The following is a 57,671-nucleotide window of genomic DNA, read 5'->3' as shown; positions in this document are numbered from 1 at the left end:
TTGTAGAACAAAAAGAAGTCTGGCTCGATCAAATTGAATTTTTAGTCATTGATGAAGCTGACCGTTTATTAGACATGGGCTTTATTCCTTCGGTAAAACGTATTGTTCGTTATTCACCACGCAAGGAACAACGTCAGACACTCATGTTCTCAGCGACGTTTAGTTATGACGTTTTGAATTTGGCAAGACAATGGTTGTTTGAACCTGTAACTGTTGAAATTGAGCCTGAACAAAAGACCAATAACGATGTAGAACAACGTGTTTATGTTGTAGCTAAACAAGACAAATATCGTTTACTACAAGATATCTTGCGTGAAGAACCAATCGATAAGGTCATGATTTTTGCTAATCGACGTGACCAGGTCCGCCGTCTTTATGATCATTTAAAGAAAGATGGATATAGAGTTGGTATGCTTTCTGGTGAGATTGCTCAAGATAAACGTTTAAAAATGTTAGAGCAATTTAAGCAAGGTAAACATAATATTATGATTGCGACAGATGTTGCTGGTCGTGGTATTCATGTGGATGGCGTGTCGCATGTCATCAACTTTACATTGCCTGAACAATCTGATGATTATGTACACCGTATTGGTCGTACAGGTCGTGCTGGCTCACAAGGGGTAAGTATTAGTTTCTTATCTGAAGATGATGCCTTTTATTTACCCGAAATTGAAAAAGCAATTGGTAAAAAATTACCACTGACCAGATTAGATGGTTATTGCTAATAAAAAAATCCCAATCATTTGATTGGGATTTTTTTTGATTAATTAATTTTACAATAGAAAGTAAGCGTTGTTTGGTAGTCATCATCTTTTGCTAAAGATGCATTTTTACCAGTTAATGTACCAATAACCCCTGCTGCTGCTTCAACCATTTGACCGGTTTTTTCACTTACAACATCTTTTAATACACCGTTATATGTTGTTTTTTCATCTACAACGACTGGTGTAGTGTTTTTTGAGCAAGTTTTTTGAGCTGCAGTAATTGCATTATTTTTCGCAATTAAATTGGTTTTGCCAATACCTGTAACTTCAAACTGATTATTTTCTTTTTGAACTGCTAAAGTATTTTTAGGAGTAGTTGCGCAAGCACCAAGTAATAAAACAACACCGCTCATTGCGCTTGTTAAAATTATTTTTTTCATAATGCACCTAAAGTTAATCGCTAAAAGACATAGCTATTTGAACATAAGTTTTCTAGTTGATTTTGAAGACGTTGTATGAGTTTTGATGTTTTGTATTAAAAAATGTCAAAGTGAGAGTTCGCTAATTTTATAAGCTAGATTCAATGGTGGATTAACGGTAGATTATGCTAATCTATTTTGAATTTTTGAGTTAGATCAATATTAATGACGGAATCAGCAATACAAATAATTCACCAAAATATTCATCAGCGTCAGTCTATTGGCCAATTAGTTGAGCCAGCTCCAAGTACGGAGCAATTAGAGTTAGCTTTCCAAGCAGCTTTGACTGCTCCAGATCATCATAGACTTAAGCCAACGCGTTTTGTGGTTGTTTCAGGCGAACAACGTGGTGCTTTTGGTGAAGTTTTAGCAAAGGCTCTAGCAGATTTAGGTGAAACTGATCCCGCTCAACTCGAACGTGTTAAACAACATCCTTTTCGCGCACCATTACTCATTTTGGCGCTTACACAACTACAAGATCATCCGAAAGTACCGCATTTCGAACAAATCTTAAGTACGGGTGCCGCAGTACAAAATCTTTTATTATCTCTACAAGCTCAAGGTTTTTCGACCATGTGGCGTAGTGGTGCAGTTGTCGAATCAAATTGGTTAAAACAGCATTTAGGTCTGCAACCTCGTGATTTAATTTCAGGTATTATTTACGTTGGCACAGCAGCTAAAGTAATTGCACCGCGTGCAGATATTGAAAGTAAAGAATTCGTAAAAGTTTGGCAGGCTTAAACGTCTGTAGAAGTAAGAAATAGGATAATAAAAGATGGCTGAATTTAAGTTTACAGATTTGGTGGAACCTGTTGCGGTTGATAAAAAAACTGCTTTACGTATTACCGTTCTAGGGGGAGGAAGCTTTGGAACGGCTATGGCAAATTTAGCTGCACGTAATGGTTGCGATACCATGATCTGGATTCGTGACGCCGAAACAGCTGAGGAAATTAATAAAACCCACATTAATAAACGTTATTTGCCAGATTTTATTTTAGAGTCATCATTACGTGCTGTGTCTGATCTTGAGCAAGCTGTATGTGACCGAGATATTATTTTAGTCGCAATTCCAAGTCATTCATTCCGTGATGTTTTAAAACAAATCGCTCCTTATATTACTGCACAAGCGGTTGTGTCTTTAACCAAAGGTGTTGAAGCTAAAACTTTCAGCTTCATGAGCGATATCATTCGTGAAGAATTACCTGAAGTTCCTTATGGTGTGCTATCAGGTCCAAACCTTGCAAAAGAAATTATGGCGGGTATGCCGTCCGGCACCGTTATTGCCAGTGACTCCGAATTAGTTCGTTATGCTGTGCAACATGCCTTACATAGTGCTTTATTCCGTGTTTTTGGTAGCGATGATGTGCACGGTGTAGAGTTAGGTGGTGCGCTTAAAAATATTTATGCGGTTGCAATGGGAATTGGTGCTGCTTACAAAATTGGTGAAAATACCAAGAGTATGATTTTAACGCGTGCTTTGGCCGAGATGAGCCGTTTTGCAGTAAAACAAGGTGCAAATCCGCTTACATTCTTGGGGTTGTCAGGTGTTGGTGATTTATTCGCGACTTGTAATAGCCCTTTAAGCCGTAATTATCAGATTGGTTATGCTTTAGGTTCGGGTAAAACGCTGGATCAGGCAAGTAAAGAGTTGGGGCAGACAGCAGAAGGCATTAATACAATTGTTCAGGTGCGTGGTAAAGCAGAAGAACTAGATGTTTATATGCCTATCACTAACGCTTTATATGAAGTTATTTTCGAAGGGGCGCCTCCTTTAAATATTGCATTATCTCTTATGAAAAACGGACACCGTAGTGATGTTGAATTTGTTTTACCTCATCACGAAGTCTGAAGAAGAAATGTCATAAATTGTGGTTATAATGCAGGAATTATTAACAAGGAAAATTTATGCAACTGACATTGGTTCGCCATGGGGAAGCCGCTCCACCTGTAAATGGTAACGACAATAAACGCCCTCTTACTGCTCGTGGACATGCTCAAGCAGAACAGACAGCAACATTTTTAAAAGATATTGTTAAGCCTGATATTTTTGTAGTTAGTCCTTTGTTACGTGCCCAAGAGACATTGGCACATATTCAAGCGTACTTTAAAGATGTGCCTGTGTTGTTATGCGATAAAATTAAACCGGATGATAACGCCAAAGAGGCAGTCGAGTGGTTGTCTCAGATTCCTTATGAGTCAATTGTGGTCGTGTGTCATATGAATGTAGTAGGGCATATTGCTGAACTGCTGACCCATGAAAACTTTAATCCATTTGCACTGGCTGAAGCTCGAATTTATGATCAGGCTGTGATTGCAACTGGTTTATCAACACAAAAAAGTAGTTTTATACCCACAATATAAATAAAAAGGTTATTTAGCCCATTATGCTGTATTTATGGATGCCTGAAACCAATGGAATATGGCATTGGTCTAACGGAGAAAACTGGTTGCAGGCTGAAAGCCTCGATCAATTAATACAAGACCTACAATTGCACCAAGGAAAAGAGGCTGTTGTCTTTTTTCCTAGTCGTCATGCTCAGGTATTCCAGCAACAAATAGCAAAGTCTCATTACAAGCAACTCGGAGCAGATGGTGTTAAATATTTGCTTGAAGAGTTTGTAACTTTGCCTATTGATCACATGAAAGTGGTTCATCATTTTCATGCTGATCAATTAACAATATTGGGTGTTGCAAAAACTACTGTGGAAACATGGCAACATGCGATGAATTTGTTGCCAATCAAGCTGGTTGCTTTGTTGCCAGACTTTTTGATTTTGCCGGAACCACAAGAACACCAAGTTATCCTTTGTAATATTGACCAAAAATTACTGGCGCGTGAAAGTAAATGGGTCGGTAATTCACTAGATGATTTGGGATTGTTTTTGGAATTCCAGCCAGTTGAAACAAACTATCAATATAGTGGATTAACGACAGAACAATTAGAAAGCTTAGAAGCAGCTTCTAGTGTTGAGCAACGTTCAGAATTTTTTTATCAGTTTCAGGGCTTAGATAAACCTAAACAGCATCCTTTTAATGTTTTACCAAAAGCCAAAGGTCAAGAGCAAACGGTTTCTGGGTACTGGAAAGCATGTGCGGTTATTGTTTTAGCAATTATTGTGGTTCAGTTCAGCTATGATTTGTTGCGTTGGGTGAAATTAAGAAATGTAGCAAATCAAACAGCTGAGCAGACAATTGAGCAATATAAATATTGGTTTGGTCCTTCTAGTCGCGTAAATGAACAAAATATAAAAAGCCAATTTGAAAGTCATTTAAGAATGAGTAAACAAGGCGATACACAAGCACTTTCTTTATTGAGTCGTGTTGGGCCTATTCTGATGCAAAGACAAATTTTAGCTCAGCAATTAAATTATGATGCTTCTACACTAACCATGGCCTTGAAAGCAAAATCGGCAGATGATTTGCAAGCTTTAACACAGCAGCTTAATCAGCAAGGATTTAAGGCGGAGTTAGGTAATGTTCAAGCCGATGGTGGTGGGGCAATTGGGGTGGTGAAAATACAATAATGAAAATGTTAGCTCAATTGCAAAACCGCTTTGATCAGTGGATCGAACAAGTTAATCAATATTTAGACCGTTTGACTGTCCGTGAACGTATCATGGTGGTCTTTACTACAATTTTTGTTGTAGTGGCTATTATTGGGGCTTCACTTTGGAAAATGCATTCCTTAGCAGAACAGCAGCAACAGCGCTTAAATGATTTAAAAGATTTGATGGTGTGGATGCAAAGTAATGCGGTCACTATGAAACCTGCGAGTGAGCTTGAGCTGGGGCAGGCAGAAAAAATACAACGTGTAGCTCAACAGCAAGGTTTAACGGTTACTTCTCAGCAAAATGGCGAGCAGTTACAAATTATTGTTACTCATCAGAATTACGCAATTTTAGCTAACTTTTTAACCCAACTGGCACAAATGGGCTTAAGTATTGAAAAAATGGAAATGGTTTCAAGTGAAGGTCAGATTAAATTAACAGCGACGGTTCAATAACATATTAAAATATGCTGGTCTTAAGCATGGTGTTTTGTGCTGCCTGTGCCTATAATATGCCTACCTAAAATCAGTAGATTGTGATTGGTATGTTATATTCACTTGCTCGCCCGATGTTGTTTAGTTTAGCACCAGAGCGTGCCCATGAATTAACATTATCTATGCTTGATAAAGCACATAAGTTCGGCCTACTTCGTCAGAGTGTAGAGGCGAAACCGACGACTTGTATGGGAATTGAATTTCCAAATCCAGTAGGTTTGGCAGCCGGTCTTGATAAAAATGGTGCACACATTGATGCTTTAGCTGGGTTAGGGTTCGGTTTTATTGAAATTGGAACCATTACACCTCGTCCTCAATTGGGTAATCCGCAGCCGCGCTTATTCCGTATTCCAGAAGCTCAAGCCATTATTAACCGTATGGGGTTTAATAATGATGGTGTTGATAAGCTGATTGAAAATGTCAAAGCTTCAAAGTTTAAAGGAATTTTAGGCATTAATATTGGTAAGAATGCTGATACTCCTGTAGAAAAAGCTGTTGATGACTACCTGATTTGCCTTGAGAAAGTGTATAACTACGCTTCTTATATTACCGTTAATATTTCATCTCCAAATACTAAGAACTTAAGAAGTTTACAAAGTGGCGATGCATTAACTGAACTATTGCAAACCTTAAAAGAAAGACAACTTGAGCTAGCTGAACAAAATAATCACTATGTTCCTTTGGTTCTGAAAGTTGCACCTGATTTAACAGCGGAAGATGTTGAATTTATTGCAGCGCAGTTAGTGCAGTTTAAAATTGATGGCTTGATCGTTACTAATACGACCTTATCAAGAGAAGGTGTAGAAAATCTTCCTTATGGTAATGAGTCGGGCGGTTTATCAGGCGCACCTGTTTTTGAAAAAAGTACCGAATGCTTACGTTTGTTTGCCCAAACATTAAAAGGACAAATCCCGTTAATTGGCGTGGGTGGAATTTTGTCGGGTGAACAAGCAGCAGTCAAACAGCAAGCTGGAGCAACATTAGTACAGATCTATAGTGGGCTAATTTATACAGGTCCTATTTTAGTGAAACAATGTGTTGCAGCTATGTCTTAAGTGAATATGAACACAATTGATATCATTATTCTGATACTTTTGCTCATTGGGGGGCTAAACGGTTTGCGACAAGGATTTATTAAAGCCTTTGCGAACTTGGTAGGATGGGTCATTGCATTAATTATGGGTGCAAAATATGCTGTCCTTCTTGCTCCGTCTATGTCGGGTTTAAGTCATGATCCAGTTGTTCAAAAAATTGCAGCTTTTGCATTTATAGCGCTTTTGATCATTGTTTTAACATGGATCGTCTCTGCATTTTTAAATGGCCTCTTGAAAAGTCTGAAATTGGGGCCATTAAATCGTTTAGCAGGTGGTGCTTTTGGTTCTTTAAAGGGCTTGTTGGTTGTACTAATTACAATGCAGGGTGTAGGACCTTGGGTTGAAAGTTCACCGCACTGGAAACAGTCCAAATTTATACAGTTTTTATTGCCTTATGCGCCTTTAGCTACCGAGTTGTCTAAAGATGCTGCAAGTGAGGCATTTCATCAAATAACATCTGGAGGTAGTGCATCAGGCACTCCTTCAAAACCAATGGACGAATCGGAAGATTTAGAAAACCGATCCGACCATTCGACAAAGAATCCTTTTTATTAATTCCTAGCTTGTCTGCGAGGTTGCTATGTGTGGAGTTGTTGGTATAGCCGGTAAATCGCCAGTGAACCAAATGTTGTTTGATGCTTTAACGATGTTGCAACATCGTGGGCAAGATGCAGCTGGAATAGTAACCTGCCATGAAGGCCGTCTTTTCCTTCGTAAGGATAACGGTATGGTGCGTGATGTCTTTCATACTCGTCATATGAGAGCATTACTTGGTAATTATGGTATTGGCCATGTACGTTACCCAACTGCTGGTTCTGCGAGCAGTGCTGAAGCACAACCATTTTATGTAAACTCACCTTACGGTATTACGCTTGCACATAATGGTAACTTGACCAATGCAGAAGAAATTCATGATGACCTGTTTAAAACAGATTTACGTCATATGAATACAGATTCTGACTCAGAAGTTCTTTTAAATGTATTCGCGCATGAATTACAGAAAAAAGGCACTTTAAATCCTACTCCTGACGATATTTTTCACACGGTTTCTCGTGTGCATGAGCGTTGCCAAGGTGCGTATGGGGTAGTAGCAATGATTACTGGTCATGGTTTGGTGGGCTTCCGTGATCCGAATGGTATTCGCCCACTTATTTACGGTTCGCGTGTAACTGAACAAGGTGAGATGGAATACATCATTGCTTCTGAATCGGTTGCTATTACTGCTCTTGGTTTCAAAATTGAGCGTGATATTGAACCGGGTGAAGCAATTTTCATCAATGCAAATGGCGAGTTGTTCTCTAAGCAATGTGCTGCTAATCCGAAATACCGCCCATGTATTTTTGAGTACGTTTATTTTGCTCGTCCTGATGCGATTATTGATGGAATCTCAGTTTATAAAGCACGTTTAAAAATGGGTGAAAAGCTTGCTCATAAAATTTTACGTGACTGGGGCGAAGACCATGATATTGATGTGGTGATTCCAATTCCAGATACGAGCCGTACTTCAGCTTTAGAACTTGCAAATATTCTAGGTGTGAAGTTCCGTGAAGGTTTTATGAAAAACCGTTATATCGGCCGTACCTTTATTATGCCGGGTCAACAGCAACGTAAAAAATCTGTACGTCAGAAATTAAACCCTGTTGAGTTAGAATTCAAAGGTAAGAACGTTCTGTTGGTGGATGACTCTATTGTACGTGGTACAACGTGTAATGAGATTATTCAGATGGCACGTGATTCTGGTGCAAAAAAAGTATACTTTGCGTCAGCAGCACCGAAAGTAATGTATCCAAACGTTTACGGTATTGATATGCCTGCTAAAGCTGAGCTTATTGCTTCAGAACGCAGCGTGGAAGAGATCCAAGAAATTATTGGTGCTGATCGTTTGATTTTCCAAGAATTGGAAGACTTGAAAAATGCTGTACGTACCAGCAAAGTGCCTGACTTAACTGAGTTTGATTGCTCAGTATTTGATGGAATCTACGTAACAGGTGATATTGATGGTAACTATCTAAATAATTTGGAGCAGAAGCGTAATGACTCTGCTAAGAAGAAAAAAGATGGTTATATTGATGTTAATGTCGATGCTGCTTCTGTAGATTTAACAGGTATCAAAGAAGAATAGAAATAGCCGAAAAAAGCGGGTGTTTCCCGCTTTTTTCTTTTATGATGAAACCTAACAATGTAATTGGGAATATTTACATTGAAAGAAGTAAGCCACTATCTAATCGAAAATAAAAATATGGCATGGTCCATCACTATGTGTTTGGTTGCTGTGCTGCTTACTATTTTTATCTTAAATTTAATTTTAGGTTTACTCGTTCATTTTTTTGATTATAGCCAGCCAATTTGGTGGCATACCTTAAGTCCTTACTTTGTTGCACTATTACTTTTTATTATGGTTTGGTCGGTAGTTACCGAACTTTATATCCTGCGTAAAGGTGGGCACTCTTTAGCAAAACAACTTAAAGCACGTCGTTTGGTGAAAGAGGAGAGTACTCCCGAAGAACTCGCAGCATTAAAAATTACAGAACACTTAGCTCAAAATTTTTCACTAAAAGTTCCAACCGTATATGTACTACCTGATGAAGTTGGTGTAAATGCACTTACGGCAGGTTTTCATCCCAAAGATATTGTAATTATTCTGACATGGGGTGCTTTACAGAATCTGGATAAGCTTGAGTTATATGGTTTATTGGGCCATGAGTTTAATCAGATTTTATCGGGTGAGGCTGTTGAGAATACAAAATTAAAGATTTTATATAGCGGTTTAACAACTTTTAGTCAGTGGGGCAGTAAATTAGCCAAGCAGGGTTTTAAGCGCTATAGCCCCGGCTATAAACATAAATTTGAAACAGTTTTTGTTGCAGTGGGTGGAGTCATTTGGTTGGCTGGAAGCCTCGGTGTACTGATTACTCGTTTTATTAAATATTTGACTTTGAGTGGGCGTACCTTTCGTAATGACCAAAAAACAGTACGACTATTAAAAAATAATGCAAATACCCAAACCTTGTTGCGTATTTATGTTCACCATTCTGGTTCGCAAATTCATAGTGCTTATTCTGAATCAATCGCACATATGTGTTTTGCTAACTCCCTTAGCCCACAAAGCTGGATGAATATTCACCCGAGTATTCGTGAACGTATTTATGAGTTAAACCCCACTTTGCTACAAGATTTACAATTAGAAAATTTAAAGAAACTTCGCAACCGCCCGTTGTTTAGCTTATTTCATTTTTTAGAAGAATCTGAGAAAGAAATTTATGTTCCGTGGTCATCTCCACAGCCTCTACCTTTATTAAGGTTATCACCAATTAGTTTTGCATTAAATGATGCTATTAAGCCCCTAAGTAGTGATGTACGTCGAAATAAAAAGCGTCCTGAATTAATTCAACGAGCACTACAAACTGCGACTGGTTCACGTGAAGTGATGGTTGCTATTTTGATGATTCGCCAATATCGGGAATTCATTCCAAAAGATGCACCTGTGAGTCATGCCATTATCGATGCATTATTGAATTTGGATGGGCGTATCCATATTCAAATATTTCATGATGCTTGTAAAAATATTGGGCATATACCCGCAAGTATTGCTCGGCAATTTCTTACTAAGCTAGCGCTTATTATCCAAGAAGATGGTGAAATTGGGTTGTTAGATGCACTACTATTGGAGCGAGTTAAACATGAATTGAATTTGATGCCATTACATTTGCCAACTGCATTTGAAGAAGTGAAACCTCAAATTGTTCGTTTGATTGATGCTTTGCTTCATGTTCAGCAAATTAATAGCCCAAATCAATTAGAAGTACGTGAGCGTATTTTACGTTCGCTGCTCAATCCCGATGAAATGTATATCTATGATGAAATTTCAGATGAGCCATTAGATCTGGCTGAAATTTTAAATGATATTGCTGGTTTATTATTACGTGACCGTCTAAGTATTCTAGCTATTGCAGAAATGTGTTTGTGGAGCGACCGTATTATCACGCAAGATGAACTGGATGTGCTTGAATTGCTTTATTGGCGTTTTGGCTTTGAGACAGAAGAAATTGTGGATCAAATGCAAAAGAGAAATAGTGTGATGATTATTTAAAAGACATCTACGATTATAAAAACATCTGAATGAAATAAAACACTGAAAAAAAAACTCAAGCCCGTTAGAATGTAGATAGAGTAGAGGTATTGATTTACAGATGATTGGGCAGCAAAGAAATATATTGGCAACTTTGGGGATTGATGTATGGATTCCTAAGACACAGGTGTGCCAAAAAAATAATGCTCAAAGTCTCTGGCGAGATCAAGCTGCACCAGAAGGTGAACCAATTATATTGCCTTCTAAGAACAATCCAGTTGTTGAGCAACCGACAAAACCACAAGTCAACGAAGTTCCAAAAGTTGAACCTGAAATTGCGGTACCACTTCCAGTAGAAGTTCCGCCTGTTGTAGTACCTCGTAATGAAGTACAAGCTCCAGTGGTTACGATTGCTTCATTTGATTTGCAAGCTTTTGCGCTTGAAAAATGCGTTATTTTTTTAGATGTTACTAATTTAAGTGAAGAAGAAAAGCAGCTTTGGAATAACATCCAAAAAGCAAAAATAGGGCAATATGCTGAACTAAAATGGCCGTTTCCTTTAGCTAACTATCAAGATCAACGTGGTGCAGGTTCATATATTAAAGGATTTTTAGATGCTGTCGCAGCAGACAAGAAGATCTTGTGCCTTGGTGAATGTTCTTATATTCAGCATGCCAATATTATTCATTTGGCGAGTTTAAAAGAGATGTTGGAGAAACCACTCCTTAAAAAAAGGTTATGGCAATTAATGCAAGATAACAATGAGTAGTAGGGATTTACATGAAAAAAGTTGTAGTTTTTAGCCAAATTGATGAAGAAATTTTGTCTCGATTACAACAGGATTATCATGTTGTGGTTCTTAATCCAAAACTGGGTGATATTAATGAGCAAATACGCCAACAAGTTGTAGATGCTGATGGAATGATTGGTGCTGGTCGACTTCTTAATGAAAGTAATCTTGCACCTGCTCAAAAACTCAAAATTATTTCATCTGTAACAGTTGGCTATGACAATTATGATGTGGCTTATCTAAACCAAAGAAAAATCTGGTTATCAAATACCCCTCATGTTTTAACTGAAACAACGGCTGATCTTGCTTTTACATTATTACTAAGCGCTGCTAGAAAAGTTCCTTTTCTTGATCATTGGACAAAACAAGGTGAATGGAAAAGAACTGTTGGACCTCAGCAGTTTGGTTTAGATGTTTTTGGAAAGACATTAGGAATTATTGGGCTTGGTAATATTGGTGCTGCAATTGCACGACGTGGTTTTTATGGATTTAACATGAATATTGTTTACCATAATCGCCGTGAAAAACCTGAATTGGCAGAGCCTTTAAAAGCACAATATCTTGGTTTAGATGAGTTATTGCAACAGTCTGATTTTGTAGTAACCGCAGTTGACTTAAATAATGAATCGAAAGCTTTGATGGGGAAAGCTCAATTTGAGCTTATGCAAAAGCACGCTATTTTTATTAATATTGCACGTGGTTCAGTGGTTGACGAGCAAGCATTGATTGAGGCCTTACAAAGCGGAGAAATCTTTGGGGCTGGTTTGGATGTATACGAAAAAGAACCTTTACAAGATTCAGAGCTTTTTAAACTGCCAAATGTTGTTACTTTGCCTCACGTAGGATCTGCGACTGCAGAGACTCGTAAAAAAATGGCAAATCTTGCTTATAAAAATCTAGTTGAAGCTTTAGAGGATAAAACTCCTAGATATTTGGTAAACCCAAACTTTGCATAAGTGATTAATAACACTTCATTGCAAAACTAAGCGATCTCGAGTGATATATTAAGAGTCTATTGATTGAACATAATTTTTTATGTTTTATATCAGTAGACTTTTTTGATGGTTTAATTTTACTAGAGAAAAACATTTGAGATTTTTGCCAATTATTTTAAGTACGGCTTTTATAACAAATGCTTCGTACGCGCAGCCTTTCGACCCTCAGCCTTCTGCAAATCAAGTAGAAATTCCAAATATTGGAAGTGGGATAGGTTTGCTTGATCAACAAAAAGAAAAATTTATTGGTGAAAAAGTTTTTCGTGAAGTTCACAAACAAATGCCCGTTATTCAAGATGTCTGGCTAGAAGATCAATTTTTTCAGGTATTTTCGAGTATTTTAAGTGAAACTCAGCTTGGACAGCCGATTGGTCTAGTCGTGATTAAAGACCCACAAATTAATGCTTTTGCTGTTCCAGGTGGCTTATTTGCGCTCAATACAGGGCTTATTGCCTCAGCACGAAATATTGATGAAATTGCTGGTGTTATGGCGCATGAAATTGCGCATGTATCGCAAAGGCATTTTAGTCGCTCTGAAGAAGCCTTTAAAGGTCAAACATTGCTAAGTCTAGCAGGACTTTTAGCAGGGGTGGCTATAGCTGCGCAGGGTGGTGGCGATGCGGGTGCAGCAGTGATGCTTGGAACCCAAGCTGCACTCATGGATAAGCAATTAACATATAGTCGAAATCAAGAGCGTGAAGCAGACCGTATTGGTATGCAATATATGTCTGCGGCAGGTTATAACCCTCAAAGTATGGCTGATTACTTTGAAACAATGCATAGAGCTACAAGTCGAGTAAGTTTTTTACCGGATTTCTGGTTGACTCATCCATTGACGACTGAGCGTATGAGTGAAGCTAGGCTCCGTGCAAACCAGCTGCCTAGAGTTAAAAATCGTATATATGATGCAGATTTTGAGATTTTAAAATGGTACACCATGGTGGTTGCCAATCAAGCAACTGAAAACCAACTACAAAGTTTGGCGTCCCAAAAAAATATTGCTGGTCTGATTGCTTTAGCAGCATTTTACACAAGACAAGGTGATTATGTGCAAGCGCAGTCTACTTTAGATCAAGCGAAATCTAGTGGAAAGCCTCTTGTCACATTATTGCAGACAGATATTTATCTCGGCCAAAATAAATTAGATCAAGCTTATACAACAATTGCTTCTACACAAATGACGATGCCTGAAAATAAAGCTTTTAGTTATAAGTTGGCTGAGGTGCTGCTACGCCAAGGTAAGTTTGCGCAAGTTCAAACCTTGGTTCAAAGATTTATTAATAAGAATCCGAGAGATATACAAGGCTGGCAATTTTTACAGCAAGCTGCGAATTTGGATAAGAATGGACCTTTAAGAGCGGTTAATGTTCTACGCTATCGAGCTGAAGCAGAATATTGGTCAGGTAGTGAGGAAAATGCAATTAAATCAATGTTGCATGCTCAGCGATTGGCAAAAGATAATCAAGCAATGTCGGCAAGAATAGACAGTCGTTTGAAACAAATGCAAGATGAGCGAAGAATGAAGATTTAAGAGTTATATCTTACTTAATTTGCAGATGTGCAAATAGATACAAACTAAAGAAGCTTGATTGGAAAAATATAAAATTTAAAAAAAGGGAATTAAGCTAACTTAGCTTTAATTTTTGCTGAAACTTGAGCAGGATCGGCACGCCCGGCTATGATCGGACGTAGAGAATTCATCACCTTACCCATATCTTTCATGCTAGTTGCTTCTTGAGCAGCAATCGTTTGCTCAATGATAGAATCAAGCTCTTCCTCAGTCATAGCTTCTGGTAGAAACTGAGAGATAATCTCAGCTTCGGCTTGTTCTTTACTAGCTAAATCATTACGACCAGCACCTTCAAAGGCTTTGATCGATTCTTTACGTTGTTTAATTTGCTTTTCAATGACCGCAAGAACCTGAGCGTCGTCAAGCTCTTTGCGCTCATCGACTTCGATTTGCTTAATTGCCGCTTGTAGACTACGCAAAACCGTCACTGTTGCCATATCTTTGGCACGCATAGAAGTTTTTAATGCATCAGTAATTTGGTTTTTTAAAGTAGTCATAATTCAGCAGTCAATCACAAATTAATTAGTAAAGGCGAGTAGTACGTACAGATTCGCGAGCCAATTTCTTTTGGTAGCGTTTAACTGCTGCAGCTTTTTTGCGCTTACGTTCTTGAGTTGGTTTTTCGTAGAATTCGCGTTTACGAACGTCAGCTAAAACACCAGCTTTTTCGCATGAACGTTTGAAACGACGGATAGCTACGTCAACTGGTTCGCCTTCTTTCAACTTAACTTGTGGCATGTAAAATCCTCTAGATTATGGATAAGATCAGGCACACCATTGCGCCGGATCACAAGTGAAGGTCAGTATTTTACTCATTTACAACTCATATCACAAGTCTATAATAGCGATTGCAATATTTAAAAGGCAGTTTTGATGATTGTTTTAGGCTTGGAAACTTCTTGTGATGAAACAGGGTTGGCACTTTATGATAGCGAACTCGGCTTACGGGGACAGGTTCTTTATAGCCAGATTAAACTTCATGCTGAATATGGTGGCGTAGTACCTGAACTTGCTTCTCGTGACCATGTTCGTAAATTAATTCCTTTAATGAATCAATTGCTTGAACAAAGTGGTGTAAAAAAACAAGAGATTGATGCGGTTGCTTATACGCGTGGTCCTGGCTTAATGGGAGCATTAATGACAGGTGCACTGTTTGGCAGAACTTTAGCTTTTTCTTTAAATAAGCCTGCAATTGGTGTTCACCATATGGAAGGTCACATGTTGGCCCCATTACTTTCAAGTCAACCACCTGAATTTCCGTTTGTAGCATTGTTAGTTTCAGGTGGACATACACAATTGATGGCAGCCCACGCTATTGGTCAATATGAACTATTGGGTGAGTCTATTGATGATGCTGCGGGCGAAGCTTTTGATAAAGTTGCAAAAATGATGAGCTTGCCATATCCAGGTGGGCCAAATATTGCAAAACTTGCATTATCTGGTGATCCATTAGCTTTTGAGTTTCCAAGACCTATGCTTCATCAAGGCTTGGATTTTTCTTTTAGTGGCTTAAAAACAGCTGTTTCTGTTCAATTGAAAAAATTGAATGGCGAAAATCGTGACGCTGATATTGCTGCTTCATTCCAAGAAGCAATTGTAGATACCTTGGTAAAAAAATCAGTAAAAGCTTTAAAGCAAACTGGACTTAAACGTTTAGTGATTGCAGGTGGAGTTAGCGCAAATTTAAGACTACGCGAGCAATTAGAAACTTCTTTGGCGAAAATTAAAGCGCAAGTTTATTATGCTGAGCCTGCTTTATGTACTGATAATGGGGCAATGATTGCTTTTGCTGGTTATCAGCGTTTAAAAGCAGGTCAGCATGATGGGTTGGCGGTAACGACCACACCAAGATGGCCAATGACTGAACTCACTATTCCTGAGTAAAATTATTCATCGTCAAAGGCCTGTTGGTTTTCGATATCAATGTATTCGATATAACCGCGGCCTTGTACTTCATTACCAAAATAATGACCTGTAAATATATAGCTACTCGCATAACCTCGCCCATGACCATAGCGGAATGGGCAGTCAATTTCTGCCTGAATGTTTAAGATAATTTGCTTTGCATCATTTCTAGCGATCCAAGAAAAATATTTTGGAAGTCGCATTTTATGCCCAGTAGGTGAAACAAAGTCATCAACTTGATGCGAAATAATATCAAAGCTTACATCTGTATAAATTTCAGCTGGCTGGTCCAGATGTCGAATATGCAGGGTATATGCAGCTGTTTGTCCTGCAATATCGGCTTTGGTAAGAAGAAGTTGAGTGGTTTCATTTAAATTGATGATTTGATAAGTGAAAAAATCAAGTGGCAGTTTATATACATCAGGAGTAAGTTTATTTGTGAGGGAATGAGGACCAACTGCTCGAGCATATTCGTAAGTGCAGAGTCCTTGGCTTTCAATGCGTTCTGCTTGATAGTTTAAAAAACCTTTAAACTTTGCCAATAAACTAAAGTGATCATAGATTGGTGTTTTTATAAACCATGAAACATGTGAAGTGATACCGATATCAAAGTTGAAATCAAACTCATCATAATGTCCATTAATATGAATTTGAGGGAATTTTCCTTGAATTGAAATTTCCTGACCTAGTTCTATTAAGGTCCCATCTTTATTAATTTTTGTATCTTCGGGAATGATATAGGCTTTCAGTAAAGCTTGTTCCAGAGCAGCTGTGCTTGAAAAGAATGTAGCTGTTTTTCTAGGATTTCCAGTGATGATATCATCATGGTCAAAAGCAAGTGCACCTGGTGTACCAATTAAAATCATAATATTTAAGTAACGATGCGGCTCTGGTAAAAGCGGGAAAAAGATACCGTAATGTGTCCAACTATAATATTTTTCGTCAATTCGTGGACGGATGATATGAGCTTGAGTAAAAGGAAGAGTTGAATATTTTTTTGCTTGGTCTAAAACGCCTTGTGCAAGTAATAAACTTTTACCAAGCGCTTTACTTGTTGTAGAAATTTTTGGCAATTGCTTTTTCATATATAAACCTAAAGAAGGGCTATCTTTGTTTTAGGTTATGAAAAACAACTGCCAAAGCTAAGCGGTTTATAGGCCAAAGCTAAGGCTTTGCGGGACATTTTATTTAATTGTTAGACAAATCTTTTAAGGCGTTTAAACCAATCCAATGCTTAGAAAACTGATAAGCAGCTCGACCAGAGCGCTGACCCCGCATCTGACACCAACGTAAACTTTCAGCACGAACCTCATCATTGAAAGGCATGTTTGCTTTATCAAGATAATGTTCTACGATTTCCAAATATAGGTTTTGATCCATTGGATAAAAAGATAACCATAGACCAAAACGATCTGATAAAGAGATCTTTTCTTCAATCGCTTCTTGTGGATGTAGTTCAGTATATTGGGGAACGTCCACCTTAGTTACAGGTGTATTTTCATGCATGAATTCTGGTAACAGGTGGCGACGGTTACTGGTTGCATAAATAATAAAATTACTTGAACCTGACTGTAATGAACCATCTAATACACTTTTTAGACTACGGTAATTTTCATCTTCGGCATTAAAAGCCAAGTCATCACAATAGACGATATATTTTTCAGGACGATTTTGAATGAGTTTTTGAATTTTAGGTAAGTCTGATAAATCATCACGTTCAATTTCAATTAAACGTAATCCCTGAGGGGCATACTCAGTGAGTAAAGCACGAACAATAGATGATTTTCCTGTACCACGTGAGCCGGTTAACAGCACATCATTTGCTGGTAGGCCATTTAAAAATTGCAAAGTATTTTGAATAATTTTTTCTTTTTGACGCTCAATGCCTTTTAAGTCATCAAGATAAATATTTTTTGGCTTATAGATGGCATTAAGTTGCTGATTTTCCCATCTAAAAGCAGGTGCAGTAAAATCTGTTTCTTGTCGAGGCTCAGGCAAGACTTGCTGTAACTGATTTAATACAAGTGATAATGTTTGAACTAAATTGTCCGGTAAATCAATGGTAGCCATGGTAAGTCAATCATGTTAAACAGTGTTTGATAGGATACTAACACCGAAATTAATAGGCTGACAAAAAACTTATTGCCTATACACTTTATCGGTTTTGCAATTGATTGAAATGTTCAGACCGAGCATAGTGTTGTGATGTCTATTCAGTAAAATCATCTGTGAAGATGAGGACGAAATATGTTTGAAAAAATACGAAGTGATATGAATCCACATCAGGCTTACCGTATCAAAAAATTACAACGTCAATTAGACATGGCTGAATCTTATGAGGAATGGAAGTCTTTTGCATTAAAACTAGATGAAGAAACAGGTGTGCAAGAGTGGAAGTTTGATAATAGTTCACCTTACTTCGATGCCGAACTGATTTCTTATCGATACACTTTGCTTAAAAGATATCGTCAGCAACATCGGACATTAGACCTCATCTATTTACTTAAAGAGGGTCTAACTTACGATATTGCAAATATTGGTCATCCAATGCTTTTTGCCGCAACACATGTCGGTACAAAAAAGTTAATTGAAGACTATATTGAAGAAGTTAGCCAAAGCTTGGCTTATATCGCTTCAAGTGAATGCATTACGTTTCAAAGAAAAGAAAAAATAGAGTTTTTTGAAAACTGTGAAAAGGCGTATGGACAACCTGCACTTATGTTTTCGGGTGGGGCGACTTTAGGACTTTTTCATACGGGAGTATGTAAGGCTTTAATTGAACAAGACTTAATGCCTAAAGTGCTCTCTGGCTCAAGTGCAGGGGCAATTATGACAGGTATGCTTGGAACCTCTGCTAGTGAAGATATCCAAAACTTATTAAATGGTGAGCAATTTTTTAGTGATGCTTTTCATTTTAGGAAATTCCGTGAACTTATTAAAGGCAATGGTGGAATTGCCGATGTTCAATATTTGAAAAAATTCCTCATTGAGAATTTAGGTGATCTTACGTTTGAAGAGGCTTTCAAAAAATCTGGTTTAAATATTAATGTGGCAGTAGCGCCATATGATGCAACAGAAAACCCAAGAATTATGAATGCCATTATGACGCCGAATGTTTTGGTGTGGAGTGCTGTATTGGCTTCATGTGCCGTGCCAATTTTATTCCCACCGGTACGTTTAACCAGTAAACGTTATGACGGTGAACATACACCTTATATGGCAAATACAAAGTGGGTGGATGGAAGTGTAAGAAGCGATTTTCCGCAAGAAAGAATGGCGCGGCTTTATAATTTAAACTACACGATTGCGAGTCAGGTTAACCCACATATTGTTCCATTTATGCAAAATGATGCGGATCGCTTCCGTAAAGACGTTTTAAGTTGGCCTGAAAGAATTTTAAGACGCCAAGGTAAAGTACTATCAATGGGCATTATGGACTTTACGCGTCAACGACTTGGTTCTATTTCTCCCGTCAGAAGATTGTTGGATCATGGATATGGCGTAATGGGACAGCGTTATTATGGTGATGTGAACATCATTGCTAAATATAGCCTAAGTCACTATACCTACACTTTGCAAAACCCGCGTCCGCATCTGTTTAAGCGTTTGCAAAGAGAAGGGGAACGTGCAACTTGGCCAAAAATTTCTTCAATTGAGACCCATGCTCGTATTGGTAAGACAATTCAGCATTGTTTAGAAGTTTTGCGTTTTGAAGAAAAGAAACAACAGCCTGAGTCTTATTATGCTGAAGCATGATTTTGCTTCGTATATAGAAAATTTAACATGTGTAACAAAGCCAACAAGTGCAGCGTTAGGGCGGTGTTTATGGACATGTACCATAGATACCAAGAATTACTGGTTAAAATATCATTTGCCTGAAACCCATGCTCAAAATGAGCAAGATTTCATGCATGAGCAACTATTTTATAAAGAAATTCACCTTAAAAAACCTGCATGGCTTTTACCTTATAAATTGATTGAGGTCAGTTTAATTCCTCAGCTAGGCCATTCTTTGGGTAAGGTTTTAATTTTACCTGATAGTGAAGTGTGGTTCAGTTCATTGGTTCATGAAAGTGATTTAACTGATGTATACCGTAAGATTTGGTTCGCAATAAATAAGCTTGCAGAACTTCATGAACTTGGCTGGATTCATGGAGACGTTAAGGCAGAGCATTTTAGAAAGTTTCAGCAAAAGCCTTATTTAATTGATTTTGAGAAAACGAGACCGATCTCAAGTTGCGATACAGTCCTGGATGCAACACCTCATTATATGGCTCCTGAGCTATTTAGAGGAGGGCGTAAGGGAATACAAAGCGATTTATATGCATTTGGCATCGTCCTATATGAATGGTTAATACAAACTCGCTTAGAAGCAGGTAGTTATCGTGATTGGGCAATCTTGCACTGTCAAAATTTAACCATTCAATTACCCACGCAGTTTTTGATTTTTTTACCCTTACTTGTAGGTTTATTACAAAAACAGCAGCAAAATCGGTTTTCAAATGCTGATGAAGCAATAAATTGCTTAAAACAGATTCAAATTGATAAAAATCATTGATCTAGTATCTGTATACAATTTACACGGTTAGTTTTTTTTAGAAAAAAAACACTTGTCACTGTCAGATCTTATCGCTAATATACACAGCCATCGGGGGCGTGGCGAAATTGGTAGACGCACTGGATTTAGGTTCCAGCGCCGCAAGGTGTAAGAGTTCGAGTCTCTTCGCCCCCACCACTTTAAGTTAATAACTTAAAGTTTGATGTAGATGTTAGGTCATCTAGATCTTGGAAGAGGATTGGTGTAATGGTAGCATGACGGTCTCCAAAACCGTTCGTCAAGGTTCGAGTCCTTGATCCTCTGCCACATTTATTTTAAATAAATGTCCCAGATGGGGGCGTGGCGAAATTGGTAGACGCACTGGATTTAGGTTCCAGCGCCGCAAGGTGTAAGAGTTCGAGTCTCTTCGCCCCCACCATTAAAAAAGCAAGATTATGATCTTGCTTTTTTTGTGATTAAATCTTGAGTGTTTAATCATGAATATAGAGGATTGGTGTAATGGTAGCATGACGGTCTCCAAAACCGTTCGTCAAGGTTCGAGTCCTTGATCCTCTGCCAAAAAATAAGGCTCCTAATCAGGAGTTTTTTTATTATCTATATTTTTAAAAATAACTTTTCATTCGTGCTCAAGCAATTTTCTAAATAGACATTTTTATAACTGTTGCTTTTCAATGTTTTTATCACATCATAGATTGTTTTTTAATTAAACAATATACTGAATTTCTTAATATTTTTATTAAGCTATTGTTTTATATTTATTTAACTTAAGTTTTGGAAATTATTTATATAAAAGCCTTGAATACAATTTTATTTCATGTATGATGCTGTTAACTAGAAAAAAGACTTGTTAGTAAATCTTCTTTTAAGTATCGTAGTTTTAGTCATAATCCTTCGTTTTTTAAGATATTAAGCTCAATTTGTTATTCTTTTTTCAAAGTTATGATAGGGTCATTATTTAATGATTCTAAAATATTAGAAATCAGTAGGATATATCATGTCTAATACAGTAAGTGGTACAGTAAAGTGGTTTAACGAAACTAAAGGTTTTGGTTTCATTCAACAAGACAACGGTCCAGATGTGTTCGCTCACTTCAAAGAAATCGCAGGTTCTGGTTTCAAAACTTTGCATGAAGGTCAACGCGTAACATTTACCGTTACTCAAGGGCAAAAAGGCCCAAATGCTGTAAATATTATTCCACAATAATATAACAGCAAGTAAAAAAAGCACTTTTTAGTGCTTTTTTTTATTTTAGCTTTTAAAGAAATTTATTGTTCTTTTAGAGCTTTAAAAGTCCTCAAAAGGAGGGCTTTTTATTTTCTTGTTAATATAAATCATTAGTTATTAAGCTCTTATAATTAATAATCGAACGTATTTTTAATATAAACTTTAGAATATGTGTGAAATATAAATTATTAGTAATAGAGATATGGTAGATTAAAAAATCTTTAAATAAAGAAATTTTATATTTCACGGAATTGCTAATGAACGTTCGCCTGTGTTATGCCAGTCAACGGAACGAAAAAAATGAAGACTTGTTGCAAGATTTACGTGATATTTTGACAGAAGCACGAGATTTCAATGATTTGAATCAGATCTGTGGGGTGCTCTATTATGCCGATAATGCTTTCTTTCAATGCTTGGAAGGTGAGCGAGAGGTGGTTGAACGATTATTTGAAAAAATTACAAATGATGAAAGACACCACAATGTTAAATGGTTGTGTACATATTCCATTGAACAAAACTCGTTTCAACGATGGTCAATGAAATATGTACAACGTAATACAAATATCGAATCTTTCTTTCTAAAAATGGGAGAAAGTACTTTTAATCCTATTCGTCTTGATGAGCAAAACTTAAAAGCTTTCATCAATGAATTAGTCATTGCCGAACAAACTAAAATTAACACAGTTAAGAAAGTGGGTATGGTGAATCGTGGGGTGAAACCATTTTAGCTATTTGGCTATCACGCCAATATGGATGGTCTTGAGTTTAGGTAATATTTTAGTCATGACTAAATATACAATAACTGAACTTGCGAGCATCCATATTACTTCTAAGCTTTGACTAATCACAAACATTGCCCAATAAAAAAAGCTAAATAGGGCGAGACATAGTCCACTACCTTTGAAATACCACGTAATAAATATGCCGAAAAGCGCGGATGAGAGAAGAAGATTAATCGTCTCGTTCATTCCTATGTAATTAAAGAAAATAATCAGTAAGCATAAAGCTAACATTGATAGTAAATATACAAATATATTTTTTGCAATAAACATTTTCTATACCCTATCTGATGATTAAAAAAGTATCTTTCCTCTGTTTCCAGAGGAAAGATAGTACATATTAATTTTTGAGATTCTTTTTCTATTATTAAGAGTTTTTATATTAATAAAGATGACTTTATCATTTTCTCCAGATCTCTTTATTAATATTCAGCTTTCTATTTAATAGTAAAGAGTGCTTATATGTACTGAAATTAATTATAAGAAAAACAATCAGTTGAGTTGTAAGCTTTGGCTTACATAATTGTGAGAGATTGCCTACATTTGTATAAATAATGATCAAATTTTACAAAATTAAATTTATAAAAATAATTGTTTAACAGTAACTTAAGTAAATATATTGTTTAGATGAGCTTTACATAAATAACAAAAAGTAACATCAACTTTAAGAGGTACTTTTCTTAAAATTTATAAATATTAATAAAAAAAAATTGATCTATTTAAAAAAATTTAACATTTGATAAAATATTGTTTTATTAAGTTATATTTCTAATAAATAAAATTTATGTGTTGAAGGATTTTAATGTGATTAATAGTGAGGAAATTATATTTATATTTTTGAGTTATCTGGTAATGAGCTGCTTTTGAATTATGAGAAAAAACTACTGTAATATAAATGAAACTAGAATATCAGACTTATAAAATTTGAATTATGGCCAGCATAGAACTGACTACACTGGCTTTACTGCTTTTGAATTAATTATTCTGAACGAGTAGCTAACCAAGTACTCACTTCGCGCCAGACCGTAGTGGGTGCTTGACTACCAGAAACTACGCCCATATGACCACCGGGTACCACCTTAAATGTTTTGTCTTGGCTACTAATTAAATCCATGAGTGGTTTAACAGCATCAGCTGTGACAATAATATCTGTGTTGCCACCAACAGCTAACACAGAGCATTTAATGTCTTTTAGATAGGCGGTAAGTTCACCAAATTTAACTACACCTTTAGATAATTCATTATCAATCCAGAAACGGAGAATAATGTCACGCATGACACCGCCCGGATAGGCCAGCATATTATCGATAAATGAACTTGAGGTTGCATGATCGACAATAAACTCTCGGTTATCTAGATTTTTAAAAAGTTCCCAATATGTTTTCAAATTTCCAATCGGATCCGTTAATTTAAAGCCAAGCGTGTTTTGCCAGCCATGAATATGAAATGCTTCACTTGGTACATGATGGCGAATACGAAACGGCGTATGTTTGCGAACCCATTCGGCAGGTTTGGTAAGACTACCGTATAGTTTCCCCATATAACCTGCTTTATGTGTGTCGATAGGGGACGCGAGAATAATTAGATTTTTAATATCTTTATCTTTAAACAATGCGGTATAGCAGAGTGAAAGTGCGCCGCCTAAACTCCAACCATGCAAAGAAAGCTGTTGCTGACCACTGTGTAGGCGAACTTGCTTTAACATCTCTGGCATGAAAACTTTAATATAAGTACCGAAGTTGTATTTTGCTTGGTGTCGGGTTGGTACGCCCCAGTCAATTAAGTAAACATCAAACCCTTGGGCTAAAAAGAAACGTACAAAGCTACGCGCAGGAAACAAATCATAAATGAGCATGTTCACTGCTAGTGGCGGAACAATAACTAACGGTACGCGGTGTTTAGGAGTAGAGGTATCAGTCTCATTTTTATAATGGCGTAAGGTAATGATTTCATGCTTATGAATCACATCAAAAGGTGTTTTTCCTGACAAAGCTATTTGAGGGCCTCTGAAAAAGAGATCTGATGCATTGATCAGCATGTGAGGTATTTTTTGACCAGCACGTGTCTGAAGAGATTTTTTAATAGATTGTAGCTGTGGAACGTTCTGACGAACTTTAAGCAATAAACTCATTGAATATAAAACCTATAAAGATGTTGCCCAGAACAGTAAAGAGCTGGTCTTTGAAGGATATTAAAGTGAATGATGCAGAAGTTCAGTGACCCAAAAGACAGGATTTTCTGTTTAAGATATCAAAGTGGGGTTATTTTTAATTAAGACTGTATTTATATAAGCATATGATATTAAAATAAAAATTTATGTCTGGTCAGAATTATACATTAAATATTCAAATTTAAATTATTCTTAATAATGGTTAAAAAATATTGGTAGAGTATTTTTGTAAAGTTTGTTTATATTTTTTTTACATATTAAAAATAAAAATATAATTATTTTACAATCCAATAGGAATGTAATCAGAAAGTAGTATATATGGAATTTACTTTTAATGCTTTTTATACGCTAATTTCGGCGGTTATTGTTTTGCTTTTAGGCCGATTTCTAGTTAATCGTATTAGTTTTTTACAGCGTTATAACATTCCTGAGCCCGTAGCAGGTGGTTTGGTTGCTGCTCTAGTTTCCTTGCTTATTCACTCTGTATGGGGGTATAGCATTGTTTTTGCTAGTGAATTACAAACCAGCTTTATGCTTGTGTTCTTTGCTTCAATTGGTTTAAGTGCCAATTTTATGAAGCTTAGACAAGGTGGGACTGCTTTAATCATCTTTTTAATTTGTGTTGCCTCCTTTATTGTTGTGCAAGATGCAGTAGGTATGAGTCTTGCGACTTTACTTGGTCTTGATCCACTCATCGGTTTAATTGCAGGTTCAATTACTTTAACAGGTGGACATGGTACAGCCGGGGCATGGGGTGAAATTTTAGAAACTCAACATGGTATTCAAGGTGCTTTAGCGTTAGGGATGGCGAGTGCTACCTTTGGTTTGATTATTGGCGGTGTGATAGGTGGCCCTTTAGCAAAATTGCTTATCAATCGTTACAGTCTTGCTCAACCAAAAACCAATGATGAAATTCATTATAGAGATACGCATGTTGAGCAACATGCAGATGACCTTGCGCCGTTTGAAAATCCTCATCAAGTTCGTTTAATTACTGCCGATAATGCAATTACTACGCTTGGTATGTTTGCAGCGTGTTTAGCGTTTGCTGAATTTATGACTGGCTTTAGTAAGGGAACTTGGTTTGAATTACCAACTTTCGTTTGGGCACTCGGTGGCGGTGTAATCTTAAGAAACATTTTAGAAAGCGTGTTGAAAATTGATATTTTCGACCGTGCGATTGATGTATTTGGTAACGCATCTTTATCGCTTTATTTAGCAATGGCATTGCTTTCATTAAAGCTTTGGCAACTTGCTGACTTAGCTGGTCCGCTTGTGGTTATTTTGGGTGCTCAAACACTGACTATGGCTTTATATGCAGCATTTGTGACTTTCCGTGTCATGGGTAAAAATTACGATGCGGCAGTATTGGCAGCAGGTCATTGTGGTTTCGGTATGGGTGCAACACCAACAGCCGTGGCAAATATGCAGGCGATTACCAATATGTATGGTCCATCGCATAAGGCTTTCTTGATTGTTCCGCTTTGTGGCGCATTCTTTGTCGACTTAATTAATGCGACAGTCATTCAGCTCATGTTGAAATTTATTGCCTAATATAAAAAAAGCCCGTTAGGGCTTTTTTTATGGGTGTTTGTCCGTGAAGATTTATTCCTATTTATAGGCCCAATTTTTATTGTCGGATCATTTAAACCATTTTATTTTTAGGATGCTTTTTCTCAAAACTAATAATCGCCCTTAAACCTCGTTTCACATAGAATAAATTTCAGATAAATAAAATGAGAAATGTATGAGCTCAGAAGCACATTCAATTAGCTTGGCTGCCCCTGTAGTTTTATTGGCAGCTGCTGTCATTGCAGTTCCTATTTTTAAACGTATTGGTTTAGGTTCAGTATTAGGTTATTTAATTGCGGGTCTAATTATTGGCCCATTCGGTTTTGCTTTTTTTCAAGATTCTGCCGCAATTTTGCATATTGCCGAGTTAGGAATTGTGATGTACCTCTTTGTGATTGGTTTGGAAATGCAACCATCACATTTGTGGAGCCTTAGACGCGAAATCTTTGGCCTTGGTACATTGCAGATCATCATTTGTGCGTTGGCTTTAACGGGTGTCGGGCTGTTATTTGGTTTTACGTGGCAAATCGCTTTTATTGGTGCGGCAGGGTTCGTCTTAACCTCGACTGCAATTGTGATGCAGCTCTTGGGTGATCGGGGGGATTTGACTCAACCCCGAGGACAAAAAATTGTAGCCATCTTACTATTTGAAGATTTATTGATTGTACCTTTGCTGGCTATTGTTGCTTTTATGGCACCGAATCATGTTGTCGAAAGCACATCGGTACGTCTAGAAAATATAGGGATTGGTTTGCTCGCAATTGCAGGGCTTATTGCGGCAGGGTATTGGTTACTAAACCCATTATTTAGGCTCTTGGCTGCCGCTAAAGCCCGAGAAGTCATGACTGCCGCGGCATTATTGGTTGTGTTGGGTGCGGCATTACTCATGCAAGTCAGCGGTTTGACTATGGCAATGGGTGCTTTTTTGGCGGGTGTACTTTTATCTGAATCGACCTTTAGACATCAAATTGAAGCGGATATTGAACCGTTCCGAGGAATATTACTGGGCCTGTTTTTCCTTGGGGTCGGCATGTCACTGGACTTATCGGTAGTTGCTCAAAACTGGCAGCTTATTGTGAGTGGCGTAATTGCCCTGATGCTTGCCAAAGCGCTCATGATTTATATGGTCGCCCGCGTAACAAAAAGCTCTCATACTGAAGCGTTAGACCGCGCTTTACTTATGGCTCAAGGTGGAGAGTTTGCCTTTGTACTTTTCTCGGCTGCGCTTAGTGCACAAGTTATTGATAGTACCGTTAAATCTAACTTAACTGCCATTGTTGTGCTTTCAATGGTGTTGACCCCAATTGTTGGTATTATTTTCAAACGTTTTACTCAAGCAAAAACAAAGGTTTCATTAGAAAACATCGACATTGCTAACGGGCTAAGCGGTAGTGTTTTAATGATCGGTTTTGGACGCTTTGGACAGGTTACTAGTCAATTGTTGTTAGCAAGAGGTGTCGATGTCACCATTATTGATAATAATACCGACATGATTCGAAACGCCGAAAAATTTGGTTTTAAAATTTATTATGGCGATGGCTGCCGTCTAGATATTCTGCATGCGTCTGGCGCCGCAACAGCACAAGCGATTGTGGTGTGTGTAGATAGTAAGGAAACGACCAATCGAATTGTAGAACTCGTGACCCATGAATTTCCTTTGGCAAAACTATTAGTCCGTTCATATGACCGTGAACATTCACTACATTTAGTCAAACAAAAAGTGGACTTTATGATTCGTGAAACGTTTGAATCAGCAATTAAGTTTGGCGGCGTGATTTTGCAAGAACTTGGTGTGGATGAAGATGAGGTAGAAAGAATTACCGAGGAAATTCGAGATTTAGATAATGAGCGTTTTGAAACTGAAATCGCAGCAGATGATGTAAATGCAGGAGTAGGTATGCAATATACACATACTCATCATCCAAGACCGACTGCACCATTGATTCGACCAAAACAAGAAGGGCGGATTTTAAATAAGGAAGATACCTCAGATAATGAAAGTCTCAATTAGTATAAAAATATCTGTAGAAGTTCTGTTTAGAAGAGCTTTTACGGAATGACTATAAATGCTCTACGGCTGTGCCTTTGACTGGATTGTTATATAAATAAAATCGCAAATAGGAGAGGTGAAGAACTTTTTATTTTGAACTCTTAAAAATTTACTCAAGTTCCAACTGATTATCATCTTTTGTAATTTTAATTTTTAACTTTTTATATTTTCGCTTATTGGGATCTAGGGCTGAGTTCATCACTTCATCTGCAAAAGGCGGGCACTGCATCAGTTTTGCATATGCTCTATAGCCGATGCGTATTCGAGTAGGCGGGCAATCGGTTCTTTTTGAGTAGTATTCAATGAGTGAGTTCAGTTCTTGTAATAAAGTTTGCTGTTCCATCATACATACTTAACAATTAGATGACTTAAGCATAATAGACTTATTCATTTAGTGAAATATGCCTTTAAAATGTGCAGCCCTATAAATTGTGATGTAGTTCTCTAAAACACATATTTTATGTATGAAGTTTGTTTAGGAGAGATTTTGGATGTTTTTTTAATCGGATTGTCATAAAGAAAGGCTAATTTAGACTCATAACAAAAATGATGAAGATTGTTGCGAACAATAAAATCAAAAGCAATTTTCACAGACGTGGTCGTGAGGTAATTAGGGCTAATTCGAAAGAGTTGGCTTTTTTGTTTTAGTGCATTTGCTTAGATCAAGATGTCCTTTATTAACATTCAATTGCAAATTATCAAGTTCTAATATGGAACTTATTTTTTTAAGTAGATAAAAATAAAGGATCTTAAAAATGCTAATCTCAAGCCATAGATTACCAAAGAGTTTTAAAGACAAAGCCAATCAAAAGGTTGCCAAACTTTCAGGCTCATTGTTGGGAGCTGTTACACCAGAGCGACAAGCAACATTGCCAAAAGAGTTTGAACTCAGTCCTCATACGCTTTATAAGCGTTTTGGTAGTACACATTACGGGGTGATGATTCCTGACTTACCTGAACCCTTTCGATATTTATCTTGGGCTTCGGTATTAGGTTATGTTGGATTTACGATTACAGATACCAACTATCAAATGTCTAAAGATGGAAAAGGGGATACAGCTTCTTTGGTACATGGAACAGCATTATCGACAACGCCTGAGGCCTACAGAACTTTTTCAATCAAAAATGATATCAAGTTTAACCAAACTCCTTTCGCTATTAATTTTGACAATCAGAGTGTCATGCATGAGGATGGTGATGGATTTATATTAATTACTAAAAGAGAAGATTTAGAACTAGAACTTCATTTAAAGCCTACCAAAGCTATTTCATGGTTTGCCTATAGTGCCTTTTATAAGCATTTTAGTGTCTTGATGCATTATGACGGCTACATTAAACAAAAAGGCAATAGTGAGAGTATTAAGGGGCTTTGTACGCTTGAGTCTTGGAAAGCTTTAGCGACCTCAATGCTCAAAAACAAATGGTTAGTTGAGAATATTCAACTTCCTGTAAAAGTCTTTAGCTATCAAGTTATTAATATTGACCATGAACAGCAGTTATTACTGGCTTTTATTTGCTATGAAGACCAACCCATTTTGACTTCTGTTTACTATCGTCATATTGATGGAACATCAACTCAATACAACGGCGATATACTTTTTGAAGTAACCAGTCTTCAAGAAGAACCTCAGATTACACCTGATGGTTTTCCAATGAATTTACCAAATACTTTTCGCTGGGCTGCTTATCACAACAATCAAAAGGTTCTAGATATTTCAGCACAAGTAGACACTCCATATTGTTTTGGACTGGCTGCTGGTTTCGTTTCTTCATATACATGGCAAGGCGAATTCTATGATCAGCCATTAGTAGGAAGGGGCTATCTGGAATATATTGACCGAAGATAAAATCGTTTTAAAACTTAGTTGTTTATCTACAGCTTTAAGCGAACTAGAAAATATCTGTTTTATAAACTCAATTTAACAATAGATTTTAATTATTTATCCTTACTTTTTAATGATCTATTTTAAAACAGATGTCATTTTGTGTGCTTGACTGAAATAGGGTTGGGCACTATCCTTTGCCTGCTGGCCTACATTGCCAGTCGGTTTTAGCAGACCGTCTACAAAAGGCGCACAACAATGCTGTTATGGTTTTTGTGCGTTCTCTTAAGTCACGCCTTTATGGTGAGGCTAGGAGGGACACCTTCGGGTGTGCTGGTTTCCTTTTGTACCAGTCTGCTAACCCTTCTAGTCTTGCCACCATTATTTAGCAGTAATTGGTAAGACTCTTCTAAATCAAAAGGAGTCCGTCGTTATGCGTACTATTTCTTCTCTCTCGTTGGCAACCTTTGCCAAATTCTCTCTACTCATACCGCTTAAACAGTCTTTAAAACGATGTAATCGACTTTAGGTTTCTACGTCTTAAGAATCGTTACGACTAAAACATAGCAACAATAAACCAGAGATAGGTGAGCACACCATTATTGTGCGGTTTTTGCATGCCTGTATTTAGCACTCATTTTAAGAGTGACGGTATTTCTATCTCTTCTATTTACAACAAAAAATTATTTTAAATGGTATACATGAAAAATTTAGAAGTTTCATTTAGAGCGACGCGAGCGCTTAACACAGCAGCAGACTTATTTAAACAATACGGCTTCAACAAGGTCGGGGTGGACCGAATTGTTAGTGAAACTAAAATTTCTAAAGCCACTTTTTACAACTACTTTCACTCCAAAGAAAGATTAATTGAAATGTGTTTGTTGGTTCAAAAAGAGCACTTAAAAGAAAAAGTGAGGGCACTGAGCGAATCTCGTCAATATCCAGATTTGGCGCTTAAACTTAGACAAATTTACCTTTTACATGCGGACTTAAAAGGGGCGTATTACCTGTTGTTTAAAGCGATTTTTGAAATTAAACAGCTTTATCCAAACGCTTATCAAACCGCAATTCGCTATAGGCGATGGCTTAAAAATGAAATTTTCTGGGTTCTGCGAGAATCTAAAAAAAGGGCTACGTATGAAGAATCAGATATTTTTGTATTTATGATTGATGGTGCGATTTTTGGACTTTTAGGTTCAAGCCAAAATGAAGAACCTGATCAGTTGCTAGATTACTTTTTAAAGGTAAATGCTTAAATTGGACCTTTTACATTCAAAAACTGAAATAGCAAATTAAAGAACAGAAAGGAAAAAGTGAGGCTGCTAGAGCCTCACTGTATATAGGTGTTTATTTGCCTTTTTTAGTTTTTAAATACTCTGCATAAGCTTCATCTGCAAAGCGTCTTAGAGAATCACCAATTGCAGCATATTGGTATTCATTCAGGTTAGCTAAAGATGCACGGGCAGAAGGGTGCTGTACACCGAAGCCAGAACCGGGTAATAAAACCACACCTGTTTCATCTGCTACTCTAAATAATAGCTCGGTCGGATTTTTATTTTTCATAACCCAATCGGCAAACTCATCTCCATAGAGAGTCCGTGAAGTATTTTCAAGGTTGACTAGCGTGTAATAATCAACAGCATTTGGATCTGTTGGAACCTCGACACCAAGCTGTCTATAAAGTGCTGCATCGCGTTCACGAACAACAGATTTAACTGCTTTTTTATAGCTTTGGCGTGAGTCCATCATATTAAATAGCGCAAATAAAACCATTTGAACTTGTTGTGGGGTAGACAGACCAGCGGTATGGTTCAAAGCAACATTTCGGCTATCGGCAACTAAGCGGTCAATAAACTTAATGCTTGCTGGGTCGGTAGTTAAAGATGAATAGCGCTCTTCAAGCTCTTTCTTCTCTTTTTTCGATAAGTTCGCAATTTGTTTATCAAGCACATTGTTATTTGAAAGTGCAATGACACCAAGTCGCCAGCCTGTCGCACCAAAGTATTTAGAGAACGAGTAAACTAAAATTGTATTGTCAGGACAGATCGCAAATAGTGATTTGAAGTTATCTGCAAACGTACCGTAAACGTCATCGGTCAAAATGATCAGATCAGGGCGTTTTTTGACGATATCGGCCAAAATCGCAAGTCCTTCATCACTCATTTTCACCGATGGTGGATTACTTGGGTTAACTAAAAAGAAAGCTTTAATAGATGGATCTTCTAATTTCCTAAGCTCCGACTCAGGATATTGCCAACCGAGTTTAGGGTCAGCTTCAATCAATACTTCTTCAAGCTGGTAGTCATTGAGTTTTGGAATCTCAAGATATGGTGTAAAAATAGGGCTACCAATCGCAATACGGTCGCCATTTTTGATAATTTTATTTTCTTTTAATGAGTTAAAAATATAGGCCATTGCGGCTGTTCCGCCTTCGACCGCAAACAAATCTAAGTCTCTTTTTTGCATGCCTTGTACGCCCATTTCTCTTAAGACGTACTCTTTAATAATTATTTCACTCACTCGAAGCATTCGGTCTGGTACTGGATAGTTACAGCCTAAAATCCCTTCAACCATTTCAAGTAAAAAAAGATCTGGGTCTAAGCCTAACTGGTCGCGCACATAAGACACGGCTTTACCTAAAAAGACCACACCGGGTTTGTCACGGTTTTCCAAAATGAAGTTATCAAAACGTGACTGGAGTCCAACGGGGCGCGGGAAGCCACCTAAACCTTCCGGCATATAGGAAAATGAAAATTCGGATTCGGTCGCAGAAAACAAACCCAGTTGAAAGAATGCTCTACGTGGGATGGTAGCAAGAAAGTTTGGATTACCACGTCCAGCATTTAGCATCATTCGGTCAGTTCTGCTTTGAGCTAATTCTATTAAATTATCTTTTAGTTCAAATGGGCTGAGTTTTGCGTATTTAGAATAATCGACTTTCCCCATGGGACGTCTCCTTAATTATAGTGAGATGAATAAAATTTCTAATTCAATGTATAAAATCAGGCCAAGCCTACGATCAGTGGTCCGAGTAAGGTTAAGAACACATTTGCTAGGGCATAGGTAATTGCAAATGGAACGGTCGGAATCGAGTTTCCTGCTTTGTCTAAAATTGCACCAAATGCAGGGTTTGCACTACGTGAACCAGATAGTGCACCTGCCATTACTGCAACGTTGTCATAACGCAGAACATAACGAGCAAAGAGCATGGAAAGTAGGAGAGGAACCAGTGTTACCACAACTCCAATCATAAAGAGTGAAAGACCACTTTCTTTAATGGTTTGAATAGCTTGTAAACCTGATTGTAAGCCGACGGCAGCAACGAAGCCTGCAAGCCCCAAATCTTTAAGAAGCTGTGAAGCCGCTAAAGGCATATTGCCATGTACTTGATTTCGACTTCGAATCCAGCCAAACAGAAGACCTGATAGTAAAGCACCGCCACCAGCACCAAGAGTTAAGGGCACGTCACCCAAACGAATCACAAAAAGACCAATCACTAAGCCGACCACAAGGCCTGCACCATGGAAAATCCAGTCCGTTTTTAAGCTTTCAGGTAGGGCTTTACCTGCTTCTTTCACCAAACGGTCGAGGTCGCTTTTTGTACCATATACGGTGACCACATCGCCTTGACGTAAAACGGTGTCATCACTTAAAGGTTGCGGCTCATCCTTACGTTTAATTGCAAGTACATAAATACCGTGCTTTAAGTAGGCAGGCGTGTTGGCCTTAATGTCTCCTAAGGTACGGTTGAGATATTTGGAATTTCTTAGGATGACATCGTTGGTATCCATAATCATTTCCATACCTTGCGATGACTGTAATTCGCTACCGATTTGCTCGGCAACTGAAACTACATTGGCACGGCGACCAACCAGTAAAATGACATCGTCGGTTTGTAAAGTTAGCTCGGGAGCGACATCAATAAACTGATCTTTACGTTTTAACCGTTCAATCGTAATACTCGGCTCTTTTGCTTCAATTTCCGCAATAGTTTGCCCATTGGCTTGTTTAACTTTATAAATACGGCCAACAATTTCGGGCATTGCCAGTTCTTGGCCTGGGGCTAATTCAAAAGCACCTTTGAGCCGTTCACTTTGAGCTTTTAAAGCATCGTCGTGAATTTCTTTACCCATAAATTTAGGCAAGATGTTCACACAGACAATAATTGCTCCCAATGAACCAAAAATGTAAGTGACCGCATAGCCAATCGCGACATTTGCTTGAAGTCTTTGAATTTCTGCGAGTGGGAGATCGAGTCTAGAAATTGCATCTCCCGCAGTCCCAATAATGGCTGATTGAGTCATGCCACCCGCAGCGAGACCCGCAGCCAAACCTTTATCGAGATGAAAAATTTTAGCCATCACTAAAACAGTGACTAAACCACACACTGCCATGAATACTGCTAAAAGAATTTCTTTTATGGACTGTGGACCCAGTGATTTAAAAAACTGAGGGCCACTTTCAAAGCCTACTGCGTAAATGAAGAGAGCAAATAAAATTGCTTTAACGCCATTATCGACAGGTACGCCAATAAGGCTTAAAACAACTGCGACGAGTAAGGAGCCTGCGACTCCACCAAACTGAAATTTTCCAAACTGGAATTGTCCAATCCAGAAGCCTATTGCGAGTGATAAGAACAATAATATTTCGGGGCTGTGCTTTAAAACACCTTGTAACCATTCAATCATTTTGATCTCACTTTTATTATTAGCTCTATCTTTAATATATAAATTTATTTATTTTTCATTTTTAAAATACAGTATGAAAATTACTTAAGCAAACCTTCAAGTTTAGTGGTTTTCTTAAGTTTAATTATAAAAAATAATATGCTTAAAATACGTGTGAACTAAGGTCTGGTGGTAATTCTGAGTGTTTAAATCAACTATTAATTTTTTAATGAAAGGTAAAATTTATTTACAATAATATAAAGAATATTTGATGAGATTAAAGCGTCTTGCTTATATCTAATCTTGAAAATAAATTTTTAATATGTTGATATTTAAATAATTAATTTTTAATTGCTAGACTAGTCTTAATTTTTATATAAATTAAAAAACAATCTACTTAAAATTAGTTTTTTGATAATTGTGTCGCATAAATTAATTTTTAATATATTTAAATTAATCTTCATAATTACATTTATTTTAAAGAAAAATATAAGATTTGAAATTGCCGTTCTTGAATAAAATGTATATTTGAATATAAAAGTGATTAATGTTTTGGTTTTATATTCTAATTAAAATTATCATATTAAAAAGAGAGGGTTATGGGTATTAAAAAACTTTAGAGCTACTCTATGACCGCTCATATTTTTAAGTAAATCTCTGTCCGCGTGTATAACCAACACGCTATTCTTTTGTACTGTTTTCCCAATCACTCACATGCCGTACTGTTCAGAAATGCTAAATTTCTGATGGTTCTGTGCGGTCACATGCTGATCTCAAATATTTTGGTCATAAAACTGTGTTATCTCAGCTTAAGCCTTTGACTTTTAGGTTCTATTTTAATTTGGCCACAGAATTTGTACAGATTATTCAGCAGTTTCAATAATATATTGAACAGTACACGGTAATTTTCATCTCAAAATTTATGATGACTTGGATAGTTTTTCGATTGATTTATATTTTAATTTACCTTAGTAATAAAAAGAGTTTTGTGTGACACAGTTAAAACTATAAATCTCAGAGTATAACTATGAAGCTTAAAGAATTAGCAGGTTGTGAGGAGTGCGATACTGTCTATCGTAGAACCCCGCTTGCTTATGGAAAAAGAGCTTATTGCTTATGCTGCGGTGCTGAACTCTATCGGCACACCAAACCTTTTTCGACGCTGTTGGCTTTAATCTTAACGGCATTAATCGTATTTATTATTGCCAATAGCTTTCCTATTGTAAAAATTGAATTGCAGGGCAATATCTCTGAAACCACCTTACTGGGTGCGGTCTGGGTAATGTTTCATTATGATCGGGCTTTTGTTGGCATTCTTATTTTAATCACTACTTTTATTGTGCCGCTTTCCTATCTGTTATTACTTTCCTATGTGTTGGGCACAGTAAGTGTATTGAAGAAAAGACCCACATTTTTAGTGTTTGCCTTACGTACACTTTATTTTATGAGAGTGTGGGGAATGGTTGAGGTGTTCTTAATCGGGATCTTGGTCACGCTTGTGAAGTTAATAGGAATGGTGTTGGTGATTCCCGAGATTGCGTTATGGGCATTTGCGATTTTAAGTGTATTGTTGGTTTATATTACTTCCATAAAGGTGAGTGATATATGGAACGAAATTGATAGGTCACTGCCATGAAAACGATAAAAAATGTGACCCAAACACAAAGCTCGCAGCAAGGGTCAGTGCTTAAGCAATACCCAAGAGCCAAAGATCTCTCATTAATTGTGTGTCACTGCTGTGGCGTCGTAAATTCTGCTCAAAATGAAAAGAGACGACTCAACCAAAGCCATCAGGTGTTACGTTGTATTCGTTGTAATAGCGTTCTGCATTCACGTAAACCAGCGAGTTTGAATCGAACTTTTGCTTTAGTGGTGGCTGCGACTATTCTCTATATTCCAGCCAATGTGCTTCCAATGACGGTGACTGACTCACTGTTGGGTAGCCAGCAAGATACCATCATGAGTGGGGTCATTTACTTTTGGCAAAGTGGAGACTATCTGGTTTCAGTGGTCATTTTTATGGCCAGTATTTTTATTCCCATGTTGAAGCTACTAATTTTGTATTTTTTATTGGTGGCGGTATATCTTCAACAATCGTCAGCTTGGAAGTTTTTACCTGAGCAATGCGTTAAATTATATCGAGTTGTCGAGTTTATCGGCCGTTGGTCAATGATTGACGTATTTGTGGTGGCACTTTTAACAGCGCTCATTCAGATTCAATCACTTGCTACGATTTTAGCAGGGCCGGGTTCGATCGCTTTTGGTGCAGTTGTAGTGTTAACCATGTTTGCATCGTTAAGTTTTGACCCACGACTTATTTGGGATAACTTCTACGCATCTCAAAATACAAATAAGCCTTCTTCTTTTGCCTCAAACAAAACCAAGATTATTCAGGCAGAACACCCGCCGTTGAATAATGATTCCATTAATCCCAGTCAATAAAAGAACAATGAGTATGTCTGAAAATGAAATAACCCCTGGTAACTCAGATCGTCGTGATCCGGATGTTGAACTGGATAGCATGAATGATTTGCCAGAACCCCAAGAAAAGAAAAGTCGGTGGAAGCCTCTTTTAATTTGGCTCATTCCATTGATTGCTCTTTTAATTGCGCTTTCATTAGCGATAAAAGCGCTCTTGTCTCACGGCCCGACCATTGACGTATCTTTTAGGACGGCTGAGGGATTGGTCGCAGGTAAAACAACGGTCCGTTATAAACAGGTGGATATTGGCGTAGTACGCCAGATTGATCTTTCAGAGGACCGTTCACACGTGATTGCCAGAATCGATTTGCGTAAAGATGCCAGTAACTTTGCCGCAAAAGATTCACGGTTTTGGGTTGTGCGACCACGTATTGGGACGAGTGGGGTTTCAGGAATAGACACATTATTGTCAGGTTCATATATTGAAGTGGATGGTGGTAAGTCGGAAGAGAAAAAGCTTGAATTTACTGGCTTAGAAATACCGCCAGTGATTACTTCCGATGTGCCGGGCAAAGAATTTTTCTTAAATGCAGATGACTTGGGGTCTTTAGATGTCGGTTCCCCAATTTATTATCGTCGAATTAATGTGGGGCAAATTACAGCCTATAAGTTATCTGATGATGGTAAAACTGTAGAGCTGCAAACTTTTATCCGTGCACCATATGACAAGTTTGTCACCACCGATGCACGTTTTTGGCAGGCGAGTGGGATCGATGTGAGCCTGAATGCTTCAGGATTTAGTTTAGATACTCAATCGCTGGCAAGTATTGTCGCGGGCGGTATTGCTTTTGGAATCCCTGAAAGCTCTCGTGCTACTACAGCGGCAAATCATAGTCGCTTTAATCTGTGGGACTCGAAATCTGAGGCATTAAAAGACCCTGACGGGCAACCTCGCGGTGTGATTATGTACTTTGATCATTCATTACGTGGACTGTCTGTTGGCGCGCCAATTGATTTCATGGGCATTGAAATTGGTAATGTTAAATCGATTAATGCAGAGTTTTATAACAACTATAAGCAGATTCGTATGCGTGTTGAGGCAGTCATTTATCCTTCACGCGTTGAGAATGGACAGGCACTCAATCCAAACAGCAATATTTTCAAAGATTTTGTTGAACATGGATGGCGTGCTCAAATGAGAACAGGCAACCTTCTTACAGGTCAAAACTATATTGCCCTAGATAAGTTCCCTAAAGCTAAACCAGCCACATTACAAATTTTGAGTGATGACCGTGTGGTGATTCCAACTACACCAACTGAACTGAGTGGCTTACAAGCACAAGTTTCTCAGATTGCTGACAAGTTAACCAAATTCCCGTTAGTTGAGATTGGGCAAGATGTACGTAAAACGCTCAACAATATGAACACAGCCATTGAGTCTACCGATAAACTGGTTAAACAGTTAGATGGAAAAGTTGCACCTGGTTTACAAGCAACCTTGGACGATGTTCGTAAAACTGTAAGATCGTCAGAGTCTATTTTGTCGAGCGATGCGCCGTTACAACAAGACGTACGTAAAGCATTGCAACAAATGACACGTGCGGCTGCTTCATTACAGTTAATGGCAGACTATATTGAGCAACATCCTGAATCAATTATTCGTGGTAAAACACCAGAGACCGATGATGAAAAATAAAAACACTCTATCTTTTCAACATCCTAAAGCAGCCAAATGGCTGCTTGGGAGCGGCCTGTTTTTAACGGCAGTTGCCATGACGGCATGTTCGAGTTCGCCAACGCCAAACTATTATACGATGTCCCCTAAAATTACTGCGGCTACAAAATCAACTGTGCAGGTGATTGAGGTATTACCTGTCGGGATTCCAGACCGATTGGACCGTGCGCCTTTGGTGCTCCAAGATAGTAGTGGTAAGTCTACGGTGTTAAATAATGAACGCTGGACATCAACCATGGGTACGCAATTACGCGATACCTTGTCGGCGGGTTTGCAGCAAAAATTAGGGGCAATCGACAGTTATAGCAGTGGACTAGCTGGAAACAACCAACCTTTATATCGAGTTTCTACAGACTTTTCTCATTTTGATATTGTAGATAAAAGCTATATTAATATTGCGGTGTCTTGGGTGGTGAAGCGTCAAATACCGCCCACTCAATTAGAGTCAAATAATGCAAAAGTCATCACGAATGCAGGATCTCAGCTCAATTGTCGAATTGCTTTTAAGCAGCCGATTGATCAAAAAGCTAAAAAAATGGATGCGATTGTGAATGCTTCAAGTGAAGCAATGACTCAAATTATTAATACGGTTTCTTCTTCAATTGTGGCGCTAGATTCAAACAAAAAATCGGTTATTAGCAATGGTGTTTGTTCGTAAAACGCATCGTTTTTAACCAACCCCTTTATTTGTGCACAACAGATAAAGGGGTTTTATTTTTAGTTGCCTCGATAGGTTGAGTAACCGTAAGGGCTAAGTAATAAAGGAATGTGATAGTGATTTACACTTCCATCGACTTTAAAAATTACAGGTACTTCGGCAAAAAAAGTTTGTTGTTTGTTCTTTTTAAACCAGTCTTCAGTTTTAAAAGTAACTTTATAAACACCTTGCTCTAGTTTTTTATTTTCTGGATAGAGCGCAGTAATACGTCCATTTGAATCGGTCACTTGTTGGTTGAGTTTAACCCACTGGTTATTGGTGTTTTTCTCTAAAACGACTTCAACCTGAGAAGAGGGTAAACCCGTTTCTAGATTTAACACATGCACACTTAGCGGATTAGTTTGTGCAAATGTAGCCGAAGCAATAAATAACGAAGATAAAGCAATAAATGATTTAGTCATGATGAACTCCTTATGAATGAAAAACGGTTTCAATGGCTTTGCTTGCGCATTGATTGTCATTTTGTGCGCCACCAGCACCCGCAACCCCAATGGCTCCGATCACTTGGTTCTCAAAACGAACAGGTAGGCCACCGCCTAACAAAAGTAAATTTGCTACCGTGGTTAAATTTTTTGCATCGGGGTTTTGGTTACTGTTTTGGCTTAAAACCAAGGTCGATGTTTTGGTAGATAACGCGGTATAGGCTTTTTTCTCGGCAGCCATTAAGTTATGCGGGCCCACCAACTCATGCCGTTCGGCAGTTAATGGATTACCACCGCGATCTACAACAACAACCGCAATATTTTGATTTAATTTTTTGCATGCCTCTTTTGCACTGTCGGCTAGCAGGTGGGCAGTTTTTAGATCTAACGAATAAACTTGATTCAAAGCATGGGGCTGTGCAAAAGTACTATTACCGAATAGCACGGCTGCTAACATCAGCCAGTTCAATTTTTTCATGATGATTGCCTCTATGTCGCTTTGAAAATCTTAAACAAATTGCTTAATTTCAAGCATGACAATCACATTACAAAGTTGTCATCTTTCAAATGAGTCTCTACAAAATGCGTATCCTTATTATTGAAGACGAGATCAAGATCGCCACTTATTTGGTTAAAGGATTAAAAGAGTCTGGATATCAAGCGGAATGCATTCACTTAGGGCTGCAAGGTTTGGAAATGCTAAAGAGAGATCAATATGACTTGCTTATTCTTGATGTCATGTTGCCGGACATAGACGGCTGGAGCGTATTACAGGTCCTACGCCAGTTTTCAAAAATTCCGGTGATTTTCTTAACGGCGAAAGATCAGGTGATGGATAGAGTGAAAGGGTTAGAGTTGGGCGCAGATGATTACTTGGCTAAACCTTTTTCCTATATTGAACTATTGGCACGTATTAAAAGCCTGTTAAGACGACAGCAATATCTGCAAGAAAATGAGCTATCTATTAGTGATTTAAAGATGGATGTGGTTAGCCATAAAGTTTGGCGTAGTGGCAACTTAATTGAGCTGAGTAAAACCGAATTTAATTTGTTGCGTTATCTATTGCTCAACAAAGAGCAAATTGTGACACGCAGACAAATTGGTTCAGAAGTTTGGAATATTAACTTTGACACTGATACTAACTTTATTGATGTCGCTGTACGCCGTTTACGAAGCAAAATTGATGAGGGATATGAGTTAAAACTCATTCATACCATACGTGGCTTGGGCTATAAAATTTCGGTTAGCTTATGAACTTTAAATTTTTGCGTTCTCTTGAAGTCCGTATTACATTACTGGTCACGCTTTGTTCTGCCTTAATTTTATGTTCAGTCGGTTTTATGACCTATTTAGGCATTAACCAAATTTTATTGAAGCAGCAAGATAAAGCTTTAGCAGAGCGAATTAACCGTTTGGAAATTTTGCTACAAGATAGCGAAAATGTAGAGCAAATCATTGCGCGGCCTAAGCTGTATCAAAACATGCTCGGAAACCAAGACAACTTGTTTTTGCTCATCCATAAAGACAAAACTTTAATTAATATCAATCCGCTTCACATTCAACTACCTGAACTTGCACAGCGCGACAGTCTTCAATTTCAAGATTTAGCCAATAACTCATATCCAACGCGTATTGCTTGGAAAACCATAAAAATTAATAACGAGCCTTATCTGCTCATTGCAGGTAAGCAGTGGTCGGAACGCATCAATATTCTTTTACCTTTTCAAGAACGTCTCTTGATGTATGTGGTCGGGGGCGTGTTTGCGATCTTTGCGCTTTGTATTTTAGCGTGCCATTTAGGTTTACGGTCGTTACAAGAGCTTCGCAAGCAAACTCATTCTATTAACGTAAACCAGCTACAGAAACGGTTAAACCTCTCAAATTCTCCTTTAGAAGTTGAGCTGCTTTCAAAAGATATAAACCACATGCTTGAGCGTATTGAAAAGGGCTATACGCAGCTCAATCGTTTTTCTGAAGATATCGCACATGAGTTCCGCACACCTTTAAATAATTTGATTGGGCAAACCGAGATTGCTTTAACTGGCGAACGTTCGGTTGAGCAATATGAAGATTTATTGGTTTCTCATTTAGACGATTACCACAGATTAAAACGCATGATTGATAGCATGCTTTTCTTGGCAAGAGCCGATCAGAAAATGGTGCTTGTAAACAAACAAGAAATAAATCTCCAAGATGTTATGGATAGGCTACACCAGATTTTTGAATATCAGGCCGAGGAACAAGACTGTCATTTTAGTTTTAACTTAGAAGCTCAAACGTTATTTGCAGATCCTGAGCTTTTTCAAAGAGCCGTTTATAACCTTGTTTTAAATGCGTTGGTTCACGGTGGTGACAAGCGAACTATTTATATCGCAACAAAACATAAGATGATTGAACATAGGCAATGGGTGAGTCTGACTGTGGTAACGGGAGGTGTTTCAATTGCAGATCATCAACTTGAGCATCTTTTTGAAAGATTCTACCAATGTCACTCAAGTCGAAGTGATCAGAATCAAACAGGTGGATTAGGCTTATCGATTGTTGCTTCAATTATGGATCTGCATCATGGCCGCTATAAGGCTTGTAACACGGTCGAGGGTGTGTGCTTTGAGCTTGATTTTCCAATTGCAGATGCTGCAAAGAAATACAATTAAACTCTTATTAATGTTGCTTAATTTTTAAAATTCACGCTTTGTTCACAGCCCTCTGACGTATGTTTAACGTATGAAATAAACAGAAGAGGGCAATCATGAAATTATTATTTAAATCACTTGTCATTAGCAGTAGCCTTGCAGCGGTGAGCTTAATGCTTCCTTTGAGCACCTTTGCAGACACCAGTACTAAACCTGTCGCTGTTGATTCTATCGATATTAATAAATACGCAGGTAAGTGGTATGAAATTGCACATTTACCTATGTTTTTTCAGCGTAATTGTGTAGCCAATACAACTGCAAACTATTCTATTAACGCGGACAAAACCGTTGGTGTTTTAAATAGCTGTACGACAAAAAAAGGCGAAATGATCTCATCTGAAGGAGTTGCTTATCCGCAAAATGAAGGCAACAGTAAATTGAAGGTGAGCTTTTTACCTTCTGGTCTTAGATGGATTCCTTTTACAAAAGGCGATTACTGGGTTTTAAGAGTTGACCCAAATTATCAGGTCGCTTTAGTGGGTGGCCCAAGCCAGAAATATTTATGGATTCTTTCTCGTAGTCCTCAACTTGATGAGGCGACATATCAGTCTTATCTGCAAACCGCAAAAAGCTATGGCTACGACGTTTCTAAACTCGTTAAGACAACACAGTCTAAATAGTGAAATGCTGGTTGCGTAGATGCTTATATTTATCTCGTAACCGAGTGAACTTCACATAAAATTCATTGCGCATTTTCTAAATTAGAACCAAAAGAAATGCTTTAGATCAGGAAGAATCAATGTCTAAATTTTTTCTGCGCTGGATCGATAGCTGGTCAGATTCAGAAAATGCGCAAGTGGGTGCTTCTAGCGAATATGTCATTGAAAAGAAAATTCAATGGTTAAGAATTATTCCTTTTATTTTATTACATATCGCTTGTTTAGCAGTGTTTTGGGTGGGCGTATCTTGGTTCGCGGTTGTTTTCATGCTGGGTTTTTATTTTCTTCGCATGTTTGCAATTACCGCTTTTTTTCACCGCTATCTTTCGCATAAAACTTTTCAGACATCACGTATTGTTCAATTCATTTTTGTACTGATCGGAACCATGAGTGCTCAGCGCGGACCGTTATGGTGGGCAGCCCATCACCGTTATCACCATCACTTTACCGACACCGATCAGGACCCGCATTCAGCGAAAGCAGGTTTTTGGTATTCGCATGTAGGCTGGTTTTTAAATGAGCAAAATTTTGCTACTCGAAAAAAAGTCATTAAAGACTGGTTGAAATATCCTGAGCTGATTTGGCTAGACCGATTTAGTTTGCCTATTGTGATTTTGACGGCCTTAGCAATTTATGGCCTAGGTTCTTGGCTTGCGCAACATTTTCCTGAGTTGGGCACCAATGGCTTACAACTTTTAGTGTGGGGATTTGTGATTTCCACTGTTCTATTAACACATGCAACCTTGTGTATTAATTCACTCGCTCATCGTTATGGCTCACGTGAGTTTAATACCCCAGATGATAGCCGTAATAATTTTCTACTTTCTTTAATTACCTTGGGTGAAGGATGGCACAACAACCATCACTTTTACGCAGGCAGTGTGCGACAAGGCTTTTATTGGTGGCAGATTGATATCACCTTTTATGTGCTCAAACTGATGTCTTTATTTGGTTTGGTGTGGGGACTAAAGCCAGTACCAGACAAGGTTTATCAATATAAAAAGATTAAAAACCTATCGATAGAAAAAATTGAAAACGGTGAAGTGTTATGAAAATTGCCATTATTGGTTCAGGTATATCTGGACTTTACGCAGCTTGGAGATTGTCAGAACAACATCAAGTCACTGTGTATGAAAAAAATAACTATTTTGGCGGTCATACTGACACTCACGAGCTAGAGATAGAAGGCACTAAAGTCGCGGTAGATAGTGGTTTTATTGTGTTTAATGGCTATAACTATCCGTTATTTACCGACATGCTTAAAAAATTAGGTGTAGAAACTCAAAGCAGCGATATGAGTTTTTCGGTGAATAATCTGGTCAGTGGACTTCAATATAACCCTTCAAAGAAATGGTCGCTCTTTGCCCGTCCGCAGAACTTTTTAAACCGAAAATTTCTGCAAATGCTCTCAGATTTGCTGCGTTTTTATGATGACAATAAAGATATAGATGTGGCAGATATTGATCCTAATTTATCGATTGAAGACTATTTGGACCTTCACAAATATAGTCATGAGTTCCGTTATGAGCATCTTTATCCGATGTGCGGTGCCTTATGGTCGGCACCCGTTGAGCAAGTAGCACAAATTCCATATCGATTTGTGGTGAGCTTTTTTCAACATCACCGCATGTTGCAGTTAAAAGACCGCCCACAATGGCAAACAGTTAAACATGGTTCGGCAAGCTATATTCGTGCTATTCAAAAAAAATGCCGATCCATTGAGTGGAAATTTGCAGAAGTAAAAGCTGTGAGTCGTTCACCAGAAACTGTGTTGATCGAAACCGTTGAAGGGCAAGCCCAATATGACTGGGTGATTTTTGCAAGCCATGCTGACGATAGCCTAAGTTTAATTAAAGATGCGTCAGAGCTTGAACAAGAAATATTAAGCCAATTTGGTTATCAAGATAATCGAATGGTCGTCCATCGTGATCTTTCAATTATGCCTAAAAGCCGTTTGCAGTGGGCAAGCTGGCATGTACATGTAACACCAACTTCTCAAGTTCAAAACGATAAGTCCGACATACATTATGGTTTTACCTACTGGATGAATAATCTGCAGAATTTATCCTGCGCTACGCAAATTTTTTCTACTTTAAATCCGAATATGAAAATCAAAGCCGAAGACATCTTGGTTGAGCGGCAATACCGGCATCCCGTATTTGATGCAAAAGCGATTCAAGCTCAATCTCGTTGGCACGAAATTAATGGGCAAAATCGTACTTCATTTTGTGGAGCATATTGGGGCTGGGGCTTTCATGAAGACGGCGCCCGCAGTGCAGCACGTGTTGTTGAGCAACTCTTAGCGTTATAAGAATAAATAAGGAGCTTTCAAATGTTATTAAATAAACTTGCTATCGCTCCTGCGCTTATTCGTCATCGGCGTTATAGCCCTAAACCGCATGAGTTTACATCGACCTTAAATTATTTATGGTTCGATCCAGATCAATTAGTTGATATTACAAACGATTGTTCACTCTGGTCGACTGAACATTGGAATGTATTAAAACTATCTAAAAATGATTTTTTAAACATGTATCGCGGCTCTATAAGGGATAGAGTCGAGAAAGCGATACTCCAAAATAACAACTCACATCTTCGGCCAGACTGGCAAATCAGAGTCTTGGCTTTGCCTCGTTGTTTGGGTTTTAGGTTTAATTCGGTCGTATTTTATTTTGTTTTAAATAAAACCGGAAAACCCGTATTTATTGTCAGTGAAATTACCAATACCCCGTGGAATGAACGAAAAGTTTATATACATGACTGCTCAAAACAACAAAGAAATATGGGTGATTATCAGAGTTTTGATTTTCATTTTGAAAAATCATTTCATGTTTCGCCGTTCATGCCCATGCAGTTGACTTACCACTGGCGGTTTAGTTTTTCAGATCAGCAAAATGTCATTAATATGCAGCTCTTTGAAGAACAAAAACAACTCTTCGATGCCACTATGCGATTTGAGCTTGTGCCCATCACATTTCCTTCACAGCAATATCGATATGCTCTTATGAACAGCCTAGCGCCTTTTAAAATGCTGTTTTCAATATATTTAGAGGCATTTAAGTTGTGGCGAAAAAAAGTTCCATTTTATCGTCATCCTAAAAAGATCAAGGTAGATAAGACATGATAAAAACATTTCTTTATGGTGAAGATGACTCACTACCGTTACTGCTCAAGAGTCTTCTCAAACTACGTCATGGACAGATCACTTTTCAGGGCGCGTGGAATGGGACGGTCGGTGAAGTTTCAGACTTACATGCTGTGATTGAAGTTCACAATCCTTTATTGATGGATCTCATTTTAAAAAATGGTGTTTTGGGAGCAGCAGAAGGCTACATCCGTGGTGACTGGAGCAGCGAGCACCTTGTCGAGTTGATTCAGATCTTGGCACGTAATCGAGCTGTATTGGACCAAATCAACCAGAATGTTATTGCTCAAGCGAGCCAGTTTTTTCTTAAAGCGTGGTATCAAAATCGAAAGAACTCTATAAGTGGTAGCCGTAAAAATATTGCCGAGCACTACGACTTAAGCAACGACTTTTTTAAATTATTTTTAGATCCGTCTTTAATGTATTCGAGCGCCGTTTTTGAAAATGAAAACATGACTCTCGAAGAAGCATCTGATTTAAAAAAAGAGATCATTTGTAAAAAGTTAGATTTAAAACCGCTAGATCATTTGGTTGAAATTGGAAGTGGGTGGGGTGGTTTTGCCATTTATGCAGCTCAACATTATGGCTGTAGAGTAATCACCATTACCATTTCACAAGCTCAATATGATGAAGCCATTACTCGTGTAAATGAAGCTGGCTTGGCACATCGAATTGATGTGCAACTTAAAGACTACCGTTTGCTCGAAGGTAAGTTCGATAAGCTGGTTTCAATTGAGATGGTTGAGGCGGTTGGTGCGCAATATTTATCGACATACTTTGATCAATGTAAAGCACTCTTAAAACCGAAAGGTTTGGCATTTATTCAAGCCATTACCATTGAAGATTTCCGATATAAAAAAGCATTAAATACAGTTGATTATATTAAGCGCTATATTTTCCCGGGTAGCTTCATTCCTAGCATAAGTGTATTAACTCAAACCGCCTCTGAGAGTGGTTTAAGGTTAAAACATTTAAATGATATTGGTTTAAGTTATGCACAAACACTTCATCACTGGCGAGCGCGTTTTTTAGCAGCGCGGGAACAAGTATTGGCTCTAGGTTTTGATGAAAACTTCATTCGCATGTGGGATTTTTATTTATGTTATTGCGAAGGTGGTTTTAAAGAAGGCGTGATAAGCAATGTTCACTTGTTGTTTGAAAGTACCAGCTACTAAATCAAACAGCTCAAGTAAGGAGACTGCTCATGTTTTGGAATTTACTGATTCTAGATTTAATGATCATGTTGCTGAGCTGGCTACTTGCCACTCTAAATGGCAGAGCTGGAATTGTAGATGCTGCATGGAGTTTCTGTCTGGCAGTAAACATTATTGTGTCTTCTTTACTCATTTCAGTTGCCCCAGTTGAAGTGCGTCTTTTTATCGGTATTTTTAGCGGCTTATGGTTTTTAAGATTATTTTGGCACCTGTTAAGACGTTATCAATCTGAACAAAAAGAAGATGGACGTTACGCGAGCATGCGTAAAGCGATGGGTAAGTTTCAGCATATTGGCTTTTTATTCTTTTTTATCTTTCAAACACTTTTAGTGCTTTTGTTCTTTTTGCCGATGTGGGCGCTACTCAATGTAGAGGCAACTGAATGGAGTAGTGGATATAAAGTCGCTTTAGTAATTGCAGCTGTCATCATGGCAATTGCTTTCATTGGAGAACAACTCGCTGATCAGCAATTATACCGATTTAAATTAAATCCAGATCATCATGGCAAAACGATGGATCAGGGTTTATGGCGTTATTCACGTCACCCCAATTATTTTTTTGAATGGTTACACTGGTTTGCCTATCCAATTATTGGTTTAGCAGCAGGCCAATATGTATTGTGGATTTATCCGTTACTGATGTGGCTATTTTTATATTACGTCACGGGTATTCCATTTAGTGAAAAACAAGCAATTAAAAGTCGCGGTCAAAATTATCTTGATTATCAACAAAAAACATCAATGTTTATTCCGCGAAAACCCAAAAAATAGGTGCGCATATGGATTTTATTGTTCATCAGTCTTTGAAAATTGTTGAAAGTGGTGTGATTCCAGATCATGCAATTCGAGCTGCAATTCGTGCTTTAAGTAAAAAGCGCTTAATCCAAGAAGGCCGTTATGACCCTGAACAAGGGGCGCAGCGCTACATGGATGTGCTTAATATGCTGAAGAAGAGCGAAATCGCCGTTGAAACGGATAAGGCAAACGAGCAGCACTATGAATTGCCGACCGAGTTTTTTCAGGCGGTGCTTGGAAAAAGACTTAAATATAGTGCGTGCTATTTCCCGACTAAAACCACAACTTTAGATGAGGCAGAAGAGTTAGCTCTTCAGCTTTATTGTGAAAGAGCACAACTTAAAAACGGTCAACACATTTTAGAGTTAGGCTGTGGATGGGGCTCTTTAACTTTGTGGATGGCAGAAAACTATCCACGCTCACAGATTACGGCTGTTTCAAATTCTGCAACTCAGAAAAAGCATATTCTTCGGCAAGCAGAGTTGAGAGGTTTAACCAATGTTGAAGTGCTTACCTGTGATGTGAATGTACTTGAATTAGACCAAGACAAGTTTGATCGTGTTGTATCGGTCGAAATGTTTGAACACGTACGTAATTACCAACGTCTTTTTGAAAAAATTCAGGGCTGGTTAAAAGCAGACGGCTTACTTTGGTGTCATATTTTTTGCCATCGCTTTTTACATTATCCTTTTGAAGTGAAATCAGATTATGATTGGATGTCCAAGTATTTCTTTACTGGCGGTTTAATGCCTTCGACTTCGACTTTTTTGCATTTTCAAGAGCATTTAGAGTTGGCTCAACAGTGGCGGTGGTCGGGTGAGCACTATATGAGAACGGCAAATGCTTGGCTTGATAATATGGATAATCAAGAAGTCGAACTGAAGCCCCTGTTTAAAAAAATCTATGGAAAAGATGCCAATATTTGGTGGCAACGCTGGCGTATTTTCTTCATGGCTTGTGCTGAGTTATTTGGTTTTGAGCAAGGTCAAGAATGGGTCATTGGTCACTTTTTATTTAAAAAGCGATCATAGTAATTTCTATAGCCTATCCCGGCGATAAAGATATGATAAAAAATCGACATGATGGCAAAGCGAGTCATCCATTAGCCCAAATGTTCAATCGATATTACTGGTTGCAGATTGGTCTGATTGCATTATCGATCGTGGTCGGGTTGGCTTGTAGTGCTTGGGTGATTAAGGGCTCTTTACTTAAAACCGCTTTAGAACAGGAAATGGAGCATTACTGGTTACGTATAGAACGTAACCCAAATGCTGATTTACCAGATACTAAAAATTTATATGGATATCGGTGGAATACACAGGTCGCGCCTCAACCTTTTCGGGGCATGCATTTAGAAAGTGGCGTGCACCGAGTATTTGTTGATGGTAAAGAAAGAATGACGGTCTATGGTGAGCGTAATGGTCAACATGTTCTGTTGGTATTTGGCGAAAGTAATGTTAATAAACTGATCTGGTTATTTGGTCTTGCTCCACTCATGTTCAGCTTATCTGTTTTATATAGCTTTTTATGGTGGTCAAACCGAAGAGCAAGACGCTATTTTTCCCCGATTACGCGTTTAGCGAATGCCTTAGAAAATATCGATTGGGCACATCAAGACACTCAAGCATCACCTTTTAGAGATATTAATACCAATGGCAACATGGAAGCCGAATATCTCAAACAAGCTTTAGAAAAATATCATCAAGTTTTAAGTGATTTTATTCGACGTGAAAGAGAATTTACTGGAGATGTGAGCCATGAGTTACGCACTCCACTCACCATTTTGAAAGGTAATGTACAACTGTGTCAGGCGAAATACGGAGACGATAAATCTTTAGTTCGTCTTCATAACACAATTGAAGATATGCAGTTGCTCGTCGATACCTTACTGGCGATTGCTCGGAATACGGTAAAAAGCTTGCCATCTGAGAAAAATTTATTATCGAAAACGGTAAAGGATCTTGTTGAAAGTTTAGAAGCGGTAAGTGCAGGTAAAGGGATACAGATTAATATTCAACCTGATGTTTCTGAGCAGCCACGTTGGTTATATCCTTCGATGACTCAAATGGTTTTAGGTAATATTTTACGTAATGCCCTGAACTATTCTCAAGGCTCACAAATCGACATTATTCAACAAAAAAACAGCCTGATTATTGCAGATAATGGAATTGGAATTTCTTTACCTAACGATGTAAAGGTGCAAGAGCTCAGCGATTCGCAACTTTCCTTAAAGGCTAAAGGCCATGGAATTGGTTTGCAATTGGTACAAAAGCTTTGCAAACAACTAGGATGGAGAGTGGAGCTGTTTGATCGGCAGTACTATTTAACCACCCATCCTGAACTTGATTTGGAGCCAACCACAGGCTTAATTGTTGTGGTCTATTTAAGTTAGGTCGCAGAATCTTCCAAAGCAATTTTTAAACCGACACCTGCCACTGTATGTAATAGTTTAGGATCAAAAGGTTTATCAACCATTTTTCTTAAGTTATAAATGTGACTGCGTAACGCATCACTTTCAGGTTCTTCATCACCCCATAATTCCATCATCAGTTCTTGCTTGGTCACTACTTTGGGAGACTGGCGCATCAAAATTTTTAATAGTTTAAATTGAATAGGGGGTAACTCGATATTATTTCCGGCACGAACCACGGTTTGAGTTGCGCTATCAAGAATTAAGTCGTGAATCTGAATTTTATGATGGGTGACTTCACCAGCTGCTCTTTTTATTAATGCACGAATCCGCATCACTAATTCATTAAAATCAAAAGGTTTTACCAAATAATCATCTGTGCCAGCAGTAAAACCTTTAAGTTTGTCATCTAAAGTATCTCTTGCTGTGAGCATAAGAACGGGAATATCAACGCCTTGTTCGGTACGTAGCCAGTTACATAGGTCATAACCTGAGCCATCAGGCAAATTTATATCGAGCAACAAAAGATGATAATGCTGAGATTTGAGAAAAGTTCGTGCAGCATCTAAATTACGTGCATGATCGACAACATAACCATGCACTTCAAGAAATTCGCAGACTGTTGCTGCAAGTTCAAAATGGTCCTCAACCATGAGGATAAAGTGATTACCCATGAGATTTTATTAAGCCATTAATTTAATAATTGTTGTTTTAATTTAGCATTAAACGGTTCACTACCAAACCAGATTTTAAAATATTGATTTGCATTCGGATTGTTCAAAGAACCGAGTAGCTTCTGGTTTAATTTCAGTTCTAGTTTTTGATTTTCATGTTGATAATAGAGACTATAAAGATCTCCACTCTTAATTGGCCTATATAGTTCATTAATATGATTAAGCGGAGATTTAGCATCAAAGCCGCTAACATTTTTCTTCAAAAAGTGGGTGGCTGCGCGTTTAAATGCCCACTCGGGAATATCGCGGTTATAGCTAAAGTCCATTTTGATGCTTTGGCTTTGCCAATTTTTTTGGCAATCTTCAGCAAAGTAACTGACATTTCCCACCTTTTTACTCGTAACCATTAAAGGTGCTGAACTGCATTTTTTTAGTTCAGCCGCATTCGCTTGAGATACGATTAAGATTACTAGAAATATCAAGATTCGACTTTTTTGAACGGCAATATCCATTTATATACTCCTCCAAATATGGGTAAAGAACGGTAGAGGCCATTCGCTGGATCCCAATAATCTTGCTGGAAAATAATTTTTTGTTGGTCATTAATCTTAATCTGACTAATTCCATAAGAAGCCATAGTTTTTGAGCGACCTAGCATTTTAAAGTCATAGGTCATGTACCAATGAATGTAGGCTGTATCTTGGTGATGAGTTGCACTAATGAGTTTTACAGTGACATTACTCACTCGGGCATTCATGCCTTCAAAATGCTTAATCAGATCTTTCTTTTGAGAGAACTGCGAGAGTGTATCGTTGATATAGAGCTGATCAGCGTAAAGATTGCTAGCATTATTTACAAAAGAAGGGGTGCCGAGCGTATTAAATGCAGCGACAAAACGATTGCCGACATCTAGCGCCTGTTGGTCATCTAATTCTATACCAGTAATTTTTTGTTCAGCTTTGCCATAGTCACCTGAGTAACTAGGCACACTTTTACACGCCGTTAAACCTACCAAAGTAATCAACCCTAGGGCTGTAGTTATAATTTTCATGTCGATATCCAAGCCAACTTTATAAGATCAAATTAAAGAGCTGGTCGTGAATTTTGCGTGAATTCTTATGTTTTATGGTTTGGCTTTAATAGTTGTTTTCTTGAAACCAATAGATCTTCATTCACTTAAAGTTTTTTTAAGGTAATACGTTATTTTTATCAAAGAAATGACAGGTCTTTTTTGAAAAAGATAACATCCATATTCATGTAACTAGATGAATTTGTTTTTTCAAAACCAAGTTTATTTAATAGGTTGTGGGCAGGTAAATTATCTTTTTCTGAAAAAGCGATCACATGCTTAAAGTTTCGACTTTGCATGTCTTCTAGTAACTTAAGTGAAGCTTCAACAATATAACCTTTATTTCGCTCAGTTTTAATAAGTCTAAAACCTAGTTCAGCTTCCGTCTTGCCATCAACCTCACAAGTTTCAAAACCACAATAACCAATAATTTTATGGGTATCTTTTAAGACGATAGCCATTTTGCCAAAATTATAATTTTTATAATGCTCAAGAATTTCTAAAAATCGACCAGTTGCTGCCTCAGTTGATAAGGCACCATGAGGTGAAAAAGCCATAAAATCTTTATTTTGAAACATCTCCAACATAATAGGTAAGTTTTCTTCAAGGAATGGCCGTAAAATTAAACGTTCTGTTTCTAACATAGAGTTCTTATTAAATAGTTTAAAAAATTATAGCTTATAAGATGAATAATAATTCAATAAAGAAAGCAATTTTATTCTAGCTGTACTTTACTCATAAGAGATATAGATAAGTTTTGAATAAATAGAAGGGTTAAATAATGAAAACAATCGGGTTACTCGGCGGCATGAGCTGGGAGTCTACAGCACTTTATTATCAACAAATTAATAGAATGGTTCAGAACAAGTTAGGGAAACTACATTCAGCCAAAATCATTCTAAATAGTGTCGATTTTGAAGAAATAGCAGCCTTACAATCGAAAGGTTTATGGCAAGAAGCTGGAGCCTACTTAGCTGAGCAAGCACAAAATTTAGAAAAAGCAGGGGCAGATTGTATTTTAGTCTGTACTAACACCATGCATAAAGTTGCTGCCCAGATTGAAGAGTCAATTACCATTCCTTTATTACACATTGCTGATGCAACGGCAAAAGAAATTTTGAGTCAAAACATTGGTAAAGTTGCACTGTTAGGGACAGCTTTTACAATGGAGCAAGATTTTTATAAAGCTCGATTGCAGGATTATGGAATTGATGTGATTATTCCAAATGAAGAAGATCGAAAGACAGTCCACCGCATCATTTATGAAGAACTTTGTTTAGGTGTGATTAACCCCGATTCTCAGCAAAAGTACATCGCTATTGTAGAGAGGCTTATAGCTGAAGGTGCCCAAGGAATTATCTTGGGTTGTACCGAAATTTGTATGTTAATTGGTGAGCTTAAATTCTCGGTTCCTTTATTTGATACGACCACCATTCATGCAAAAGAGGCGGTCAGTTTTAGCTTAAACGAAAATAAAAACTCTAATAGCGCCAATCTACATAAGTCTGCTGCAATTGCTGGGAGTATTCTTTAGCAATATTTGGAATATCCTTTGTCATTAAACGTTAAGCTTGTGTCGTCAAATGTAAAGTGGCCTATATCCTAACTGTTGTAATTTTGGTTATTGCTTTTATAGGCACTCAATAAAAAACCAAAATATGGAATAGGACATGACGTTGACGAAAGCTATACGTTTCTATGGAACAGGAACGCCAGAAGTATTGCGCTATGAAGATGTAGAAGTAGGAGATCCAAAAGCAGGGGAAGTACGCCTACGTCATGTGGCAGTCGGTTTAAATTATGCCGATACATATTTTCGTAATGGAACTTATCAAATTCCAATGCCTAATGGCATGGGCGTCGAAGCATCTGGTGTTATCGAAGCTTTAGGTGAAGGAGTCACTCAGCTTAAAGTAGGTGATCGGGTCACCTATACGGGTTTTTTAAATACCTTAGGTGCATATAGCACTCACCGTTTAATTCCAGCCAATACTTTAATTAAATTACCCGAAGAAATTTCTTGTGAAACAGCGGCAGCCATGACTATGCGAGGGCTGACCGCTGCTTATCTGATGCGCCGTATTTATGACTTTAAAGCGGGCGATTCAATTTTACTACATGCAGCCGCAGGCGGTGTTGGGCTGATTGTTTCTCAATGGGCCAAATTACTTGGCTTGACTGTTATCGGGACCACATCTTCAGAAGATAAAGCTGCCGTAGCACGAGCTCATGGTTGTGATCATGTCATTAACTACAGTCATGAAAATGTTGCGGAGCGTGTACGTGAGTTAACAGACGGCGTGGGTGTAAATGTCGTTTTCGATAGTGTTGGCCAAGCCACTTTTATGAGTTCATTAGACTCTCTCAAACGCCGTGGTTTGTTGGTTTGTGTAGGAACAGCGTCTGGTCCAATCCCTGCTTTTGATCCGGTATTACTCGCCGTGAAAGGATCATTGTTTGTCACACGTCCAGCTTTAGCAGATTACATTGCAGATCCTGCCGAGAAGAAAGAATTGGCAAATGAATTATTTGATCATGTTCGACATGGACGAATCAAAATTGAAATTAATCAGCGCTATGAGCTAAAGGATGCCGTACAAGCTCATCGTGATTTGGAAGCACGTAAAACAATAGGTTCATCAATCTTTGTAATTTGAAGGGATTTCTTATGCAAATTGAACAGTTAACTTGCAATATTGGTGCAGAGCTCAGTGGCGTCAAACTCGCTGATGCGATTTATGATGATGGATTATTTACTGAAATTCGCACACAACTACTTAAACATCGTGTGTTGTTCTTGCGAGATCAGCACTTAACTCGTCAGGATCATGTGGCATTTGCAGAAAAATTTGGACAATTAGAAGATCATCCTGCGGTAGGCAGCCACCCTGATCATCCGGGTTTGGTGCAGATCTATAAACATCCTGAAAGTCCGGTCGATCGTTATGAAAATGCTTGGCACAGTGATGCAAGCTGGCGCAAGGTTCCACCGATGGGATGCGTGTTGCACTGTGTTGAATGCCCACCTGTAGGGGGTGATACCATGTGGACCAATATGGTGATGGCCTATGAGTCTTTACCCGACGATATTAAGGATAAGATTGCTGACTTACGTGCCTACCACAGCATAGAAGCGAGTTTTGGTGCGGCTATGCCACTTGAAAAACGCTTGGACTTAAAAGCAAAGTTTCCCGATGCTGAGCACCCAGTGGTACGTACCCATCCTGAAACTGGCGAGAAAATTTTATACGTCAACGCGTTCACAACGCACTTCAGTAACTATCACACTAAAGAGCGAGTCAGATTTGGACAAGATGCCAATCCGGGCGCAGCTGAACTACTGCGTTACTTAATTTCTCAAGCGTATATTCCAGAGTTTCAAGTACGTTGGCGCTGGAAGCCTAACAGCATTGCCATCTGGGATAACCGCAGTACACAACATTATGCAGTCATGGATTATCCACCTTGCCACCGAAAAATGGAGAGGGCCGGCATTATTGGTGACGCAACCTATTAAATCTATAGATTAAAAATTTTTATCTATTTGAAAATCCTAAAAATACATAAGGAGATGCACATGCAATTTTTTGACGACTCATTGCACCCAGAAAATATGGAAAAAGTGGTAATCACGGTTGCGCCATATGGACCCGAATGGATGCCAGAAGATTTTCCAGAAGATATTCCTGTGACCATGGATGAGCAAATACAAAAAGCGGTTGAGTGCTATGAAGCAGGCGCGACAGTGCTGCATTTACATGTCCGTGAGCTTGATGGCAAAGGCTCTAAACGCTTGTCAAAATTTAACGAGCTTATTGCAGGGGTTCGTGAAGCTGTGCCTGACATGATTATTCAGGTAGGCGGTTCGATTTCTTTTGCACCAGAAAGTGAAGGTGAAGCGGCTCTATGGCTAAGTGATGACACCCGACATATGTTGGCTGAACTTACACCAAAGCCCGATCAGGTTACGGTGGCAATTAACACCACACAAATGAATATTATGGAATTACTCTATCCTGAATATTTAGAAGGGACTTCATTGGCACATCCAGCGACTCAGGCAGCATATGCAGAGATGACTGTGCCAGCAGGTCCTGCATGGGTCACTGAACACATCAAGCGCTTATGTAAAAACAATATTCAACCGCACTTTCAGTTAACGGGCATGCATGGTCTTGAGACGTTAGAACGTATGGTACGTAAAGGATTGTACATGGGGCCGTTAAACTTAACTTGGATTGGAATCGGCGGTGGTTTTGATGGTCCAAACCCATTTAATTTCTTTAATTTTATTCATCGCGTACCCGATGGATGTACTTTGACATCTGAGTCTCTACTCAAAAATGTGTTGCCTTTTAATACCATGTCGATGGCAATGGGTTTACATGCGCGTGTAGGTAATGAAGACACGATCATTGATCATCATGGACGTCGTTTTTCATCTGTAGAGCAAATTAAGCAAACCGTTCGAATCGCTCATGAACTAGGCCGTGAAATTGCCTCAGGAAAAGAAGCCCGTGAAATTTATCGTATTGGGGTGCAATACAACAGTATTGAAGAAACCCTAATCGCAAATGGTATGGCACCCAACCGTAAAGCTGGGCAAAAGGGCGTGCCGCAGCGTAAATAATGTGACAAGGTCTAACGGAACTTAGACCTCAATTGTAGTGCAGCTTATTCGCTTTGATTTTAAAAGTGCGTTGCTGCACTAGCTAAATAGAAATTATAAAAAATACAAGGAGGTCGTATGAATGCACATCAGTATTCAGATCAGATGAGCGATGTTGATACGTCAATCAGTATACCTCGTCGTTACGCATGGCTTGTTTTTGCTTTGACATTTGGTCTGCTCATTTCAGATTACATGTCACGACAAGTCTTAAACGCAGTTTTTCCTTTACTTAAAAATGAGTGGTTGCTCAGCGATAGCCAGTTAGGTTTGCTCAGTGGCATTGTGGCGTTAATGGTGGGTTTATTGACTCTGCCGTTGTCATTAATGGCAGACCGTTTTGGACGAGTTAAAAGCTTGGCCATTATGGCGACGTTATGGAGTTTGGCGACTTTAGGATGTGCACTGGCTGAAAATTATGAGCAAATGTTTATTGCTCGTTTTATGGTTGGTGTGGGTGAAGCTGCTTATGGCAGCGTTGGAATCGCGGTGGTTGTGGCTGTTTTTCCACGAGAAATGCGTGCAACACTCGCCAGTGCTTTTATGGCAGGTGGCG

At 38.1% G+C, this 57,671-nt stretch carries 57 protein-coding genes and 4 tRNA genes (2 of these 61 cut by a window edge); 45 read left to right on the top strand and 16 right to left on the bottom strand.

Annotated elements, in window-relative coordinates; translation table 11 throughout:
- On the top strand, positions 1–725 hold the 3' portion of the coding sequence (rhlB, locus tag ACO6UW_RS00815) for an ATP-dependent RNA helicase RhlB (protein ID WP_002115257.1). 427 nt of this gene lie to the left of the window's left edge; 725 of the gene's 1,152 nt are visible here — the last part of the coding sequence; its start codon lies off the left edge, out of view; it ends in the stop codon at positions 723–725.
- A 38-nt stretch (positions 726–763) separates the two neighbouring features.
- Here the strand turns inward: rhlB and ACO6UW_RS00810 are convergent, their stop codons facing one another.
- Positions 764–1,144, bottom strand: coding sequence for a hypothetical protein (locus ACO6UW_RS00810; RefSeq protein WP_057062015.1), 381 nt, complete (start codon positions 1,142–1,144; stop codon positions 764–766).
- A gap of 204 nt (positions 1,145–1,348) precedes the next feature.
- Here ACO6UW_RS00810 and ACO6UW_RS00805 point away from each other — a divergent pair, with 204 nt between their 5' ends.
- The 12 genes from ACO6UW_RS00805 to ACO6UW_RS00750 all read left to right on the top strand — a co-directional run bounded on the left by ACO6UW_RS00805 (position 1,349) and on the right by ACO6UW_RS00750 (position 13,704).
- Positions 1,349–1,924, top strand: a complete 576-nt coding sequence (locus ACO6UW_RS00805; RefSeq protein ID WP_005073504.1) for a nitroreductase family protein — start codon at positions 1,349–1,351, stop codon at positions 1,922–1,924.
- 34 nt (positions 1,925–1,958) lie between these two features.
- A complete protein-coding gene (locus ACO6UW_RS00800; RefSeq protein WP_002115297.1) occupies positions 1,959–3,032 on the top strand; it encodes an NAD(P)H-dependent glycerol-3-phosphate dehydrogenase in 1,074 nt (357 codons plus the stop codon).
- Between the two features lie 56 nt (positions 3,033–3,088).
- Complete coding sequence (locus tag ACO6UW_RS00795; protein WP_057062014.1) at positions 3,089–3,544, top strand: SixA phosphatase family protein; 456 nt, start codon at positions 3,089–3,091, stop codon at positions 3,542–3,544.
- Between the two features lie 23 nt (positions 3,545–3,567).
- Positions 3,568–4,707: a type II secretion system protein GspL gene (gene gspL, locus ACO6UW_RS00790; RefSeq protein WP_005068325.1), complete on the top strand. Its 1,140-nt coding sequence runs from the start codon at positions 3,568–3,570 to the stop codon at positions 4,705–4,707.
- The gene (gene gspM, locus ACO6UW_RS00785) at positions 4,707–5,186 is read left to right on the top strand and encodes a type II secretion system protein GspM (RefSeq protein WP_005073507.1); all 480 of its coding nucleotides are present in this window, start codon (positions 4,707–4,709) and stop codon (positions 5,184–5,186) included. Before gspL ends, gspM begins: the two co-directional genes overlap by 1 nt.
- Before the next feature lie 89 nt (positions 5,187–5,275).
- A complete protein-coding gene (locus ACO6UW_RS00780; protein WP_005073508.1) occupies positions 5,276–6,280 on the top strand; it encodes a quinone-dependent dihydroorotate dehydrogenase in 1,005 nt (334 codons plus the stop codon).
- 6 nt (positions 6,281–6,286) lie between these two features.
- Positions 6,287–6,874, top strand: coding sequence for a CvpA family protein (locus tag ACO6UW_RS00775; protein ID WP_002115251.1), 588 nt, complete (start codon positions 6,287–6,289; stop codon positions 6,872–6,874).
- Positions 6,875–6,899: 25 nt separating this feature from the next.
- The gene (gene purF, locus ACO6UW_RS00770; RefSeq protein WP_005068333.1) at positions 6,900–8,441 is read left to right on the top strand and encodes an amidophosphoribosyltransferase; all 1,542 of its coding nucleotides are present in this window, start codon (positions 6,900–6,902) and stop codon (positions 8,439–8,441) included.
- 78 nt (positions 8,442–8,519) lie between these two features.
- Positions 8,520–10,409, top strand: coding sequence for a M48 family metalloprotease (locus ACO6UW_RS00765; protein WP_081037729.1), 1,890 nt, complete (start codon positions 8,520–8,522; stop codon positions 10,407–10,409).
- Between the two features lie 100 nt (positions 10,410–10,509).
- The gene (locus tag ACO6UW_RS00760) at positions 10,510–11,157 is read left to right on the top strand and encodes a hypothetical protein (protein WP_348891815.1); all 648 of its coding nucleotides are present in this window, start codon (positions 10,510–10,512) and stop codon (positions 11,155–11,157) included.
- Between the two features lie 11 nt (positions 11,158–11,168).
- Positions 11,169–12,134: a 2-hydroxyacid dehydrogenase gene (locus ACO6UW_RS00755; protein ID WP_017398569.1), complete on the top strand. Its 966-nt coding sequence runs from the start codon at positions 11,169–11,171 to the stop codon at positions 12,132–12,134.
- Between the two features lie 142 nt (positions 12,135–12,276).
- Positions 12,277–13,704, top strand: coding sequence for a M48 family metalloprotease (locus ACO6UW_RS00750; protein ID WP_081037730.1), 1,428 nt, complete (start codon positions 12,277–12,279; stop codon positions 13,702–13,704).
- A gap of 89 nt (positions 13,705–13,793) precedes the next feature.
- Here ACO6UW_RS00750 and ACO6UW_RS00745 read toward each other — a convergent pair whose 3' ends face one another.
- On the bottom strand, positions 13,794–14,240 hold the full coding sequence (locus ACO6UW_RS00745; RefSeq protein WP_002115302.1) for a GatB/YqeY domain-containing protein: 447 nt from the start codon (positions 14,238–14,240) through the stop codon (positions 13,794–13,796).
- A 25-nt stretch (positions 14,241–14,265) separates the two neighbouring features.
- A complete protein-coding gene (gene rpsU, locus ACO6UW_RS00740; RefSeq protein WP_001136722.1) occupies positions 14,266–14,481 on the bottom strand; it encodes a 30S ribosomal protein S21 in 216 nt (71 codons plus the stop codon).
- A 135-nt stretch (positions 14,482–14,616) separates the two neighbouring features.
- On the opposite strand from rpsU, the gene tsaD reads away from it, so the two are divergent.
- The gene (tsaD, locus tag ACO6UW_RS00735; protein WP_002115326.1) at positions 14,617–15,627 is read left to right on the top strand and encodes a tRNA (adenosine(37)-N6)-threonylcarbamoyltransferase complex transferase subunit TsaD; all 1,011 of its coding nucleotides are present in this window, start codon (positions 14,617–14,619) and stop codon (positions 15,625–15,627) included.
- A 2-nt stretch (positions 15,628–15,629) separates the two neighbouring features.
- Here the strand turns inward: tsaD and ACO6UW_RS00730 are convergent, their stop codons facing one another.
- Together ACO6UW_RS00730 and ACO6UW_RS00725 are read right to left on the bottom strand one after the other, a co-directional pair.
- Positions 15,630–16,733: a DUF6670 family protein gene (locus ACO6UW_RS00730; RefSeq protein ID WP_057062010.1), complete on the bottom strand. Its 1,104-nt coding sequence runs from the start codon at positions 16,731–16,733 to the stop codon at positions 15,630–15,632.
- A gap of 103 nt (positions 16,734–16,836) precedes the next feature.
- Entirely contained in the window at positions 16,837–17,718 is an 882-nt protein-coding gene (locus tag ACO6UW_RS00725) for an ATP-binding protein (RefSeq protein WP_002115248.1), read from the bottom strand.
- Positions 17,719–17,895: 177 nt separating this feature from the next.
- Here ACO6UW_RS00725 and ACO6UW_RS00720 point away from each other — a divergent pair, with 177 nt between their 5' ends.
- The 8 genes from ACO6UW_RS00720 to ACO6UW_RS00685 all read left to right on the top strand — a co-directional run bounded on the left by ACO6UW_RS00720 (position 17,896) and on the right by ACO6UW_RS00685 (position 22,159).
- Positions 17,896–19,404 carry a DUF3336 domain-containing protein gene (locus ACO6UW_RS00720; RefSeq protein ID WP_005073515.1) on the top strand — a complete coding sequence of 503 codons (1,509 nt, stop codon included), beginning with the start codon at positions 17,896–17,898 and terminating at the stop codon, positions 19,402–19,404.
- Positions 19,391–20,206, top strand: a complete 816-nt coding sequence (locus tag ACO6UW_RS00715; RefSeq protein WP_057062009.1) for a protein kinase domain-containing protein — start codon at positions 19,391–19,393, stop codon at positions 20,204–20,206. Before ACO6UW_RS00720 ends, ACO6UW_RS00715 begins: the two co-directional genes overlap by 14 nt.
- A 92-nt stretch (positions 20,207–20,298) precedes the next feature.
- A tRNA-Leu gene (locus ACO6UW_RS00710) sits at positions 20,299–20,383 on the top strand.
- A gap of 55 nt (positions 20,384–20,438) precedes the next feature.
- Positions 20,439–20,512, top strand: a tRNA-Trp gene (locus tag ACO6UW_RS00705).
- Positions 20,513–20,539: 27 nt separating this feature from the next.
- Positions 20,540–20,624, top strand: a tRNA-Leu gene (locus tag ACO6UW_RS00700).
- A 66-nt stretch (positions 20,625–20,690) separates the two neighbouring features.
- Positions 20,691–20,764, top strand: a tRNA-Trp gene (locus ACO6UW_RS00695).
- A 436-nt stretch (positions 20,765–21,200) separates the two neighbouring features.
- Complete coding sequence (locus ACO6UW_RS00690; RefSeq protein ID WP_002115279.1) at positions 21,201–21,410, top strand: cold-shock protein; 210 nt, start codon at positions 21,201–21,203, stop codon at positions 21,408–21,410.
- Between the two features lie 278 nt (positions 21,411–21,688).
- Positions 21,689–22,159 (top strand): AnBLUF65 family BLUF photoreceptors, encoded by a 471-nt coding sequence (locus ACO6UW_RS00685; protein ID WP_005073517.1) that lies wholly within the window; start codon positions 21,689–21,691, stop codon positions 22,157–22,159.
- Here the strand turns inward: ACO6UW_RS00685 and ACO6UW_RS00680 are convergent, their stop codons facing one another.
- Positions 22,160–22,483 (bottom strand): hypothetical protein, encoded by a 324-nt coding sequence (locus tag ACO6UW_RS00680; RefSeq protein ID WP_005073518.1) that lies wholly within the window; start codon positions 22,481–22,483, stop codon positions 22,160–22,162. It abuts the gene before it with no gap.
- Positions 22,484–23,189: 706 nt separating this feature from the next.
- Complete coding sequence (locus ACO6UW_RS00675) at positions 23,190–24,341, bottom strand: alpha/beta fold hydrolase (protein WP_057062192.1); 1,152 nt, start codon at positions 24,339–24,341, stop codon at positions 23,190–23,192.
- A 357-nt stretch (positions 24,342–24,698) separates the two neighbouring features.
- Here ACO6UW_RS00675 and gltS point away from each other — a divergent pair, with 357 nt between their 5' ends.
- Both gltS and ACO6UW_RS00665 read left to right on the top strand, forming a co-directional pair.
- On the top strand, positions 24,699–25,934 hold the full coding sequence (gene gltS / locus ACO6UW_RS00670; RefSeq protein ID WP_046811599.1) for a sodium/glutamate symporter: 1,236 nt from the start codon (positions 24,699–24,701) through the stop codon (positions 25,932–25,934).
- A 193-nt stretch (positions 25,935–26,127) separates the two neighbouring features.
- Entirely contained in the window at positions 26,128–27,963 is a 1,836-nt protein-coding gene (locus tag ACO6UW_RS00665; protein ID WP_057061956.1) for a monovalent cation:proton antiporter-2 (CPA2) family protein, read from the top strand.
- A 148-nt stretch (positions 27,964–28,111) separates the two neighbouring features.
- Here the strand turns inward: ACO6UW_RS00665 and ACO6UW_RS00660 are convergent, their stop codons facing one another.
- Positions 28,112–28,345, bottom strand: a complete 234-nt coding sequence (locus ACO6UW_RS00660) for a hypothetical protein (RefSeq protein ID WP_016806139.1) — start codon at positions 28,343–28,345, stop codon at positions 28,112–28,114.
- Positions 28,346–28,757: 412 nt separating this feature from the next.
- Here ACO6UW_RS00660 and ACO6UW_RS00655 point away from each other — a divergent pair, with 412 nt between their 5' ends.
- Complete coding sequence (locus tag ACO6UW_RS00655) at positions 28,758–29,849, top strand: DUF6670 family protein (RefSeq protein ID WP_348891814.1); 1,092 nt, start codon at positions 28,758–28,760, stop codon at positions 29,847–29,849.
- 677 nt (positions 29,850–30,526) lie between these two features.
- Positions 30,527–31,081: a TetR/AcrR family transcriptional regulator gene (locus ACO6UW_RS00650; protein ID WP_057061954.1), complete on the top strand. Its 555-nt coding sequence runs from the start codon at positions 30,527–30,529 to the stop codon at positions 31,079–31,081.
- 91 nt (positions 31,082–31,172) lie between these two features.
- Here ACO6UW_RS00650 and ACO6UW_RS00645 read toward each other — a convergent pair whose 3' ends face one another.
- Positions 31,173–32,771 (bottom strand): bifunctional aspartate transaminase/aspartate 4-decarboxylase, encoded by a 1,599-nt coding sequence (locus ACO6UW_RS00645; protein ID WP_057061953.1) that lies wholly within the window; start codon positions 32,769–32,771, stop codon positions 31,173–31,175.
- A gap of 56 nt (positions 32,772–32,827) precedes the next feature.
- The gene (gene aspT / locus ACO6UW_RS00640) at positions 32,828–34,513 is read right to left on the bottom strand and encodes an aspartate-alanine antiporter (RefSeq protein WP_057061952.1); all 1,686 of its coding nucleotides are present in this window, start codon (positions 34,511–34,513) and stop codon (positions 32,828–32,830) included.
- A 1,006-nt stretch (positions 34,514–35,519) separates the two neighbouring features.
- Between aspT and ACO6UW_RS00635 the strand changes: the two genes are divergently transcribed.
- From ACO6UW_RS00635 to ACO6UW_RS00620, 4 genes are read left to right on the top strand one after another with little or no spacing between them, the layout of a single operon-like run.
- Positions 35,520–36,128 (top strand): paraquat-inducible protein A, encoded by a 609-nt coding sequence (locus ACO6UW_RS00635; protein WP_002116639.1) that lies wholly within the window; start codon positions 35,520–35,522, stop codon positions 36,126–36,128.
- Entirely contained in the window at positions 36,125–36,934 is an 810-nt protein-coding gene (locus ACO6UW_RS00630) for a paraquat-inducible protein A (protein WP_039758516.1), read from the top strand. Before ACO6UW_RS00635 ends, ACO6UW_RS00630 begins: the two co-directional genes overlap by 4 nt.
- Before the next feature lie 7 nt (positions 36,935–36,941).
- Complete coding sequence (locus ACO6UW_RS00625) at positions 36,942–38,609, top strand: intermembrane transport protein PqiB (protein ID WP_002055630.1); 1,668 nt, start codon at positions 36,942–36,944, stop codon at positions 38,607–38,609.
- The gene (locus ACO6UW_RS00620; protein ID WP_025466503.1) at positions 38,599–39,306 is read left to right on the top strand and encodes a PqiC family protein; all 708 of its coding nucleotides are present in this window, start codon (positions 38,599–38,601) and stop codon (positions 39,304–39,306) included. The genes ACO6UW_RS00625 and ACO6UW_RS00620 overlap by 11 nt, the downstream gene beginning before the upstream one ends.
- A 59-nt stretch (positions 39,307–39,365) precedes the next feature.
- Here the strand turns inward: ACO6UW_RS00620 and uraH are convergent, their stop codons facing one another.
- Together uraH and ACO6UW_RS00610 are read right to left on the bottom strand one after the other, a co-directional pair.
- Positions 39,366–39,767 carry a hydroxyisourate hydrolase gene (gene uraH / locus ACO6UW_RS00615; protein ID WP_000167347.1) on the bottom strand — a complete coding sequence of 134 codons (402 nt, stop codon included), beginning with the start codon at positions 39,765–39,767 and terminating at the stop codon, positions 39,366–39,368.
- A gap of 10 nt (positions 39,768–39,777) precedes the next feature.
- Positions 39,778–40,245, bottom strand: a complete 468-nt coding sequence (locus ACO6UW_RS00610) for a GlcG/HbpS family heme-binding protein (protein ID WP_081037832.1) — start codon at positions 40,243–40,245, stop codon at positions 39,778–39,780.
- A gap of 125 nt (positions 40,246–40,370) precedes the next feature.
- Between ACO6UW_RS00610 and ACO6UW_RS00605 the strand changes: the two genes are divergently transcribed.
- From ACO6UW_RS00605 to ACO6UW_RS00560, 10 genes are all read left to right on the top strand, one after another.
- Entirely contained in the window at positions 40,371–41,042 is a 672-nt protein-coding gene (locus ACO6UW_RS00605) for a heavy metal response regulator transcription factor (protein ID WP_057061948.1), read from the top strand.
- Positions 41,039–42,442: a heavy metal sensor histidine kinase gene (locus ACO6UW_RS00600; protein WP_057061947.1), complete on the top strand. Its 1,404-nt coding sequence runs from the start codon at positions 41,039–41,041 to the stop codon at positions 42,440–42,442. The genes ACO6UW_RS00605 and ACO6UW_RS00600 overlap by 4 nt, the downstream gene beginning before the upstream one ends.
- 95 nt (positions 42,443–42,537) lie before the next feature.
- Positions 42,538–43,101, top strand: coding sequence for a lipocalin family protein (locus ACO6UW_RS00595; RefSeq protein ID WP_057061946.1), 564 nt, complete (start codon positions 42,538–42,540; stop codon positions 43,099–43,101).
- A 119-nt stretch (positions 43,102–43,220) separates the two neighbouring features.
- Positions 43,221–44,192 (top strand): acyl-CoA desaturase, encoded by a 972-nt coding sequence (locus ACO6UW_RS00590; protein WP_057061945.1) that lies wholly within the window; start codon positions 43,221–43,223, stop codon positions 44,190–44,192.
- Positions 44,189–45,451 (top strand): NAD(P)/FAD-dependent oxidoreductase, encoded by a 1,263-nt coding sequence (locus ACO6UW_RS00585; RefSeq protein ID WP_057061944.1) that lies wholly within the window; start codon positions 44,189–44,191, stop codon positions 45,449–45,451. The genes ACO6UW_RS00590 and ACO6UW_RS00585 overlap by 4 nt, the downstream gene beginning before the upstream one ends.
- Positions 45,452–45,472: 21 nt before the next feature.
- On the top strand, positions 45,473–46,264 hold the full coding sequence (locus tag ACO6UW_RS00580) for a DUF1365 domain-containing protein (RefSeq protein WP_057061943.1): 792 nt from the start codon (positions 45,473–45,475) through the stop codon (positions 46,262–46,264).
- A complete protein-coding gene (locus tag ACO6UW_RS00575; RefSeq protein WP_422405142.1) occupies positions 46,261–47,460 on the top strand; it encodes a class I SAM-dependent methyltransferase in 1,200 nt (399 codons plus the stop codon). The genes ACO6UW_RS00580 and ACO6UW_RS00575 overlap by 4 nt, the downstream gene beginning before the upstream one ends.
- Before the next feature lie 29 nt (positions 47,461–47,489).
- Positions 47,490–48,269, top strand: a complete 780-nt coding sequence (locus ACO6UW_RS00570) for a DUF1295 domain-containing protein (RefSeq protein WP_017403006.1) — start codon at positions 47,490–47,492, stop codon at positions 48,267–48,269.
- Between the two features lie 8 nt (positions 48,270–48,277).
- Positions 48,278–49,324, top strand: a complete 1,047-nt coding sequence (locus ACO6UW_RS00565; RefSeq protein WP_057061942.1) for an SAM-dependent methyltransferase — start codon at positions 48,278–48,280, stop codon at positions 49,322–49,324.
- A 32-nt stretch (positions 49,325–49,356) separates the two neighbouring features.
- Positions 49,357–50,685, top strand: a complete 1,329-nt coding sequence (locus ACO6UW_RS00560; protein ID WP_031966369.1) for a sensor histidine kinase — start codon at positions 49,357–49,359, stop codon at positions 50,683–50,685.
- Here the strand turns inward: ACO6UW_RS00560 and ACO6UW_RS00555 are convergent.
- The 4 genes from ACO6UW_RS00555 to ACO6UW_RS00540 form a co-directional block, all read right to left on the bottom strand.
- Entirely contained in the window at positions 50,682–51,377 is a 696-nt protein-coding gene (locus ACO6UW_RS00555; protein WP_000526530.1) for a response regulator transcription factor, read from the bottom strand. The genes ACO6UW_RS00560 and ACO6UW_RS00555 overlap by 4 nt on opposite strands.
- Positions 51,378–51,394: 17 nt before the next feature.
- Entirely contained in the window at positions 51,395–51,889 is a 495-nt protein-coding gene (locus tag ACO6UW_RS00550) for a chalcone isomerase family protein (protein WP_057061940.1), read from the bottom strand.
- A complete protein-coding gene (locus ACO6UW_RS00545) occupies positions 51,856–52,428 on the bottom strand; it encodes a nuclear transport factor 2 family protein (RefSeq protein ID WP_057061939.1) in 573 nt (190 codons plus the stop codon). The genes ACO6UW_RS00550 and ACO6UW_RS00545 overlap by 34 nt, the downstream gene beginning before the upstream one ends.
- Positions 52,429–52,586: 158 nt before the next feature.
- Positions 52,587–53,090, bottom strand: a complete 504-nt coding sequence (locus ACO6UW_RS00540; protein ID WP_057061938.1) for a GNAT family N-acetyltransferase — start codon at positions 53,088–53,090, stop codon at positions 52,587–52,589.
- A 137-nt stretch (positions 53,091–53,227) separates the two neighbouring features.
- On the opposite strand from ACO6UW_RS00540, the gene ACO6UW_RS00535 reads away from it, so the two are divergent.
- The 5 genes from ACO6UW_RS00535 to ACO6UW_RS00515 form a co-directional block, all read left to right on the top strand.
- Complete coding sequence (locus ACO6UW_RS00535; protein WP_057061937.1) at positions 53,228–53,980, top strand: aspartate/glutamate racemase family protein; 753 nt, start codon at positions 53,228–53,230, stop codon at positions 53,978–53,980.
- A gap of 136 nt (positions 53,981–54,116) precedes the next feature.
- Complete coding sequence (locus ACO6UW_RS00530; protein WP_068976397.1) at positions 54,117–55,103, top strand: quinone oxidoreductase family protein; 987 nt, start codon at positions 54,117–54,119, stop codon at positions 55,101–55,103.
- Between the two features lie 11 nt (positions 55,104–55,114).
- A complete protein-coding gene (locus tag ACO6UW_RS00525) occupies positions 55,115–55,963 on the top strand; it encodes a TauD/TfdA dioxygenase family protein (protein WP_057061935.1) in 849 nt (282 codons plus the stop codon).
- Between the two features lie 60 nt (positions 55,964–56,023).
- Positions 56,024–57,076, top strand: coding sequence for a 3-keto-5-aminohexanoate cleavage protein (locus tag ACO6UW_RS00520; protein ID WP_014207164.1), 1,053 nt, complete (start codon positions 56,024–56,026; stop codon positions 57,074–57,076).
- A 117-nt stretch (positions 57,077–57,193) separates the two neighbouring features.
- Positions 57,194–57,671: the start of an MFS transporter gene (locus ACO6UW_RS00515; protein WP_057061934.1), read on the top strand. The gene runs 872 nt beyond the window's last position; the window shows 478 of its 1,350 coding nt (coding positions 1–478); its start codon is at positions 57,194–57,196; its stop codon lies off the right edge, out of view.

This window comes from Acinetobacter sp. JADD-222, assembly GCF_049310645.1.
This window is presented reverse-complemented; position numbering and strand designations above follow the sequence as displayed.

Coding starts and splice junctions, on each gene's coding strand:
- ACO6UW_RS00600 (WP_057061947.1), top strand. CDS start 41,039: ATGAACTTTAAATTTTTGCGTTCTCTTGAAGTCCGTATTACATTACTG.
- ACO6UW_RS00745 (WP_002115302.1), bottom strand. CDS start 14,240: ATGACTACTTTAAAAAACCAAATTACTGATGCATTAAAAACTTCTATG.
- gspL (WP_005068325.1), top strand. CDS start 3,568: ATGCTGTATTTATGGATGCCTGAAACCAATGGAATATGGCATTGGTCT.
- ACO6UW_RS00685 (WP_005073517.1), top strand. CDS start 21,689: ATGAACGTTCGCCTGTGTTATGCCAGTCAACGGAACGAAAAAAATGAA.
- ACO6UW_RS00535 (WP_057061937.1), top strand. CDS start 53,228: ATGAAAACAATCGGGTTACTCGGCGGCATGAGCTGGGAGTCTACAGCA.
- ACO6UW_RS00760 (WP_348891815.1), top strand. CDS start 10,510: ATGATTGGGCAGCAAAGAAATATATTGGCAACTTTGGGGATTGATGTA.
- ACO6UW_RS00665 (WP_057061956.1), top strand. CDS start 26,128: ATGAGCTCAGAAGCACATTCAATTAGCTTGGCTGCCCCTGTAGTTTTA.
- ACO6UW_RS00580 (WP_057061943.1), top strand. CDS start 45,473: ATGTTATTAAATAAACTTGCTATCGCTCCTGCGCTTATTCGTCATCGG.
- ACO6UW_RS00565 (WP_057061942.1), top strand. CDS start 48,278: ATGGATTTTATTGTTCATCAGTCTTTGAAAATTGTTGAAAGTGGTGTG.
- gltS (WP_046811599.1), top strand. CDS start 24,699: ATGGAATTTACTTTTAATGCTTTTTATACGCTAATTTCGGCGGTTATT.
- ACO6UW_RS00650 (WP_057061954.1), top strand. CDS start 30,527: ATGAAAAATTTAGAAGTTTCATTTAGAGCGACGCGAGCGCTTAACACA.
- ACO6UW_RS00730 (WP_057062010.1), bottom strand. CDS start 16,733: ATGAAAAAGCAATTGCCAAAAATTTCTACAACAAGTAAAGCGCTTGGT.
- ACO6UW_RS00540 (WP_057061938.1), bottom strand. CDS start 53,090: ATGTTAGAAACAGAACGTTTAATTTTACGGCCATTCCTTGAAGAAAAC.
- ACO6UW_RS00550 (WP_057061940.1), bottom strand. CDS start 51,889: ATGGATATTGCCGTTCAAAAAAGTCGAATCTTGATATTTCTAGTAATC.
- ACO6UW_RS00520 (WP_014207164.1), top strand. CDS start 56,024: ATGCAATTTTTTGACGACTCATTGCACCCAGAAAATATGGAAAAAGTG.
- aspT (WP_057061952.1), bottom strand. CDS start 34,513: ATGATTGAATGGTTACAAGGTGTTTTAAAGCACAGCCCCGAAATATTA.
- ACO6UW_RS00605 (WP_057061948.1), top strand. CDS start 40,371: ATGCGTATCCTTATTATTGAAGACGAGATCAAGATCGCCACTTATTTG.
- ACO6UW_RS00625 (WP_002055630.1), top strand. CDS start 36,942: ATGAGTATGTCTGAAAATGAAATAACCCCTGGTAACTCAGATCGTCGT.
- ACO6UW_RS00585 (WP_057061944.1), top strand. CDS start 44,189: ATGAAAATTGCCATTATTGGTTCAGGTATATCTGGACTTTACGCAGCT.
- ACO6UW_RS00810 (WP_057062015.1), bottom strand. CDS start 1,144: ATGAAAAAAATAATTTTAACAAGCGCAATGAGCGGTGTTGTTTTATTA.
- ACO6UW_RS00610 (WP_081037832.1), bottom strand. CDS start 40,245: ATGTTAGCAGCCGTGCTATTCGGTAATAGTACTTTTGCACAGCCCCAT.
- ACO6UW_RS00595 (WP_057061946.1), top strand. CDS start 42,538: ATGAAATTATTATTTAAATCACTTGTCATTAGCAGTAGCCTTGCAGCG.
- rpsU (WP_001136722.1), bottom strand. CDS start 14,481: ATGCCACAAGTTAAGTTGAAAGAAGGCGAACCAGTTGACGTAGCTATC.
- ACO6UW_RS00530 (WP_068976397.1), top strand. CDS start 54,117: ATGACGTTGACGAAAGCTATACGTTTCTATGGAACAGGAACGCCAGAA.
- ACO6UW_RS00590 (WP_057061945.1), top strand. CDS start 43,221: ATGTCTAAATTTTTTCTGCGCTGGATCGATAGCTGGTCAGATTCAGAA.
- ACO6UW_RS00800 (WP_002115297.1), top strand. CDS start 1,959: ATGGCTGAATTTAAGTTTACAGATTTGGTGGAACCTGTTGCGGTTGAT.
- ACO6UW_RS00675 (WP_057062192.1), bottom strand. CDS start 24,341: ATGAGTTTATTGCTTAAAGTTCGTCAGAACGTTCCACAGCTACAATCT.
- gspM (WP_005073507.1), top strand. CDS start 4,707: ATGAAAATGTTAGCTCAATTGCAAAACCGCTTTGATCAGTGGATCGAA.
- ACO6UW_RS00660 (WP_016806139.1), bottom strand. CDS start 28,345: ATGGAACAGCAAACTTTATTACAAGAACTGAACTCACTCATTGAATAC.
- purF (WP_005068333.1), top strand. CDS start 6,900: ATGTGTGGAGTTGTTGGTATAGCCGGTAAATCGCCAGTGAACCAAATG.
- ACO6UW_RS00780 (WP_005073508.1), top strand. CDS start 5,276: ATGTTATATTCACTTGCTCGCCCGATGTTGTTTAGTTTAGCACCAGAG.
- ACO6UW_RS00715 (WP_057062009.1), top strand. CDS start 19,391: ATGCTGAAGCATGATTTTGCTTCGTATATAGAAAATTTAACATGTGTA.
- ACO6UW_RS00620 (WP_025466503.1), top strand. CDS start 38,599: ATGAAAAATAAAAACACTCTATCTTTTCAACATCCTAAAGCAGCCAAA.
- ACO6UW_RS00795 (WP_057062014.1), top strand. CDS start 3,089: ATGCAACTGACATTGGTTCGCCATGGGGAAGCCGCTCCACCTGTAAAT.
- uraH (WP_000167347.1), bottom strand. CDS start 39,767: ATGACTAAATCATTTATTGCTTTATCTTCGTTATTTATTGCTTCGGCT.
- ACO6UW_RS00560 (WP_031966369.1), top strand. CDS start 49,357: ATGATAAAAAATCGACATGATGGCAAAGCGAGTCATCCATTAGCCCAA.
- ACO6UW_RS00690 (WP_002115279.1), top strand. CDS start 21,201: ATGTCTAATACAGTAAGTGGTACAGTAAAGTGGTTTAACGAAACTAAA.
- tsaD (WP_002115326.1), top strand. CDS start 14,617: ATGATTGTTTTAGGCTTGGAAACTTCTTGTGATGAAACAGGGTTGGCA.
- ACO6UW_RS00545 (WP_057061939.1), bottom strand. CDS start 52,428: ATGAAAATTATAACTACAGCCCTAGGGTTGATTACTTTGGTAGGTTTA.
- ACO6UW_RS00635 (WP_002116639.1), top strand. CDS start 35,520: ATGAAGCTTAAAGAATTAGCAGGTTGTGAGGAGTGCGATACTGTCTAT.
- ACO6UW_RS00570 (WP_017403006.1), top strand. CDS start 47,490: ATGTTTTGGAATTTACTGATTCTAGATTTAATGATCATGTTGCTGAGC.
- ACO6UW_RS00575 (WP_422405142.1), top strand. CDS start 46,261: ATGATAAAAACATTTCTTTATGGTGAAGATGACTCACTACCGTTACTG.
- ACO6UW_RS00755 (WP_017398569.1), top strand. CDS start 11,169: ATGAAAAAAGTTGTAGTTTTTAGCCAAATTGATGAAGAAATTTTGTCT.
- ACO6UW_RS00775 (WP_002115251.1), top strand. CDS start 6,287: ATGAACACAATTGATATCATTATTCTGATACTTTTGCTCATTGGGGGG.
- ACO6UW_RS00805 (WP_005073504.1), top strand. CDS start 1,349: ATGACGGAATCAGCAATACAAATAATTCACCAAAATATTCATCAGCGT.
- ACO6UW_RS00555 (WP_000526530.1), bottom strand. CDS start 51,377: ATGGGTAATCACTTTATCCTCATGGTTGAGGACCATTTTGAACTTGCA.
- ACO6UW_RS00680 (WP_005073518.1), bottom strand. CDS start 22,483: ATGTTTATTGCAAAAAATATATTTGTATATTTACTATCAATGTTAGCT.
- ACO6UW_RS00525 (WP_057061935.1), top strand. CDS start 55,115: ATGCAAATTGAACAGTTAACTTGCAATATTGGTGCAGAGCTCAGTGGC.
- ACO6UW_RS00645 (WP_057061953.1), bottom strand. CDS start 32,771: ATGGGGAAAGTCGATTATTCTAAATACGCAAAACTCAGCCCATTTGAA.
- ACO6UW_RS00725 (WP_002115248.1), bottom strand. CDS start 17,718: ATGGCTACCATTGATTTACCGGACAATTTAGTTCAAACATTATCACTT.
- ACO6UW_RS00630 (WP_039758516.1), top strand. CDS start 36,125: ATGAAAACGATAAAAAATGTGACCCAAACACAAAGCTCGCAGCAAGGG.
- ACO6UW_RS00655 (WP_348891814.1), top strand. CDS start 28,758: ATGCTAATCTCAAGCCATAGATTACCAAAGAGTTTTAAAGACAAAGCC.
- ACO6UW_RS00720 (WP_005073515.1), top strand. CDS start 17,896: ATGTTTGAAAAAATACGAAGTGATATGAATCCACATCAGGCTTACCGT.